57 protein-coding genes (2 of these 57 running past the window's edge) are annotated in these 56175 nt (G+C 72.7%); 18 read left to right on the top strand and 39 right to left on the bottom strand.

Going from position 1 to position 56175, the window contains the following annotated elements; genetic code table 11:
• Window positions 1-1336 carry the 5' portion of an NAD(P)H-quinone dehydrogenase gene (locus tag ACYVDA_RS13820; protein ID WP_460818967.1) on the bottom strand. It extends 92 nt beyond the left edge of the window, so 1336 of the gene's 1428 nt are visible here — the first part of the coding sequence; its start codon is at window positions 1334-1336; its stop codon lies beyond the left edge, outside the window.
• 55 nt (window positions 1337-1391) lie between these two features.
• Between ACYVDA_RS13820 and ACYVDA_RS13815 the strand changes: the two genes are divergently transcribed.
• From ACYVDA_RS13815 to ACYVDA_RS13775, 9 genes are all read left to right on the top strand, one after another.
• Window positions 1392-1847, top strand: coding sequence for a gamma-glutamylcyclotransferase (locus ACYVDA_RS13815; protein ID WP_460818966.1), 456 nt, complete (start codon window positions 1392-1394; stop codon window positions 1845-1847).
• A gap of 34 nt (window positions 1848-1881) precedes the next feature.
• A complete protein-coding gene (locus tag ACYVDA_RS13810) occupies window positions 1882-2691 on the top strand; it encodes a purine-nucleoside phosphorylase (protein WP_460819085.1) in 810 nt (269 codons plus the stop codon).
• A 108-nt stretch (window positions 2692-2799) separates the two neighbouring features.
• Entirely contained in the window at window positions 2800-3252 is a 453-nt protein-coding gene (locus ACYVDA_RS13805) for a hypothetical protein (protein WP_460818965.1), read from the top strand.
• Window positions 3253-3331: 79 nt separating this feature from the next.
• The gene (locus ACYVDA_RS13800; RefSeq protein WP_460818964.1) at window positions 3332-3706 is read left to right on the top strand and encodes a MerR family transcriptional regulator; all 375 of its coding nucleotides are present in this window, start codon (window positions 3332-3334) and stop codon (window positions 3704-3706) included.
• A 67-nt stretch (window positions 3707-3773) separates the two neighbouring features.
• On the top strand, window positions 3774-4769 hold the full coding sequence (locus ACYVDA_RS13795; RefSeq protein ID WP_460818963.1) for an aldo/keto reductase: 996 nt from the start codon (window positions 3774-3776) through the stop codon (window positions 4767-4769).
• A gap of 179 nt (window positions 4770-4948) precedes the next feature.
• On the top strand, window positions 4949-5758 hold the full coding sequence (locus ACYVDA_RS13790) for a crotonase/enoyl-CoA hydratase family protein (RefSeq protein WP_460818962.1): 810 nt from the start codon (window positions 4949-4951) through the stop codon (window positions 5756-5758).
• Window positions 5759-5802: 44 nt separating this feature from the next.
• Window positions 5803-6294, top strand: coding sequence for a thiol peroxidase (gene tpx, locus ACYVDA_RS13785; protein ID WP_460818961.1), 492 nt, complete (start codon window positions 5803-5805; stop codon window positions 6292-6294).
• A gap of 101 nt (window positions 6295-6395) precedes the next feature.
• Window positions 6396-7268, top strand: coding sequence for an LLM class F420-dependent oxidoreductase (locus tag ACYVDA_RS13780; protein ID WP_460818960.1), 873 nt, complete (start codon window positions 6396-6398; stop codon window positions 7266-7268).
• Window positions 7269-7291: 23 nt separating this feature from the next.
• The gene (locus ACYVDA_RS13775; RefSeq protein WP_460818959.1) at window positions 7292-8971 is read left to right on the top strand and encodes a phospho-sugar mutase; all 1680 of its coding nucleotides are present in this window, start codon (window positions 7292-7294) and stop codon (window positions 8969-8971) included.
• Window positions 8972-8981: 10 nt separating this feature from the next.
• Here the strand turns inward: ACYVDA_RS13775 and ACYVDA_RS13770 are convergent, their stop codons facing one another.
• On the bottom strand, window positions 8982-9509 hold the full coding sequence (locus ACYVDA_RS13770; RefSeq protein WP_460818958.1) for a PH domain-containing protein: 528 nt from the start codon (window positions 9507-9509) through the stop codon (window positions 8982-8984).
• Window positions 9510-9521: 12 nt separating this feature from the next.
• Entirely contained in the window at window positions 9522-9701 is a 180-nt protein-coding gene (locus tag ACYVDA_RS13765) for a hypothetical protein (RefSeq protein WP_460818957.1), read from the bottom strand.
• Window positions 9702-9843: 142 nt separating this feature from the next.
• On the opposite strand from ACYVDA_RS13765, the gene ACYVDA_RS13760 reads away from it, so the two are divergent.
• Window positions 9844-10764, top strand: coding sequence for an alpha/beta hydrolase (locus tag ACYVDA_RS13760; RefSeq protein WP_460818955.1), 921 nt, complete (start codon window positions 9844-9846; stop codon window positions 10762-10764).
• 13 nt (window positions 10765-10777) lie between these two features.
• Here ACYVDA_RS13760 and meaB read toward each other — a convergent pair whose 3' ends face one another.
• Window positions 10778-11770 carry a methylmalonyl Co-A mutase-associated GTPase MeaB gene (meaB, locus tag ACYVDA_RS13755; RefSeq protein WP_460818954.1) on the bottom strand — a complete coding sequence of 331 codons (993 nt, stop codon included), beginning with the start codon at window positions 11768-11770 and terminating at the stop codon, window positions 10778-10780.
• 8 nt (window positions 11771-11778) lie between these two features.
• Window positions 11779-12981, bottom strand: a complete 1203-nt coding sequence (locus tag ACYVDA_RS13750; RefSeq protein WP_460818953.1) for an acetyl-CoA C-acetyltransferase — start codon at window positions 12979-12981, stop codon at window positions 11779-11781.
• Between the two features lie 154 nt (window positions 12982-13135).
• Here ACYVDA_RS13750 and mce point away from each other — a divergent pair, with 154 nt between their 5' ends.
• The 6 genes from mce to ACYVDA_RS13720 all read left to right on the top strand — a co-directional run bounded on the left by mce (window position 13136) and on the right by ACYVDA_RS13720 (window position 19747).
• Complete coding sequence (mce, locus tag ACYVDA_RS13745) at window positions 13136-13591, top strand: methylmalonyl-CoA epimerase (RefSeq protein WP_460818951.1); 456 nt, start codon at window positions 13136-13138, stop codon at window positions 13589-13591.
• 81 nt (window positions 13592-13672) lie between these two features.
• Entirely contained in the window at window positions 13673-14746 is a 1074-nt protein-coding gene (locus ACYVDA_RS13740; RefSeq protein WP_460818949.1) for an AAA family ATPase, read from the top strand.
• A gap of 28 nt (window positions 14747-14774) precedes the next feature.
• Window positions 14775-15752: a DUF58 domain-containing protein gene (locus ACYVDA_RS13735; RefSeq protein WP_460818948.1), complete on the top strand. Its 978-nt coding sequence runs from the start codon at window positions 14775-14777 to the stop codon at window positions 15750-15752.
• Entirely contained in the window at window positions 15749-16693 is a 945-nt protein-coding gene (locus ACYVDA_RS13730; protein WP_460818947.1) for a VWA domain-containing protein, read from the top strand. The genes ACYVDA_RS13735 and ACYVDA_RS13730 overlap by 4 nt, the downstream gene beginning before the upstream one ends.
• 121 nt (window positions 16694-16814) lie before the next feature.
• On the top strand, window positions 16815-18152 hold the full coding sequence (gene ccrA, locus ACYVDA_RS13725; RefSeq protein ID WP_460818946.1) for a crotonyl-CoA carboxylase/reductase: 1338 nt from the start codon (window positions 16815-16817) through the stop codon (window positions 18150-18152).
• A 191-nt stretch (window positions 18153-18343) separates the two neighbouring features.
• Window positions 18344-19747: a hypothetical protein gene (locus ACYVDA_RS13720; RefSeq protein ID WP_460818945.1), complete on the top strand. Its 1404-nt coding sequence runs from the start codon at window positions 18344-18346 to the stop codon at window positions 19745-19747.
• 65 nt (window positions 19748-19812) lie between these two features.
• Here ACYVDA_RS13720 and ACYVDA_RS13715 read toward each other — a convergent pair whose 3' ends face one another.
• From ACYVDA_RS13715 to ACYVDA_RS13695, 5 genes are all read right to left on the bottom strand, one after another.
• Entirely contained in the window at window positions 19813-20631 is an 819-nt protein-coding gene (locus ACYVDA_RS13715; RefSeq protein WP_460818944.1) for an alpha/beta fold hydrolase, read from the bottom strand.
• Window positions 20632-20693: 62 nt separating this feature from the next.
• Entirely contained in the window at window positions 20694-20894 is a 201-nt protein-coding gene (locus tag ACYVDA_RS13710) for a hypothetical protein (protein ID WP_460818943.1), read from the bottom strand.
• 127 nt (window positions 20895-21021) lie between these two features.
• Complete coding sequence (locus ACYVDA_RS13705; RefSeq protein WP_460818942.1) at window positions 21022-21804, bottom strand: hypothetical protein; 783 nt, start codon at window positions 21802-21804, stop codon at window positions 21022-21024.
• Between the two features lie 38 nt (window positions 21805-21842).
• Complete coding sequence (locus ACYVDA_RS13700; protein WP_460818941.1) at window positions 21843-23624, bottom strand: 3-hydroxyacyl-CoA dehydrogenase family protein; 1782 nt, start codon at window positions 23622-23624, stop codon at window positions 21843-21845.
• Window positions 23625-23690: 66 nt separating this feature from the next.
• Window positions 23691-24635 carry an FAD-dependent oxidoreductase gene (locus tag ACYVDA_RS13695; RefSeq protein ID WP_460818940.1) on the bottom strand — a complete coding sequence of 315 codons (945 nt, stop codon included), beginning with the start codon at window positions 24633-24635 and terminating at the stop codon, window positions 23691-23693.
• A gap of 32 nt (window positions 24636-24667) precedes the next feature.
• Between ACYVDA_RS13695 and nucS the strand changes: the two genes are divergently transcribed.
• Window positions 24668-25351: an endonuclease NucS gene (gene nucS, locus ACYVDA_RS13690; RefSeq protein ID WP_460818939.1), complete on the top strand. Its 684-nt coding sequence runs from the start codon at window positions 24668-24670 to the stop codon at window positions 25349-25351.
• Between the two features lie 4 nt (window positions 25352-25355).
• Here the strand turns inward: nucS and ACYVDA_RS13685 are convergent, their stop codons facing one another.
• From ACYVDA_RS13685 to murA, 4 genes are all read right to left on the bottom strand, one after another.
• A complete protein-coding gene (locus ACYVDA_RS13685) occupies window positions 25356-26807 on the bottom strand; it encodes a PAS domain S-box protein (protein ID WP_460818938.1) in 1452 nt (483 codons plus the stop codon).
• Between the two features lie 148 nt (window positions 26808-26955).
• Window positions 26956-28986: a protein meaA gene (locus tag ACYVDA_RS13680; protein ID WP_460818937.1), complete on the bottom strand. Its 2031-nt coding sequence runs from the start codon at window positions 28984-28986 to the stop codon at window positions 26956-26958.
• A 70-nt stretch (window positions 28987-29056) separates the two neighbouring features.
• Complete coding sequence (locus tag ACYVDA_RS13675; protein WP_460818935.1) at window positions 29057-29383, bottom strand: STAS domain-containing protein; 327 nt, start codon at window positions 29381-29383, stop codon at window positions 29057-29059.
• A gap of 133 nt (window positions 29384-29516) precedes the next feature.
• A complete protein-coding gene (murA, locus tag ACYVDA_RS13670; protein WP_460818934.1) occupies window positions 29517-30833 on the bottom strand; it encodes a UDP-N-acetylglucosamine 1-carboxyvinyltransferase in 1317 nt (438 codons plus the stop codon).
• Between the two features lie 54 nt (window positions 30834-30887).
• On the opposite strand from murA, the gene ACYVDA_RS13665 reads away from it, so the two are divergent.
• The gene (locus ACYVDA_RS13665) at window positions 30888-31517 is read left to right on the top strand and encodes a cob(I)yrinic acid a,c-diamide adenosyltransferase (protein ID WP_460818933.1); all 630 of its coding nucleotides are present in this window, start codon (window positions 30888-30890) and stop codon (window positions 31515-31517) included.
• Window positions 31518-31528: 11 nt separating this feature from the next.
• On the opposite strand, the gene ACYVDA_RS13660 is transcribed toward ACYVDA_RS13665, so the two are convergent.
• From ACYVDA_RS13660 to argS, 25 genes are all read right to left on the bottom strand, one after another.
• Window positions 31529-31978, bottom strand: a complete 450-nt coding sequence (locus tag ACYVDA_RS13660) for a DUF2550 domain-containing protein (RefSeq protein ID WP_460818932.1) — start codon at window positions 31976-31978, stop codon at window positions 31529-31531.
• A gap of 134 nt (window positions 31979-32112) precedes the next feature.
• On the bottom strand, window positions 32113-32508 hold the full coding sequence (locus ACYVDA_RS13655; RefSeq protein ID WP_460818931.1) for a F0F1 ATP synthase subunit epsilon: 396 nt from the start codon (window positions 32506-32508) through the stop codon (window positions 32113-32115).
• 2 nt (window positions 32509-32510) lie between these two features.
• Entirely contained in the window at window positions 32511-33974 is a 1464-nt protein-coding gene (gene atpD, locus ACYVDA_RS13650; protein ID WP_460818930.1) for a F0F1 ATP synthase subunit beta, read from the bottom strand.
• Between the two features lie 5 nt (window positions 33975-33979).
• A complete protein-coding gene (locus ACYVDA_RS13645; protein WP_460818929.1) occupies window positions 33980-34921 on the bottom strand; it encodes a F0F1 ATP synthase subunit gamma in 942 nt (313 codons plus the stop codon).
• Between the two features lie 6 nt (window positions 34922-34927).
• Window positions 34928-36565, bottom strand: coding sequence for a F0F1 ATP synthase subunit alpha (gene atpA / locus ACYVDA_RS13640; protein ID WP_460818928.1), 1638 nt, complete (start codon window positions 36563-36565; stop codon window positions 34928-34930).
• Window positions 36566-36621: 56 nt separating this feature from the next.
• A complete protein-coding gene (locus ACYVDA_RS13635; protein ID WP_460818927.1) occupies window positions 36622-37434 on the bottom strand; it encodes a F0F1 ATP synthase subunit delta in 813 nt (270 codons plus the stop codon).
• Entirely contained in the window at window positions 37434-37991 is a 558-nt protein-coding gene (locus tag ACYVDA_RS13630; RefSeq protein ID WP_460819084.1) for a F0F1 ATP synthase subunit B, read from the bottom strand. The genes ACYVDA_RS13635 and ACYVDA_RS13630 overlap by 1 nt, the downstream gene beginning before the upstream one ends.
• Window positions 37992-38020: 29 nt before the next feature.
• Window positions 38021-38242, bottom strand: a complete 222-nt coding sequence (atpE, locus tag ACYVDA_RS13625) for an ATP synthase F0 subunit C (RefSeq protein WP_460818926.1) — start codon at window positions 38240-38242, stop codon at window positions 38021-38023.
• An 82-nt stretch (window positions 38243-38324) separates the two neighbouring features.
• Entirely contained in the window at window positions 38325-39152 is an 828-nt protein-coding gene (atpB, locus tag ACYVDA_RS13620; protein ID WP_460818925.1) for a F0F1 ATP synthase subunit A, read from the bottom strand.
• Window positions 39149-39439 (bottom strand): hypothetical protein, encoded by a 291-nt coding sequence (locus ACYVDA_RS13615; RefSeq protein WP_460818924.1) that lies wholly within the window; start codon window positions 39437-39439, stop codon window positions 39149-39151. The genes atpB and ACYVDA_RS13615 overlap by 4 nt, the downstream gene beginning before the upstream one ends.
• Window positions 39440-39468: 29 nt before the next feature.
• Window positions 39469-39993: a hypothetical protein gene (locus ACYVDA_RS13610; RefSeq protein WP_460818923.1), complete on the bottom strand. Its 525-nt coding sequence runs from the start codon at window positions 39991-39993 to the stop codon at window positions 39469-39471.
• 172 nt (window positions 39994-40165) lie between these two features.
• The gene (locus ACYVDA_RS13605) at window positions 40166-41302 is read right to left on the bottom strand and encodes a glycosyltransferase family 4 protein (protein ID WP_460818922.1); all 1137 of its coding nucleotides are present in this window, start codon (window positions 41300-41302) and stop codon (window positions 40166-40168) included.
• Window positions 41295-42140: an L-threonylcarbamoyladenylate synthase gene (locus ACYVDA_RS13600; protein ID WP_460818921.1), complete on the bottom strand. Its 846-nt coding sequence runs from the start codon at window positions 42138-42140 to the stop codon at window positions 41295-41297. The genes ACYVDA_RS13605 and ACYVDA_RS13600 overlap by 8 nt, the downstream gene beginning before the upstream one ends.
• A gap of 36 nt (window positions 42141-42176) precedes the next feature.
• The gene (gene prmC / locus ACYVDA_RS13595) at window positions 42177-43040 is read right to left on the bottom strand and encodes a peptide chain release factor N(5)-glutamine methyltransferase (protein WP_460818920.1); all 864 of its coding nucleotides are present in this window, start codon (window positions 43038-43040) and stop codon (window positions 42177-42179) included.
• Entirely contained in the window at window positions 43037-44110 is a 1074-nt protein-coding gene (gene prfA, locus ACYVDA_RS13590; RefSeq protein ID WP_460818919.1) for a peptide chain release factor 1, read from the bottom strand. Before prfA ends, prmC begins: the two co-directional genes overlap by 4 nt.
• A 93-nt stretch (window positions 44111-44203) precedes the next feature.
• Window positions 44204-44425 (bottom strand): 50S ribosomal protein L31, encoded by a 222-nt coding sequence (gene rpmE / locus ACYVDA_RS13585; protein ID WP_460818918.1) that lies wholly within the window; start codon window positions 44423-44425, stop codon window positions 44204-44206.
• A gap of 179 nt (window positions 44426-44604) precedes the next feature.
• On the bottom strand, window positions 44605-46113 hold the full coding sequence (locus ACYVDA_RS13580; protein WP_460818917.1) for a glycosyltransferase family 2 protein: 1509 nt from the start codon (window positions 46111-46113) through the stop codon (window positions 44605-44607).
• Window positions 46110-47171: a HEAT repeat domain-containing protein gene (locus ACYVDA_RS13575; protein ID WP_460818916.1), complete on the bottom strand. Its 1062-nt coding sequence runs from the start codon at window positions 47169-47171 to the stop codon at window positions 46110-46112. The genes ACYVDA_RS13580 and ACYVDA_RS13575 overlap by 4 nt, the downstream gene beginning before the upstream one ends.
• A gap of 45 nt (window positions 47172-47216) precedes the next feature.
• Window positions 47217-47588, bottom strand: coding sequence for a response regulator transcription factor (locus tag ACYVDA_RS13570; RefSeq protein WP_460818915.1), 372 nt, complete (start codon window positions 47586-47588; stop codon window positions 47217-47219).
• A gap of 104 nt (window positions 47589-47692) precedes the next feature.
• The gene (rho, locus tag ACYVDA_RS13565; RefSeq protein ID WP_460818914.1) at window positions 47693-50323 is read right to left on the bottom strand and encodes a transcription termination factor Rho; all 2631 of its coding nucleotides are present in this window, start codon (window positions 50321-50323) and stop codon (window positions 47693-47695) included.
• Window positions 50324-50552: 229 nt separating this feature from the next.
• Window positions 50553-51500: a homoserine kinase gene (thrB, locus tag ACYVDA_RS13560; RefSeq protein ID WP_460818913.1), complete on the bottom strand. Its 948-nt coding sequence runs from the start codon at window positions 51498-51500 to the stop codon at window positions 50553-50555.
• Window positions 51501-51541: 41 nt separating this feature from the next.
• Window positions 51542-52588, bottom strand: a complete 1047-nt coding sequence (gene thrC / locus ACYVDA_RS13555; RefSeq protein WP_460819082.1) for a threonine synthase — start codon at window positions 52586-52588, stop codon at window positions 51542-51544.
• 11 nt (window positions 52589-52599) lie between these two features.
• Entirely contained in the window at window positions 52600-53913 is a 1314-nt protein-coding gene (locus ACYVDA_RS13550) for a homoserine dehydrogenase (RefSeq protein ID WP_460818912.1), read from the bottom strand.
• 121 nt (window positions 53914-54034) lie between these two features.
• Window positions 54035-55429 carry a diaminopimelate decarboxylase gene (lysA, locus tag ACYVDA_RS13545; protein ID WP_460818911.1) on the bottom strand — a complete coding sequence of 465 codons (1395 nt, stop codon included), beginning with the start codon at window positions 55427-55429 and terminating at the stop codon, window positions 54035-54037.
• Between the two features lie 2 nt (window positions 55430-55431).
• Window positions 55432-56175: the end of an arginine--tRNA ligase gene (gene argS / locus ACYVDA_RS13540; protein WP_460818910.1), read on the bottom strand. The gene runs 939 nt beyond the window's last position; 744 of the gene's 1683 nt are visible here — the last part of the coding sequence; its start codon lies off the right edge, out of view; the stop codon is at window positions 55432-55434.

The following is a 56175-nucleotide window of genomic DNA, read 5'->3' as shown; positions in this document are numbered from 1 at the left end:
GGTCGGCGGTCAACGAGGCCGCCACCGCGATCGAGATCGGGTGTACCAGCTCGCTGGCCCGCGGCCCGACGACCACGCCGCCGACCACGATCCCCGTGCCGGGTCGGCAGAACAGCTTCACGAAGCCGTCGTGGACGCCCTGCATCTTGGCGCGCGCGTTGCCCGCCAGGTCCAGGCGCACGGTCTCGGCGTCGATCTCACCGGCGTCGACGGCGCGCTGGGAGACCCCGACGGTGGCGATCTCGGGGGCGGTGAAGACGTTGGAGGCGACCTGGCGCAGGTCGAGCGGGGTCACGGCGTCGCCGAGGAAGTGCCACATCGCGATCCGGCCCTGCATGGCGGCCACGCTGGCCAGCATCAGGACGCCGGTGCAGTCGCCCGCGGCGTACACCCCTCGGGCGGTGGTGCGCGAGACCTTGTCGACGCGCACGAAGCCGCCGTCGTCCACCTTCACGCCGGCCTCCTCCAGACCGAGGTCGGCGGTCTTGGGGATCGACCCGAGGGCCAGCAGGCAGTGGGAGCCGGTGACCGTGCGGCCGTCGGTCAGGGTCACGGTCACCTGGTCGCCGTCGCGGGTCACCGACTGCATCCGCGACTTCGACAGCACCTCCATGCCGCGCCGGGTGAGCACGTCCTCCAGGACGGTCGCGGCGTCGGCGTCCTCGCCGGGCAGCACCCGGTCGCGCGAGGAGACCAGGACGACGTCGATGCCCAGGGCCATGTAGGCGCTGGCGAACTCGGCTCCCGTGACGCCGGAGCCGACCACGATCATCCGCGACGGCGCCTCGGTGAGGTCGTAGACCTGCTCCCAGGTCAGGATCCGCTCCCCGTCGGGCTCGGCGGTGGCCAGCGTGCGCGGCGCGGCCCCGGTGGCCAGCAGCACGGCGTCGGCCGGCAGGGCCTCGCTGCCGCCGTCGGCGAGGTCGACGTGCACCTCGCCGGGGCCGTTGAGCCGGCCCCGACCGAGCACGACCCGCACGCCCTCGCGCTCCAGGCGACGGCCGATGTCGGCGGACTGGTCGGCGGCGAGCCGCTTGACCCGGCGGTTGACGCGGTCGAGGTCGACGACCACGTGGTGGGCGGCGTCGCCCTCGACGTCCTCGAAGCTGATCCCGAGCTCGGGGGCGCCGGAGAACTCGGTCATCAGCTCGGCCGTGGCGATCAGGGTCTTCGAGGGCACGCAGTCGGTGACCACCGCCGACCCGCCCAGGCCGTCGCAGTCCACGACCGTGACGTCGGCACCGAGCTGGGCGGCCACCAGGGCCGACTCGTAGCCGCCGGGGCCGCCCCCGATGATCACGACGCGGTCGGAGGGACGCAGGTCTGCAGTGCTCACGCCGGCCATTGTGTCGCATGTCGAGCCGCGGCCCGACGCCCCTTAGTCTGCGGTGGTGACTCTGTACGCCGCCTACGGGACCAACCTCGATCCCGCCCGGATGGGCGAGCGCTGCCCCCACTCCCCCCTGCGCGGCACCGGCTGGCTGCAGGGCTGGCGCCTCACCTTCGGCGGTGAGGAGCACGGCTGGGACGGCGCGCTCGCCACGATCGTCCAGGACCCCTTCGAGCAGGTCTTCGTGGCCGTCTACGACGTCACCTCCGAGGACGTCGCGGCCCTCGACGGCTGGGAGTCCGCCGACACCGGCCTGTTCCGCAAGACCAAGGTGCGGGTCTCGATGCTGGAGGAGGAGGTCGTCGCCTGGGTCTACGTCCTCGACGCCTTCGAGGGCGGCCTCCCCTCGGCCAGCTACCTCGGCGTCCTCGCCGACTCCGCCGAGTCCGCCGACGCCCCCGACGACTACGTCACCGCCCTCCGCGGCCGCCCCTGCCGGTCCAACTTCGGGGGCTGAGCGCCGACAACCTCCCGGCCCGCCGCGCCGTAGGATCCCCCGCGTGACCCCGACGACGTACGCCGAGCAGGCGAGCCAGGCAGCCGGCGTGCTGGCCGAGAAGACCGGCGTGGAGCGTCACGACGTCGCCCTGGTCCTCGGATCGGGCTGGCTGCCGGCCGTGGACGCGCTCGGCGAGACCACCGCCGAGATCAGCTCCACCGACCTGCCCGGGTTCGCCCCGCCGGCCGTCGCCGGGCACGCGGGCAAGATCCGCTCGGTCCGCGCCGGCGACACCCGGCTGCTGGTGTTCCTGGGGCGCACCCACCTCTACGAGGGACTCGGCGTGCGGCCGGTCGTGCACGGCGTACGCACCGCTGCGGCCGCCGGGTGCCGCACCGTCGTGCTGACCAACGGCTGCGGCGGTCTCGACGAGTCCTGGACCCCCGGCACCCCGGTGCTGATCTCGGACCACCTCAACCTCACCGCGACCTCGCCGCTCGAGGGCGCGAGCTTCGTCGACCTCACCGACCTCTACTCCCGCCGGCTGCGGGCGCTGTGCCGCGAGCTCGAGCCGGACCTGGCCGAGGGCGTCTACGCCCAGCTCCCCGGGCCCCACTACGAGACGCCGGCCGAGATCGCGATGATCCGCGCGATCGGCGGCACCCTGGTCGGCATGAGCACGACGCTCGAGGCGATCGCCGCCCGCGAGGCCGGGATGGAGGTCCTGGGCCTCAGCCTGGTCACCAACCTCGCCGCCGGCATCACCGGTCAGCCCCTGAACCACGAGGAGGTCCTCGAGGCCGGCCGCGCCGCCGCGACCCGGATGGGCGAGCTGCTCGGTCGCGTCGTACCCCGCCTCTGACCGCCGGACGGCGCGACCCGACGCGATTCCTGGGATCGCGTTGACACGCGTGTCCGCGCGCCGCTTGGCTGGTCGCGGCGACGGACACGTACCCGGGAGGACACCTGCATGAGCGAGCCTGACGAGGCCACCGAGAAGGACCACGACGAGGCCGGCAGCAGCGGCGACGGCGAGCGCGAGGGCTCGATCCTCGACGACGGTGGCATCGACACCGACGAGCGCGCCGGTCGCAGCCAGGGCATCGACGTCGACTCCGAGCCCGACGACGACGTCAAGCAGGAGATGGAGGAGGAGCGCGAGAAGCGCCTCGACCCCGACAACCGGCCCGAGAACGCGGAGATCGACAACACCGACCGCGACTTCGACGTCAAGCGCGGCATGTTCACCGACAACGAGGCCTATGACGAGGGCGAGCCCGAGGCCTACCCCGGCGAGGACGACCCCGAGGGCGGCGCCGACGACGGCGGGGACGACTCCGAGGACGAGCCCGACGACGGCTCCGAGCCGGACGACGCCCCCGAGGACGTCCAGGACAGCGAGCAGGAGGAGCAGCGCTCCTGACGCTGCTCCGAGGCGGGGCCGGAGCAGCTGCTCCGGCCCCGCTTGACTTCGAGCCCGCTCCAAGGACGACACTGCTGCGGTGAGCCCCCTCAGCATCGCCGAGGCCGCCGAGGCGACCGGCCTGACCACCCACACGCTGCGCTACTACGAGCGCGACGGGCTGCTGCTCGGCGCCGTCGACCGGTCCCCCTCGGGCCACCGGCGCTACACCGAGCACGACCTGACCTGGATCGCGATGATCACCCGGCTGCGGTCCACGGGCATGCCGGTGCGCGACGTACGCCGCTACGCCGACCTCGTCCGCGCCGGCGACGGCAACGAGGACGAGCGCCTGGAGCTGCTCAAGGACCACCGCACCCGTGTGGAGGAGCAGCTGCGGGAGGTCACCGGTCACCTGCGCGCGATCGACCACAAGATCGGGATCTACGAGGGGCGCCTCGAGCAGGCCTCCTGACTCCCACCTGTCAGCCTCGGCGCCCCGTCTTGACCTGGAGCGCACTCGAAGGTCTTGAGTGGGAGCCATGAGCATCGACCACCGCACCCTGGGGCGCGACAAGCCCCTCACCGTCTCCACCCTCGGCCTCGGCTGCATGGGGATGTCGGAGTTCTACGGCACGCCCGACGAGCAGGGCGGCACCGACACCATCCACCGCGCCCTCGACCTCGGCGTCACCTTCCTCGACACCGCCGACATGTACGGCCCGTTCGTCAACGAGCAGCTCGTCGGCAAGGCCATCGCCGGCCGCCGCGACGAGGTCCAGCTGGCCACCAAGTTCGGCAACGTCCGCGGCGAGAACGGCGAGCGCCTGGGCATCGACGGCTCCCCGGAGTACGTCCGCAAGGCGTGCGACGCCTCGCTGCGCCGGCTCGGCGTCGACCACATCGACCTCTACTACCAGCACCGCGTCGACCAGTCGGTCCCGATCGAGGAGACCGTCGGGGCGATGAAGGAGCTCGTCGAGGCCGGCAAGGTGACCCACCTCGGCCTGTCCGAGGCGAGCGCGGCCAACATCCGCAAGGCCCACGCCGTCCACCCGATCACCGCCCTGCAGACCGAGTACTCCCTGTTCACGCGCGACCTCGAGGACGAGATCCTCCCGACGATCCGCGAGCTCGGCATCGGCCTGGTGCCCTACTCCCCGCTCGGCCGCGGGCTGCTCACCGGCGCGATCACCAAGGACGGCGGGCTCGGCGAGGGCGACAGCCGCACCTCGCCGTACTTCCCCCGCTTCCAGGGCGAGGCCCTCGACACCAACCTCGCGCTGGTGGCCAAGATCCGCGAGATCGCCGAGTCCAAGGGCGCCACGCCGGGCCAGCTCGCGCTCGCCTGGGTCCTGGCCCAGGGCGACGACGTCGCCCCGATCCCGGGCACCAAGCGCGTGACGTACCTCGAGGAGAACGTCGGCGCCGCCGACGTCACCCTCACCGAGGACGACCTGCGCGCGCTCGACGCGGCCGTCCCCCGCGACGCCGTCGCCGGCGACCGCTACGGCGACATGTCCCACATCGACGCCTGAGGCGACGCAGGGGACCCACCCTCCCCACCACCCGCCCACCGGGGGATCCCGGCACGCCCCACGACGCCGACCGGGGGATCCGCGCACGGCCACCGTGCTCGGATCCCCCGCTCGCCACCCCAGGGCGTACGCCGATCCCCCGGTCGGCGCTGGACCCTACTTGCGGGTAACATCGCCGCATGAGCACCCGCACCCCCCTGGTCACCCACACCGTGGTCGACGGCGTCGCCGAGGTGCGGCTGGCCCGGCCGGACAAGCTCAACGCGCTCACCCTGGACACCCTGCGCGACCTGGTCGCGACCGCCCGCGTCCTGCGTCGGGACCGCACCCTGCGCGCGGTCGTGCTGACCGGGGACGGGCCGTCGTTCTGCGCCGGCCTGGACTTCAAGGCCGTGCTGGGCAACCCGCCGGGGATCGTGGCCGGGTTCGTGCCGGTGCCCTGGCGCGGCACCAACCTGTTCCAGGAGGCGTGCTGGGCCTGGCGGCGGCTGCCGGTGCCGGTGATCGCCGCGGTCGAGGGCCACTGCTACGGCGGCGGGCTCCAGATCGCCCTGGCCGCCGACTTCCGCATCGCCACCCCCGACTCGCAGTGGTCGGTCCTCGAGGGGCGCTGGGGGATCATCCCCGACATGAGCGGCATCCGCTCGCTGGCGCAGCTGGTCGGGATGGACACCGCCAAGCTGCTGACCATGACCGCCCGCACGGTCTCCGGCAAGGAGGCCGGCGACCTCGGCCTGGTCACCGAGCTGGCCGGCGACCCCGTCGCCGCGGCCCACGACCTCGCCCGCGAGCTCGCCCAGCGCTCCCCCGACGCGCTCGGGGCCACCAAGCGCCTCTTCGAGGACACCTGGACCGCCTCGGCCCGGCACACCTTCGCCCGCGAGCGCGCCGAGCAGCTGCTCCTGCTCTTCTCCGCCAACGCCAAGGCGGCGCGCGAGGCGGCCTTCGCCAAGACCTCCGCGCAGTTCGGTCCCCGCCGACGGCGTTGAGCCTCGTCGGGCGCGGCGCCGCCGCGGGCAGTAGGTTGGGCGCCATGGCCACGACCGCACTCGGGGACGCCCCCGCCCAGACCATCGGAGACCTGCCCGCCGTCGGCGACCAGGCTCCCGCCTTCACCCTCGTCGCCGACGACCTCTCCGAGCTCTCGCTCGCCGACCTGCCGGGCCGGAAGATCATCAGCATCTTCCCCAGCATCGGCACCGGCGTCTGCCAGGCCAGCGTCCGTCACTTCAACGAGCTGGCCTCGGACCTGGAGGACACCACCGTCCTCAACGTCTCGGTGGACCTGCCGTTCGCGCTCTCCGGCTTCTGCGCCGCCGAGGGCCTGGAGAACGTCAAGGTCGCCTCGGCGTTCCGCTCGACCTTCGGCCAGGACTACGGCGTCACGCTGACCGACACCAAGTTCGAGGGCCTGCTGGCCCGCGCCGTGGTCGTCGTGGACGCCGACGGCACCGTCCTGCACAGCGAGCTGGTCCCGCAGATCGGCCAGGAGCCCGACTACGACGCGGCCCTCGCGGCGCTCTGACCCCTCCTCTCCACGGGCCCCGGCCCGGACCTCGCGGCGTACGCCGTCCCGGTCCGGCCGGGGCCCGGCTACGTTGGGGCACCCCCGTCCCGAGGAGCACCATGAAGCTGGCCGTCCACTGCGCGAACCTCACCTGGCCCGGCGGTCCCGCCGCCCTGGCCGGGCACCTCTCCGGCGTCGCCCGCGCCGCCGACGAGGGCGGGATCAGCACCCTGACGATGATGGACCACTACTTCCAGATGGAGCAGATGGGCGGCCCGCCCGAGCCGATGCTCGAGGGCTACACCTCCCTCGGATTCCTGGCCGCGCAGACCTCGCGGGTCGAGCTCGGCCTGCTGGTCACCGGCGTGACCTACCGCCACCCGGGCCTGCTGGCCAAGATCGTGGCCACCCTCGACGTGCTCAGCGGAGGTCGGGCGCTGCTCGGCATCGGCGCCGCCTGGTACGACCGCGAGCACCACGGCCTCGGTGTCCCCTTCCCGCCCACCGCCGAGCGCTTCGAGCGGCTCGAGGAGGCGCTGCGGATCTGCCGCCAGATGTGGAGCGAGGAGGACGGCGCCTTCGAGGGCGCCCACTACCGGCTCGCCGAGACCGTCTGCGTGCCCGCGCCGCTGCGCGAGGGCGGTCCCCGGGTGCTGGTCGGTGGCAGCGGCGAGCGCAAGACGCTCCGCTTCGTGGCGCAGTACGCCGACGCGTGCAACCTGTTCGCCTTCCCCCTCGAGGAGATCCGCCACAAGCTCGAGGTCCTCGACCGCCACTGCGAGGACGCCGGCCGCGACCCGGGCGAGGTGCAGCGCACCGTCATCTCCGGCCAGGACCCGCTCGACGACGTCGAGGACTTCCTCCGCCTCGCCGAGTCGTACGCCGAGCTGGGCATCGACCAGGTCTGGGTCGGCCCCCGCGCCGACGACCCCGCCGGCAGCGTCGAGCGGCTCTGCACCGAGGTCCTCCCCCGCCTCGAGCAGATCGGCTGACCCGGTCCCCTAGCCTGCTACCCATGGCTGACCTCGAGCACGTCGACGACCTGGTCCAGCGAGCCACGGCCTGGTCACAGGCCGACCCCGACCCGGTCACGCGGGCCGAGCTGGAGGAGCTGCTGGCCCGGGTCGCCGGGGGTGACCGGGCCGCGGGCGACGACCTCGCCGACCGCTTCGACGGGACCCTGGAGTTCGGCACGGCCGGGCTGCGCGGAGCCCTGGGCGCCGGCCCCAACCGGATGAACCGGGTCGTGGTGCTCCGCGCGGCGGCCGGGCTCACGGCGTACCTCCGCGACTCCGGGGTGGCCCCGGGCGCCACGGTCGTGATCGGCCACGACGCCCGTCACCTCTCCGACACCCTGGCCCGCGACACCGCCGAGGTGGTGGCGGGAGCGGGCTTCCGGGCCCTCGTGCTGCCCCGGGCGCTGCCGACCCCGGTGCTGGCCTTCGCGATCACCGACCTCGAGTGCGCCGCCGGGGTGATGGTCACCGCGAGCCACAACCCGCCGCAGGACAACGGCTACAAGGTCTACCTCGGCGACGGCAGCCAGATCGTGCCGCCGGCCGACACCGAGATCGCCGAGCGGATCGCCGCCGTCGGTCGGCTCGCCACCGTCCCGCGGGGCCCGGAGGAGCGCATCGAGGTGCTCGGCGACGACGTCGTCGACCGCTACCTCGACGCGGTCGCCGCACTGGTCCAGGACGGCCCGCGCGACCTGCGGGTCGTCTACACCCCCCTGCACGGCGTCGGCGGCGCGCTGGCCGCGAGCGTGCTGGAACGGGCCGGGTTCGAGCCCCCGCACGTCGTGGTGGCCCAGGCCGAGCCCGACCCGGACTTCCCCACCGTCGCGTTCCCCAACCCCGAGGAGCCGGGCGCGATGGACCTCGCCACGGCGCTGGCCGCCGAGGTCGGCGCTGACCTCGTGGTGGCCAACGACCCCGACGCGGACCGCTGCGCCGTGGCCCTGCTCGGGCCGCACGGCTGGACGACCCTGCGCGGCGACGAGGTGGGGGCCCTGCTGGCACACCACCTGATGCAGCAGGGGCGGCACGGCACCTGGGCGACCTCGATCGTCTCCTCCTCGCTGCTGGCCCGGATGGCCGACGCGCACGGCGACCCCTTCGTCGAGACCCTGACCGGCTTCAAGTGGATCGGGCGGGTGCCGGGCCTGGTGATGGGCTACGAGGAGGCGCTGGGCTACTGCGTCGACCCCGGCCACGTGCACGACAAGGACGGGCTCTCGGCGCTGCTGCTGGTCTGCGACCTCGCCGCCCGCGAGAAGGCGGCCGGACGCACCCTGCGCGACGTCCTCGACGACCTGGCCCGCACGCACGGCCTGCACGCCACCGACCAGCTCTCGGTGCGGATGCAGGACCTGGCGGCCATCCCGGCGGTCGTGGACCGCCTGCGCGAGCACCCGCCCACCGAGCTCGGCGGCCTGGCCGTCGAGCGGGTCGACGACCTGGCCCTGGGCTCGGCGGACCTGCCGCCGACCAACGGGCTGCGCCTGGTGCTGGCCGAGGGGTCCCGGGTCGTCGTGCGCCCCTCGGGGACCGAGCCCAAGGTCAAGTGCTACCTCGAGGTCGTCGTGCCCGTGGAGCCGGGCGCGGGCACCGACCCCGTCGACGCGGCCCGGATCTCCGCCGCCGCGCGCCTGGACGCGGTCCGGGGCGACCTGCGGGCGGCCGCCGGACTGTGACGCAGGACCGCTAGGTCCCGACCTTGCGGCCACGCAGGCCGACGTCGGTGATCGTCTCCTGGATCCGCTTGTTGCGGTCGTCGATCCGGTGGACGTACCGGATCTCGCGCAGCCCCTGGTCCTGGGCCGCCGACTCGAAGGTGAAGTGGCCGAAGTTCAGGATCCGCCCGTGCAGCGGCTTGTCGACCGAGATGTCGAGGATCCGCGTCAGCGGCATCGTGGCCTCCTTGCGGTTGAGGAGCCCGTGCACGCGGAACACCCGCTGGTTGGTGATCACGAAGCGGTCGATGTTGCGCTTCAGCCCGCGTACGACGCCCCACACCACCAGCACGAACCCGACCAGGATCGGCACCCAGCCCCACTCCGGGTGGGCGAAGGGGACGACGCTCCAGCAGACCAGCCCGCCCAGCACCAGCAGCACCGGCACGATGTAGCAGACCGCGTGGAGGCCGACCTCGTCGACGGTGACCTCGTCGCGGTCGCGCAGCAGCCGGTCACCGATCCGCGGATCGGTGAGGAAGCGGACCAGCCACCGCACGGTGGGAGGGCCCTACTTGCTGACCGAGTGCGCGAAGCTGATCACGGCCTCGAACAGCTTGACCAGCATCGTCCACAGGGCGCTGCCGGCGCCCTTGAGGCTGCCGGCGAAGCCGTTGGGGTCCTGCACCAGCCAGAAGCCGAGGAACAGGACCACGATGATGACCACGCCCTTCTTCAGCACGCCGTCCATAGCTGCTCCTCGGTTCGGGGGAAGTCGGTGAGGTGGGCGCGCGCACAGGCGCACCGAGCCCTCCAGTTCTACCAAGCCGGGGGCCTCGCGTGCCCGAGGCGCGCCTGGGGCGCTGCCCGGGGGCTTGGGGCATGATCGGCCCATGACCGCCTCGCACCCCGCCTCCGGCGCGCACCCGCCCGCCCACTCCGTCCCCGTCGAGGGCGGCGACCTGCACCTGGTGCGCCTGGGCCACCCGGACGCGACCCCGGACCGGACCGTGCTCGCGGTCCACGGCATCACGGCCTCGGGGGCCGCGTGGCCGGCCGTGGCCGCCGCGCTCCCCGACGGCTGGTGCCTGGTGGCCCCCGACCTCCGCGGGCGCGGCCAGTCGCGCGACGTGGAGGGGCCGGCGGGGCTGCTGCGGCACGCCGCCGACGTCTGCCTGGTGGCGGAGTCGCTGGACCCCGAGCGCACGGGCGGGCTGGTCCTCGCGGGCCACTCGATGGGCGCCTACGTGGCCGCGCTGGCCGCCCGGGCGCGGCCCGACCTGTTCTCCCGCGTCGTGCTGGTCGACGGCGGCGTCCCCCTGCCGGTGCCCGAGGGTGCCGACCCGGACGCGATCCTGGAGGCCACGCTCGGTCCGGCGCTGGAGCGGCTGGCGCAGACCTACGACTCGGTCGAGGACTACGTCGCGTTCTTCCGCCAGCACCCCGCGCTGGGCCCCTTCTGGGACGACACCATCGAGTCCTACGTGCGCTACGACGCCCTGGAGACGCGCGACGGGATCCGGTCGCGGGCGGTCGAGGAGGCCGTGCGGGCCGACGGTCGCGACCTGCTCACCATCGCGCGCGAGCTCGACGACGCCCTGCGCGGGTCCACGCTGCCGACCCACCTGCTGGTCGCCCCGCTCGGCATGTTCGGCCAGGCCCCCGGACTGCTGCCGGCCGAGGCCGTGACGGCGTACGACGAGGAGCTGGCGCACCTGACCGCCGAGACCGTGCCCGACGTGAACCACTACACGATCCTCTTCGACCGCACCGCGGCCGCGCGGATCGCGGAGGTGCTGGTCGGCGGCTCCTGAGACCCGCTGTGGCTCAGCCCACCGGGTCCGAGGCCGGGGCGCCGGCCTCGAGGGAGGCCAGCAGGCGGTCGGCCGCGGCGTAGGGGTCGCTGTCGCCGGCCACCACGGCCGCGGCCAGCACGTCGAGCTCGGTGTTCTCGTGCACCCCGCGCCACTGCTCGCGCAGGGCCGTGACCGCGATCGCCTCGATCTCGTCGCGGGCCCGCTTGAGCCGGCGCTGCTCGAGCTCGCCGGAGGCGACCAGGTGGGCGCGGTGCTGCTCGATCGCGGCGACCAGCTCCTCGACGCCCTCGCCCCGGCTGGCGACGGTCTTCACGATCTCCGGTCGCCAGGCACCCGGGTCGCGCGTGGTGAGACCGATCATCGAGCGCAGCTCGCGCCGCACCTGGTCGGCGCCGTCACGGTCGGCCTTGTTGATCACGAACACGTCGCCGATCTCCAGGATGCCGGCCTTGGCGGCCTGGATCCCGTCCCCCATGCCGGGCGCGACGAGGACCAGCGTGGTGTCGGCCATGGCGGCGATCTCGACCTCGCTCTGACCCACGCCGACGGTCTCGACCAGGATCACGTCGCAGCCCGCGGCGTCGAGCACCCGCAGGGCCTGCGGCGCCGCCCAGGACAGTCCACCGAGGTGGCCGCGCGAGGCCATCGAGCGGATGTAGACGGACCTGTCGAGCGCGTGGTCCTGCATCCGCACCCGGTCCCCGAGCAGCGCGCCGCCGGAGAAGGGCGAGGACGGGTCGACCGCGAGCACGCCCACCCGCTGGCCGGTCGCGCGCAGGGCGGTCACCAGCGCCGAGGTCGAGGTCGACTTGCCCACACCGGGCGAGCCGGTGAGGCCCACGACGTGCGCCGTGCCGGCGTGCTCCGCGAGCCCGGCCATCACCTCGCGCAGCAGCGGCGAGGCGTCCTCGACCAACGAGATCAGGCGGGCGACCGAGCGGGCGTCACCCTCTCGCGCCCGGGCCACCAGGGCCGGGACGTCCCCGGTCGACCGTCTGCTCACGCCGGGGATCAGGCCTTCGGGACCTTCACGACCAGGGCGTCGCCCTGGCCGCCGCCACCGCACAGGGCGGCCACGCCGGTGCCACCGCCACGCCGCTTCAGCTCCAGCGCCAGGTGCAGCACGATCCGGGCGCCGGACATCCCGACGGGGTGGCCCAGGGCGATGGCGCCGCCGTTGACGTTGACCTTCTCCTCGGGCAGGCCGAGCTCGCGGGCCGACTCGATGCCGACGGCGGCGAACGCCTCGTTGAACTCCACCAGGTCGACGTCGTCGACGGAGATACCCTCCTTGGCGAGCGCCTTGGCGGTCGCGTTGGCCGGCTGCAGCTGAAGGGTGGAGTCGGGGCCCGCGACCATGGCGTGGGCGCCGATCTCGCACAGCCAGTCGAGGCCGAGCTCCTCGGCCTTGGCCTTGCTCATCACCACGACGGCGCAGGCGCCGTCGGAGATCTGCGAGGCCGAGCCCGCGGTGATCGTGCCGTTCTTGTCGAAGGCCGGGCGCAGGCGGCCCAGGGACTCGGCGGTGGTGTCACCACGCACGCCCTCGTCGGTGGAGACGACGACCGGGTCGCCCTTGCGCTGCGGGATCTCGACGGGCACCACCTCCTCGTCGAAGACGCCGTTCTTCCACGCCGCGGCGGCCTTCTGGTGCGACCGGGCGGAGAACTCGTCCTGCTCCTCGCGGGTGAGCTGGGTGCCGGCGGCGTTGCACTGCTCGGTCAGGCCGCCCATCGCCTGCTGGGTCGCCTGGTCGAAGAGGGCGTCGTAGGCCATCGAGTCGACCAGCGCCACGTCGCCGTACTTGAAGCCCTCGCGCGACTTCGGCAGCAGGTGCGGCGCGTTGGTCATCGACTCCATGCCACCGGCCACGACGACCTCGTGCTCGCCCGCGCGGATCAGCTGGTCGGCCAGGGCGATCGCGTTGATGCCCGACAGGCACACCTTGTTGATGGTGGTCGAGGGCAGCGACATCGGCAGGCCGGCCGCGATGCCGGCGGTGCGGGCGGGGTTCTGGCCGGCACCGGCCTGGATGACCTGGCCCATGATCAGGTAGTCGACCTGGTCGCCGGAGACGCCGGCCTTCTCCAGGGCGCCCTTGATGGCCACGCCGCCGAGCTCGGCGGCGGACAGGCTCTTGAGCCCTCCGAGCAGCCGACCGATCGGGGTGCGAACGCCTGCGACGATGACGGATCCGCCGGTGCTTGACGACATGGGTGCCTCCTGGTGAACAGACTCGGGTCCGGGCCGACACTACCCACGCGCGGGACGGAGCAGCAGAGGGCGTCCGTCCCGGTCCGTGTCGGGCACGTCACACCTCCCCGGACAGGGGTTGAGGGCCCGGTGGGCCTGCGTGAGGATGACCCGCATGACTGCGAGCGCCCCCCTGGACCTCCCCGCCCACCTGTTCACCCACGTCGACCACGTCGGGATCGCGGTCCCCGACCTCGACGCCGCCAAGGCGCTCTACGAGCAGACTTTCGGCATGACGGTGGTGCACGAGGAGACCAACGAGGAGCAGGGCGTGCGCGAGGCGATGGTCGCCGTGGGTGACTCCGGCTCCTGCATCCAGCTGCTCGCCCCGCTCGACGAGACCTCGACGATCGCCAAGTTCATCGACCGCTCCGGCCCGGGTCTGCAGCAGCTGGCCTACCGCGTGGTCGACGTGGACCAGGTGTGCGCGATCCTGCGCGAGCGCGGCGTGCGCCTGCTGTACGACGCCCCCCGTCGCGGCACCGCCGGCTCCCGCATCAACTTCATCCACCCCAAGGACGCCGGCGGCGTGCTGGTGGAGCTGGTCGAGCCGGGCGCCGAGACGCACTGACCCACCACGGGAAGGCCGCCGCCCTTCCCTGCGTTTCACCTCGTTTGGTCCACTGGTGTCAGCCGACCACGAGGACCCGCCATGACCGACACGATCGACCCGACCGGACCGGGCACACCCCACGACGGCCCGGGCCCCTCCACCTCCGAGGCGGCGGCGACGCTGGAGCGGGCCCTGTTCGAGGTCAAGCGCGTCCTGGTCGGGCAGGACCGGATGATCGAGCGGATGCTGGTGTCCCTGCTGGCGCGGGGCCACCTGCTCCTCGAGGGCGTCCCCGGCGTGGCCAAGACCCTGGCCGTGCGCACGCTCGCCGAGGTCGTCGGCGGCACCTTCCACCGGCTCCAGTTCACCCCCGACCTGATGCCCGGCGACATCGTGGGCACCCGGGTGTGGCGGCCCTCCACCGAGTCCTTCGACACCGAGCTCGGGCCGGTCTTCGCGCACCTCGTGCTGGCCGACGAGATCAACCGGGCCCCGGCCAAGGTGCAGTCGGCCCTGCTGGAGGCGATGGCCGAGCGCCAGGTCAGCGTGGGCGGTCGCACCTACCCGCTGCCCGAGCCCTTCCTGGTGCTGGCCACGCAGAACCCGATCGAGTCCGAGGGCGTCTACTCCCTGCCCGAGGCCCAGCGCGACCGCTTCCTGATGAAGGTCGACGTCACCTACCCCAGTGCCGCGGAGGAGATGGCGATCTTGCAGCGGATGTCGGTGTCCCCGCCGCGCTCGCGCGAGCTGCTCTCCACCGACGACGTGCTGGCGCTCCAGCGGGTGGCCGACCAGGTGTTCGTCCACACCGCCGTCGCCCAGTACGCCGTGTCGCTGGTGATGGCCACCCGTGAGCCCGCCCGCTACGGCGTCGCGCCGATCGCCCAGCACGTGGAGTTCGGGGTCTCCCCGCGCGCCACCCTGGGCCTGGTGGCCGCCGCCCGGGCGCTGGCCCTGATGCGGGGCCGCGACTACGTGCTCCCCCACGACGTGGCCGAGCTGGCCCCCGACGTCCTGTCCCACCGCCTGGTGCTCACCTTCGACGCGGTGGCCGAGGGCGTCGACCCCCGCGAGGTCGTCGCCTACGTGCTCTCCTGCGTGCCGGCCCCCCGCGTCGCGGCCCACGGCGACCCCCAGGGCCGCGACCACCGCCCGGTCGGCAGCGGCGTGTGATGAGGCCCGTCGGACGAGGCCGGCTGCCGTGAGCACGGGTCCCTCGAGGAGCCTGACCCAGGCCCGCCAGGCCTTCGCGGCGCTGGAGCTGACGGTGAGCCGCCGGCTGCCCGGCGTCCTCCACGGCGGGCACGAGGGCACCCGCCTGGGGCCTGGCAGCGAGCCCGACGAGGTGGTCGCCTACCGCCCCGGCGAGGACGACGTGCGCCGCATCGACTGGAACGTGACCGCCCGGAGCGCCCAGCCGCACGTCTGGCGCACCCGCGCCGAGCACGAGCTCGAGACCTGGGTCCTGGTCGACGAGACCGCCAGCATGGACTTCGGCACCGTCGAGGTGGAGAAGGCCGAGCTGGCCGCCTCGGTCACCGGCGCCGTCGCCCTGCTCACCGACGGGCCGGGCAACCGGCTCGGCGTGGCCCACCTGGGCGGCGACGGCCTCACCTGGTCCCCGGCCGTGCCCACCCGTCGTGCCGCCTTCCGCGCGGTCGCCGGCCGGCCCACCGCCCCCGCCACGGCCCGGACCGGCTCGGCGCCGCTCGGGCTGGCCGAGGCCCTGGTCGCGCTGGACCGCCGTCACCGCCGCCCGGGCCTGCGCGTGGTGGTCAGCGACCTCATCGACCCCGACGGCGCCACCGAGCGACCCTTCGCCTGGGAGGTGCCCCTGCGGCGCCTCGCGGCCCGCCACGACGTGGTGGTGGTCGAGGTCCTCGACCCGCGCGAGCTGGCCCTGCCCGACGTGGGCACGGTGGTGCTCCTCGACCCCGAGACCGGCCGCCGCACCGAGGTGTGGACCGGCGACGCCCGGTTGCGCCGCGACTACGCCCGGCTCGCCGCGGACCACCGTCGCGCCGTCGCCGAGGCCGTCCGCGCCTCCGGGGCCCGCCACGTCACCCTCGCCACCGACCGCGACTGGGTCGCCGACCTGGCCCGCTTCCTGCGCCGCCCCAGCGCCCGCGGCTCGCGGAGCGTGCTGCCGGGCCGCGGTCGGACCGGGGCCGCGCGATGAGGTTCCTCTCCCCGTGGTGGCTGCTGCTCCTGCTGCCCGTCCTGGCCGTGGCCGTCACCTACGTCGTCCAGCACCAGCGCCGCAGCCGCTACGCCGTGCGGTTCGCCTCGATGCCGATGCTGGCCCGGCTGGCCCCCGAACGCCCCGGCTGGCGTCGGCACGTCCCGGCGGGCCTGCTCCTGCTCGCCCTGCTGCTGCTCGCCCTGGCCACGGGCCGCCCCGAGGCCGACGTGCGCGTCCCGCGCGAGCGCGCCGTGGTCGTGGTGGCCGTCGACGTGTCGCTGTCGATGAAGGCCACCGACGTCGAGCCCAGCCGGATCAAGGCCGCCGCCGACGCCGCGACCCGCTTCGTGCGCGGCCTGCCCGACGGGTTCGACGTCGCCGTGGTCTCGTTCGCGGGCACCACGAGCGTGCTCGCGCCGCCCACCACCGACCGCCAGGTCGACGTCGAGGCGCTCCAGAGCCTCGCGCTGGCGACCCGCACCGCGATCGGCGAGGGGGTCTTCACCTCGCTGGACGAGGTCAAGACCGCCCGGAGCCGCGGCGCGGCCAAGGTCCCGGCCCACGTCGTGCTGCTCTCCGACGGCACCAACACCACGGGCCGCACTCCCGCCGAGGCCGCTGCCGCGGCCCGCAAGGCCGGCGTGCCGGTCTCGACCATCGCCTACGGTACGCCCAACGGGACCGTGGAGACCCAGGGCCAGCTGGTCCCCGTGCCGGTGGACACCGCGACCCTCGCCTCGCTCGCCGCCTCCAGCGGCGGCCGCTCCTACGTCGCGCAGAGCAAGGACGAGCTCCAGCAGGTCTACGACGACATCCAGACCTCCATCGGCTTCCGCACCGAGCAGCGCGAGCTCACCCAGTACGCCGCCGCGGCCGCCCTGCTCCTGGCCCTCCTCGCCGCCGGGCTCTCCCTGCGCTGGACGGCCCGCCTGCCCTGACCGGACGGTGAGGTCGAGGGGCTCGCAGCGGACCGGGGAGCCAGATAGGTCACACCCCGCTGACACTGTGGCTACTCGCCGGTAGATTCCGGCGCACCCGCCCCCGACCAAGGAGCAACCCGTGCAGCAGATCCTCGACGCCATCCTGGCCGGAGACACCTCCGGCGAGGACTTCGCCGCCCTCCAGCTCCCGGACCACTACCGGGCCGCCACCGTCCACAAGGACGAGGTGGAGATGTTCGAGGGCCTCACCACCCGTGAGAAGGACCCGCGCAAGTCGATCCACGTGGAGGACGTCGCGCTCCCCGAGCTCGGTCCGGGCGAGGCCTTCGTGGCCGTGATGGCCAGCGCCATCAACTACAACACCGTGTGGACCTCGATCTTCGAGCCGGTCTCGACGTTCGGCTTCCTCGAGCGCTACGGCAAGGTCTCCCCGCTGTCGGCGCGCCACGACCTGCCCTACCACGTGGTCGGCTCCGACCTCGCGGGCGTCGTGCTCAAGACCGGCCTGGGCGTGCACAGCTGGAAGCCCGGCGACGAGGTCGTCGCGCACTGCCTCTCGGTCGAGCTCGAGGGCCCCGAGGGCCACAACGACACGATGATGGACCCCGAGCAGCGGATCTGGGGCTTCGAGACCAACTTCGGCGGCCTCGCCCACATCGCGCTGGTCAAGTCCAACCAGCTGATGCCCAAGCCCGACCACCTCACCTGGGAGGAGGCCGCCTCCCCCGGCCTGGTCAACTCCACGGCCTACCGCCAGCTGGTCAGCCGCAACGGCGCCGGGATGAAGCAGGGCGACAACGTCCTGATCTGGGGCGCGAGCGGCGGCCTCGGCGGCTACGCCACGCAGTACGCCCTCAACGGCGGCGCCACCCCGGTCTGCGTGGTCTCCAACGACGCCAAGGCCGAGATCTGCCGCAAGATGGGCGCGGAGCTGATCATCAACCGCTCCGAGGAGAACTGGCAGTTCTGGAAGGACGAGCACACCCAGGACCAGCGCGAGTGGCGCCGGCTGGGGGCCAAGATCCGCGAGCTCACCGGCGGCGAGGACGTCGACATCGTCTTCGAGCACCCGGGCCGCGAGACCTTCGGCGCCAGCGTGTACGCCGCGCGCAAGGGCGGCACGATCGTCACCTGTGCCTCCACCACGGGCTACATGCACCAGTACGACAACCGCTACCTGTGGATGAACCTCAAGCGCATCATCGGCTCGCACTTCGCCAACTACCGCGAGTCGTGGGAGGCCAACCGGCTGATCGCCAAGGGGATGATCCACCCGACCCTGTCGAAGAGCTACACCCTCGACGAGGTCGGCCAGGCAGCGCTGGACGTCCACGAGAACTCCCACCAGGGCAAGGTCGGCGTGCTCTGCCTGGCCCCCGAGGAGGGCCTCGGCGTGCGTGACCACGAGCTGCGCGCCAAGCACCTCGACAAGATCAACGCCTTCCGCGGCGTCTGACCACACCGGCCCCACCGGTCCCACGGGACGCGCAGCACCCCACCGCACCCGGTGGCACCAGCGCGGTGCCGCCGGGTGCGGCGCTTTTCGCAGACCTCCCGGCGCGTCGCGCAGACGGCGGTGGGAATCGGCCGAGGCGTGGGCGAGACTGGCGGCGTACGTCGGCCGCCAACCCGGATTGAGGAACACCAATGAGCAACGCGGGCCTGTCCATCTTCGACCACGACGACCACGAGGACGCCCGGGAGAGCCAGGACGGTCCCGAGAGCCGCGACACCGGTGACCAGGGCGACTCGCGCGACGCCGCGACCCAGGTCGTGCCCGTCGTGGAGAAGGACACCCAGCAGTCCTCGCGCCGCACCTCCCAGCAGGTGGCGGAGAAGCCCCGCCCCGCGCAGCAGCGCGGCCCCCAGCAGTCCTCCCCGCAGCCCGGGCGTCCGGCCCCCGCCCAGCGCCGCGACCAGGCCGCTCCCCGCGGCTCGGCGCCGGCCGCGCGTCCGGCTCCCGACGCCCGCCCCGCCGCGGCCCAGGCCCCCCAGGCCGGCCGCACCGTGAGCGCTCCGGCCGCCTCCTCGACGCCGGCCCCGTCGTCGGCCCCGGCCCTGCCGCAGCTGCCGACCGTGCGCCGCGGCGGCTACGACACCCACGCCGTCGACTCCTTCCTGCGCAGCTCCGCGACCGAGCGCGCCGGCCTGGCCGCCGCCCTCGCGGAGGCCCAGGACCGCCTGAGCAGCCTCGGCAGCGAGGTGGAGTCCCTGCGCACCCGCGTGGAGGAGAACCAGAACCCCACCTACGCCGGTCTCGGCGCCCGGGCCAACGAGATGCTGCGCCTGGCCGAGGAGCAGTCCGCCGACGTGCTCAACGAGGCCCGCGCCGAGGCCCAGCGACTGCGCCAGCAGGCCCAGCGCGACGCTGCGGCCACCAAGTCCGAGGCCGAGCGCGACGCCGAGGACATGCGCGTGGTCCAGCTGCGCGAGCTCGACGAGAGTCGCACCCGCACGATGGCCGACATCGAGGCGCACCGCACCCGCTCCTTCGCCGACGCCGACGACCGCCTCGCCGCCGCCCGCCGGGAGGCCGAGCAGCACCGGCTCGCGGCCGAGCAGGAGACCAACGCCCTGCGCACCGGCGCCTCCCGCGAGGTGGAGGCCGCCCGGGCCACCGCCGAGCGCGAGCTGCAGGAGGCCCGTCGGGCCCTGGCCGTGGAGCAGGAGCGCCTGACCCGCGAGGCGGCCGCCAACCACGACGCCGCCACGGCGGAGACCCAGCGACTGGTCGCCGACGCCCAGCAGCGGGCCGACGCCGCCGAGACCCGCGCCCGCGAGGCCATGGACGCCGCGGCCGCCGCGCGCGAGCAGGCCGAGCACGAGTCGGAGCAGATGGTCAGCCACGCGCGCCGCGAGGCCGAGCAGATCGTGAGCGCCGCGAAGAAGCAGGCCGACGCGCTGCGCAACAGCGGCCACGCCGACTCCGAGCGCGAGCTGCAGGCCCTCCAGGACGAGGTCCAGCGCCTCTCGCGTCGCCGCGACTCGATCACCTCGCAGCTGGCGCAGCTGCGCGACGTCGTCGCCGGCTTCGGCAACGACGACAACTAGTCACACCACGCAGCAGGGCCCGGGCACCACGTGGTGTCCGGGCCCTGCTGCGTCTGCTCGCGACCTCACGCGCTCGCGAAGCGGCGCAGGACCTCCACGAAGACGTCCGGCTTCTGCGAGTGCACCCAGTGCCCCGCGCCCTTGATCGTCACCTTGCGGTGGCGCGGGAACAGCTCCTGCATGGCGGCGGCGTGCTCGGGACGGACGTAGCGCGACTCGCCCCCCGCCACCCAGAGCACGGGGCCGTCGTACGTCAGCCCCTCCAGGTCGTCGGCCGGCCACCCGCTGATCGTCGGGAGTCCGGTCCCGAGGCCCTCGAGGTCCACCTGCCAGCGCCAGCCGTCGCCGTCGCGGCGCAGGTTCTGGAGCAGGAAGTCACGCACCGCGCGGTCTGGGACCGCCGCGGTGAGCGCCTCGTCGGCGTCGCTGCGGCGGTGGAGGCCGTCGAGGTCCACGCCCCGCATCGCCTCGACGTACGCCGTGAACTCGGTGCTCCCGCCGTAGTCCACCGGCGCGATGTCGACCACGCACAGCCGCGCCACCAGCTCGGGGTGCCGCAGGGCGAGCACCATGGCGACCTTGCCGCCCATCGAGTGGCCCACCAGGGTGACGGGGTCGGCGGCGTCGAGCACGGTCGCCACCTGGTCGGCCAGCGCCGGGTAGTCGACCCCCGCGGGCCACGACGAGCGGCCGTGGTGGGGCAGGTCGACCAGCAGCGAGCGGTGGCCGCCCTCGGCAGATCCGTCGGGGCCGTGGGCCAGGGCCTTGGCGATCCCGGTCCAGTTGCGGCCCTGGCCGAAGAGGCCGTGGCAGAAGACGAGAGGGGAGCCCTGCTCCCCCACCTCGGTGGTGTGCAGCACGAGCTCGGACGCGGGTGGCGGCATGCCCTCATCATCGCCGAGGGCATGCCGCCCGGAAGCAGGTGCCCCGCGTCAGGCATCAGGGGTCAGGCGCACCAGCGCACGGACTCCTCGACCACGTCGGCGAAGGCGTGCACGCCGCGCAGGTCCTCGCGGGTGGAGAGCAGGACGCTGACGCCCTGGAGGTGCCGGCTGGCCAGGTCGCGGGTGGCGCCCTCGCGGCTGCGGATCAGCGGGACGGTGACGACGGCGGGGGTGGCGGCGGACAGCGCGATCGGGGTCTCCATGCGGACTCCTCAGGGAAGGTCGGCCCCAGGGTGTGGGCCGGGCATGGCTCCACAGTGCCCCGGCGAGGTCACCGCGAGGTTGACGCCGGGTTACCGCCAGATCACCGATCCGCGCCGATTGGAACGATCAGAAGTCGAAACCGTCGAACATGTCGCCGATCCCGTCGAACATCCCGCCGATCCCGTCACCGATGGAGCCGATGCCCTCGCCCAGCCCCTCGCCGAGCGCCCCGATCCCCTCGCCCAGGCCGTCGAAACCACCGCCGAAGAGCATCCCCATGAACATCCAGTCCATCGGGCCGAAGCCGCCGAAGTAGCCCGCGGCGTACGGCTGGTAGGCGCGGCCGCCCTGGTAGTACGGCACCCGCCGGTTGCCGACCGTCACCTTGCGGATGTCGGGCTCGGCACCGGCCCGCACGCGCTCGGCGTCCAGGGCGCAGGCCGGGACCTCACGGGCGACCCCGCCGGGCGGTGCGTAGGTGACGTCCTCGGTGGACAGGCCGTGGCGCGGGTCGAAGAAGCACGGCGGTCGGCGCGCCGGCAGCGGCTGGCCGTTGACCCGTGCCCGCACGCACGCCATCGCGTAGCGGGCGTCCTCGAGGATCTCGGTGACGTGCTTGACCTGGTCGGGTGCCGCGATCGAGTCGGCCGCCTTCTTGGCCGCCTCGTAGGCGTCCAGGGCGCGCTGGTAGTCGGCGTTCGCCCCGGCGTCGAGGGCGTGACCTGCGACCTCGGAGTCGAACTCCTGCAGCTCAACCCCGAGCGCGGTGACGTCCTCGAAGGCCAGCTGCCGCACGGGCGCGAGCTCGGCCTCCTTGCGCTCCAGGGCCTTGCGCTGGTTGGCCTTGACCACCGCCACCACCGCGGCACCGGCCACCAGCAGCAGCAGGATCAGCACGAGTCCACCCATGCCCCCAGACTACGGGGCGGGTGGCACGCCCCCCGGACTCAGCGGTTGCTGTAGTCGCGGAACCCGCGCTTGGTCTTGCGGCCGAGGTAGCCGGCCGTCACCAGGTGCTCGAGCAGCGGCGCGGGCGCGAACCCGGGCTCGCGGAACTCCAGGTAGAGCTCGCGCTGGATGGCCAGCGACACGTCGTTGCCGACCACGTCGAGGAGCTCGAAGGGGCCCATCGGGAGCGCACAGCCCTGCTTCATCGCGGTGTCGATGTCGTCGGCGGTGGCGTAGTGCGCCTCGAGCATCTTGATCGCGTCGTTGAGGTAGGGGAACAGCAGCGCGTTGACGATGAAGCCCGCGCGGTCGCCGCAGGAGACCGGCACCTTGCCCAGCTTCGCGCACAGCGCCTGGGCGGTCTCGGTGACGTCCTCGGCCGTGGCGACCGTCGAGACCACCTCGACCAGCTTCATGATCGTGGCCGGGTTGAAGAAGTGCAGGCCGACGACGTCCTGGGGACGGTCGGTGGCGCGGGCGCACTCGATGATGGGCAGCGAGGAGGTCGTGGTGGCCAGGATCGCGCCGGGCTTGCAGATCTCGTCGAGGTTCTCGAACAGGGTGGTCTTGACCTTGAGGTCCTCCGCGATCGCCTCGACGACCAGGTCGACCTGCCCCAGGTCGTCCAGCGAGGTCGAGCCGGTCAGGCGGCCGAGCACCTCGGCCTTGGCCGACTCCTCGAGCTTGCCGCGCTGGATCGCCTTGTCCAGCGAGCGCTCGATGGTGGCGAGCACCCCGTCGACCTTGGACTGCGAGCGCCCGACGAAGACGACGTCGAACCCGCTCTTGGCGAAGACCTCGACGATGCCGCTGGCCATCGTGCCGGTTCCGACCACGCCGACCAGCGAGATGTCGTGCTTGAGCTGGGGGGCGTCGTCGGCCGAGGGGGTCTTGTCGTCGGCCACCACGACGGGGCTGTCGGGACCCTCGTAGCTGTAGAAGCCGCGCCCGGTCTTGCGACCCAGCAGACCGGCGGTGACCATCTGCTTGAGGATGGGGGCCGGGGCGTGCAGGCGGTCGCGACCCTGGCGGTACATCGTCTCCAGGATCTCGTACGCCGTGTCCAGGCCGATCAGGTCGAGCAGGGCCAGGGGGCCCATCGGGTAGCCGCAGCCGTAGCGCATCGAGGCGTCGATGTCCTCGCGGGAGGCGTACTTGCCCTCGTACATCGACACCGCGTGGTTGAGGTAGCCGAAGAGCAGGGTGTTGGCGATGAAGCCGGCCTTGTCGCCGCACACGACCGGGTTCTTGCCCAGGGTCTGCACCAGCGCGGAGACGTCCTCGACGACGCCCGGCTCGGTGACGACGGTGCGCACGATCTCGACGAAGCCCTGCACGGGGGCGGGGTTGAAGAAGTGGACGCCGACGACCCGACCGGGGTGGGCGTTGGCGGTGGAGATCTCGGTGACCGAGAGGGAGGAGGTGTTGGTGGCCAGCACGGCGTCCTCGCGGACGACCGACTCGAGCTCGCGGAAGATGTCCTTCTTCACCGACACCGACTCCACGACCGCCTCGACCACGAGGTCGGCGTCCTTGAGCTCCTGCATCGAGGTCGCGAAGCGCACGCGGCCCAGCAGCTCGGCCTGCTCGGCCTCGCTGAGCTTGCCGCGCTTGACCGCGCGGGCGGTGGAGTTCTCCAGGTGCTGACGACCGCGGGCGGTGCCGTCCTCGTCGACCTCCACGCCGACGACGTCGTAGCCGTGACGGGCGAACACCTCCGCGATGCCCGCACCCATGGTGCCCAGTCCGACGACGCCGATCGTTGTGAATTCACGTGCCATGGGGCGGATCATGCCACGGCACCAGGCCGCCCCGACCTGTGTGTCATCTCACGCGGGACCGCCTGCTCAGTCGGTGAGCGAGGCGACCAGGTCGACCACCTCGGCGGCGCAGCCCCAGCCCAGGGTGACGCCGGCGCCACCGTGGCCGTAGCAGTGCACGACCCGACCGACGGCCTCCAGCCGGATGGCCGGGCGCACGGGGCGCAGGCCCACCTTGTGGCGCACCACGCGGGCCTGCGCGAGCTCGGGCACCAGCGCCGTCGCGCGCCGCAGGAGGTCGGTGGCGGCCTCGGGCGACGGCGTGCGGCTCCACTCCCCGTCCTCCTCGGTGCCCCCGACGACGACCTGGTCCAGCCGCGGCACGACGTACGTCGGCCCGGACTCGTCGAGCACCCAGCGGTCCAGCTCGACGCCCTCGACCAGCACGACCTGCCCGCGCACGGGTCGCACGGTGTGGTCCGCGGCGAGCAGGCGCGCCCCCAGCCCGGCGCAGTCCACGACGACGTCGTCGATCGCCGGCAGCCCGCCCAGGCTCATCCGGGTGATCGTGCCCCCGAGCGACTCCAGACGCGCGCGCAGCCAGGTCAGGTGGACCGGCATGTCGATGACCGGGGCGGTGAAGGACCACGCGTCGGCGTACCCCGGCGGGACGGCGGTGCGACGCAGGTCCGGCACCGCCGAGGACCACCACGGGTCGGGCGTGGGCCGCGGCAGGACCTCGGTGCCCGGCAGCATCCGCACGCCGTGCTCGCGGGGCGTGCCGGTCGCGGCCAGCGCCGCGAACCTGGCGTACGCCGCCGCACCCCACCCGACCACCCGGTCCCGGGGCTCGGCGAGGTAGGGGTACCACAGCGCCGCCGCGACGGCCGAGGTCGACTCCAGGGGCAGGTCGCGGGCCAGCACGTCGACCCGGTGGCCGGCCTCGGACAGCGCGACGGCGCAGGTCAGCCCGACGACGCCGGCACCGACGACCACGACCCGGTCCGCAGCGGGACCCACCTGAGCGCTCACGACGGCCAGCATGGCAGGTAGCGTCCTCCAGCGTGAGACTCGTCGTTGCGCGCTGCCAGGTCGACTACGCCGGCCGGCTGACCGCCCACCTGCCGATGGCCACCCGGGTGCTGATGCTGAAGTCCGACGGCTCCGTGCTGATCCACTCCGACGGCGGCTCCTACAAGCCCCTGAACTGGATGAGCCCGCCCTGCACCGTCCGCGAGGGCCACTCCGAGGACGGCCAGGTCGAGTGGCTGGTGGAGGCCAAGTCGGGCGACAGCCTGCGGATCCTGGTCGAGGAGGTCCTGCACGACTCCTCCCACGACCTCGGGGTCGACCCGGGCCTGCGCAAGGACGGCGTCGAGAAGCACCTCCAGGAGCTGCTCGCCGACCACCCCTCCACCCTGTCCGAGGGCCTCACCCTGGTGCGGCGGGAGTTCCCGACCGCGATCGGCCCGGTCGACCTGATGTGCCGCGACGCCGAGGGCCGCTCGGTGGCGGTCGAGATCAAGCGTCGCGGCGAGATCGACGGCGTGGAGCAGCTGACCCGCTACCTCGAGCTGCTCAACCGCGACCCCGCCCTGACCCGCAAGGGCCCCGTGCGCGGCATCTTCGCCGCCCAGGAGATCAAGCCGCAGGCGCGCGTCCTGGCCGGCGACCGCGGCATCGCCTGCGCGAGCGTCGACTACGACGCCCTGCGTGGCATGGACGACCCGAGCGAGCGGCTCTTCTAGGGCCTCAGGCCGGGGGCCGCAGCGGGAACGTCATCCGGAAGGTGGTGCCGTCCTCACCGGTGGCCACGACCTCGATCGTGCCGGCGTGCGCTTCGACGATGGCCAGGGCGATCGTGAGCCCCAGGCCCGCGCCGGGGGTCTGCTGGGCCACGGCACTGGGCGAGCGGAACAACCGCTCGAAGAGCTGGTCGGGGTCCTCGTCGCCGATCCCCACACCGGTGTCGACGACGTCGATCTCGGCGTCGTTGCCCGACACCCGGAGGACCACGCGCACGGAGCCGTCGCGCGGGGTGAACTTGAAGGCGTTGGAGAGCAGGTTGTCCAGGGCCTGACCGAGGCGGTCGCGGTCGCCGTACATCCCCACGGCGGCGCCCGGGGTCTCGCAGGAGAGCACCAGGCCGTTCTCCTCCGCGCGCGGTCGCCCGGCCTCGACGGCCTCGCGCACGACGCTCTCGAGGTCGATCTCGGCCGAGCGGATCGACAGGCCGGTCTCCTCCATGGCGACCAGGGTGAGCAGGTCGTCGACCAGCCGCAGCTCGCGCTCGGCGCTGCGCATGATGACCGTCAGGAACCGCTGGCCCTGCGGGCTGAGCTCCTCGAGGTCCTGCATCAGCTCGCCGTAGCCGATCATCGAGGTCAGCGGCGTGCGCAGCTCGTGCGAGACGGTCGCGAAGAACTCGTCCTTGACCCGGTCGGTCTCCTCCTGCATCCGGCGCCGCTCGGAGATGTCGCGCACGGCGGCCGAGACCAGCAGGCCCTCGTCGGTCTCCAGGGGCGAGAGGGTGACCTCGACGGGGAACTCCGAGCCGTCCTTGCGTCTTGCGTGCAGGTCGCCGGCCAGCCCCATCGGGCGCGTGCGGGGCTCGTTGACGAAGCCGCTGCGGAAGGCCATGTGCATGCCGGAGAAGCGGTCCGGGACGAGGATCTCGACCTGCTCGCCGACCAGCTCGGCGCGGGCGTAGCCGAACATCTGCTCCACCTGCGCGTTGACCAGCGTGATGATCCCGTCGCGGTTGACGATCACCATGCCGTCCGGAGCGGCCTCGAGCAGCCCGCGGAAGAGCTTGGTCTGGCGGAGCTTCTCGTTGGGCTCGCGCAGGCCGATGCCGACCAGCACCCCCCGGTCCGTGTGGTACGGCGTGAGCGTGAGGTCCACGGCCAGCTGACGGCCCTGGGCGTTGGCGATCCGGGCGTCGCGGACGGTGATCTCCACGCCGTTGTCGATCACGGCCTGGTGGGCCACGCTCTGGAACGCGTGCATCTGCTCGCGCCCGAAGTCGTGCACGCTCAGCCCGAGCAGGTGGTCCACGTCGTACCCGAGCAGCTCGCCGACCGCGTCGTTGGCGTAGACCACCGCGCCGTCGGCGTCGGAGAGCACCAGGGCCTCGTCGACGGACTGGGCGGTGCGCACCAGCGCGTCGAAGCTCTGGTCGCCGTCGTCCTGCAGCAGCTGCATCGTGTCTGTCGTCCGCCCTGGTGCCGTGGTCCCGAGAAGGGCGACCGTCCCCCGACCGGCCGCAGGTCATTGCCTGGGAACCCTACGACCTCCAGACGCCCGGCGCGGACCGAAACGACACGCGTCATCCCAAAAACAGCGCCAGCGACTAGACCAGGTGCTGGGCGTCGCGGATGGCCCGCACGATGCCGGCCATCGACTGCGTCAGGCTGAAGTCCTTCGGCGTGAAGACGGCGGCCACCCCGAGCTCCTTGAGCGCCGTCGCGTCGCGGTCGGGGATGATGCCGCCGACGATCACGGGGGTGTCCCCGAGCCCGGCCTCACGCATCTGGTCGAGCACGTCGGGCACCAGCTCCATGTGGGACCCCGACAGGATCGACAGCCCCACGCAGTGCACGTCCTCGGCGACGGCCGCGGCGACGATCTGGGCCGGCGTGAGCCGGATGCCCTGGTAGACGACCTCGAAGCCGGCGTCGCGGGCGCGCACCGCGACCTGCTCGGCGCCGTTGGAGTGGCCGTCGAGGCCCGGCTTGCCCACGAGCAGCCGCAACCGCCCGCCGAGCTCCTCGCTGGTGGCCCGGACCTGCTCGCGGACCGCGGCCAGCTCCTCGCCGGCCGCCCCGACCGCCTGGGTGACACCCACGGCGCCGGAGACCCCGGTGGGGGCCCGGAACTCCCCGAAGACCCCGCGCAGGGTGCCGGCCCACTCCCCCGTGGTGGCCCCGGCCCGGGCCGCCACCAGGGTGGGCCCGACCAGGTTCTCCTGCGTCTTGGCCGCGGCCGCCAGCGCCTCCAGGGCCCGGTCGACGGCCTCCTGGTCGCGCTCGGCGCGCCACTGCTCGAGGCTCGCCAGCGCCGACCGCTCGGCCTCGGGGTCGGCGGTCTGGATGGCGCCGTCGAGGTCGGAGGTCAGGGGCGAGGGCTCGGTGGTCTCGAAGCGGTTCACCCCGACGACGACGTCCTCGCCGCTCTCGATGCGACCGCGACGGGCGGCGTGCGAGCTGACCAGCGCCTGCTTCATGTAGCCGGTCTCGACGGCGGCGATCGCGCCCCCCATCGCCTGGACGCGATCCATCTCGTCCCGGGCCTCGGTCACCAACCGGTCGACCTCGGCCTCGATGACGTGCGAGCCGTCGAAGATGTCGTCGTACTCCAGCAGGTCGGACTCGAAGGCCAGCACCTGCTGGAGCCGCAGCGACCACTGCTGGTCCCAGGTGCGGGGCAGGCCGAGGGCCTCGTTCCACGCGGGGAGCTGGACGGCGCGGGCGCGGGCGCTCTTGGACAGGGTCACGCCCAGCATCTCCAGGACGATGCGCTGCACGTTGTTCTCCGGCTGGGCCTCGGTCAGCCCCAGGGAGTTGACCTGCACGCCGTAGCGGAAGCGGCGCATCTTCTCGTCGGTCACGCCGTAGCGGTCGCGGGTGATCTCCTCCCACAGCCGCACGAACGCGCGCATCTTGCAGGTCTCCTCGATGAAGCGCACCCCGGCGTTGACGAAGAACGACATCCGCCCCACCACGGTGCCGAAGTCCTCCTCGGCCACCTGGCCGGAGTCGCGCACCGCGTCGAGCACCGCGATCGCCGTGCACAGGGCGTAGGCGAGCTCCTGCGTCGGCGTCGCCCCGGCCTCCTGCAGGTGGTAGCTGCAGATGTTGATCGGGTTCCACTTGGGGATCTCGTTGACCGTGTAGGCGATCACGTCGGTGATCAGCCGCAGGGAGTGCTCGGGCGGGAACACGTAGGTGCCGCGGGAGAGGTACTCCTTGATGATGTCGTTCTGGGTCGTCCCGGCGAGCTGGGCGGCGACCTCGCGCGGCTCGACGCCGGGGTTCTGCTCCTCGGCGACGACCTGGTAGAGCGCCAGCAGCCACATCGCGGTGGCGTTGATGGTCATCGAGGTGTTCATCCCGGTCAGCGGGATGTCGGCGAACAGCTTGCGCATCTCGCCCAGGTGCGGGACCGGCACGCCCACCTTGCCGACCTCGCCGCGCGAGAGCGGCGAGTCGGGGTCGTAGCCGGTCTGCGTGGGCAGGTCGAAGGCGACCGACAGCCCGGTCTGGCCCTTGGCCAGGTTGGTCCGGTAGAGCTTGTTGGACTCGAGGGCCGAGGAGTGACCCGCGTAGGTGCGCATCACCCAGGGACGGTCCTTCTCGCGCCGGGCGCCGGGGGTGTCGTTCATGTCGCCGAGGGTAGGCCCGAGGGCTACCGGTCGGTAAGTCCTGGGACCGCCCCGGCTCGTGCCAGAAAAGTCACACGGCGTCGGCGCGCTCGGCCGGCTCCACCGGGATCATCGAGCGCAGGTGCGAGAGGTGCAGCAGTCGCCGTACGCCGGTCGAGCAGCCACGCAGCACCACCCGGTGACCGCCCCGCTCGGCGACGCGGTTCGCCACCGCCAGCATCTTGAGCGTGGTCATGTCGACCGAGTCCACCCGCGAGATGTCGACCACGACGTCTCCCGGGGTGCGTTCGATCAACCCGTACAGCACCACCCGCAGCTCCGCGGTGCAGCGCACGTCGAGCGATCCCGTGAGCTCGAGCGTGTCCCCGTCGGTCGAGTGCTCCATCACGAGCCTCACCCCCCTTGCCTACCCCTACCCATGATCGACGCGTGGTACGCCTCACAGGTTCCAGGACGCGCCGGAGAGGGCCACGGAATTACGAGACGACACGTCTCATCCTGACCCGGGAGGGGCGTGGGACGCCAGGGACTTATGCCCCGGGAGGGTCGGGCAGCCGCTCGACGTCGGCTCCGACGGCCCGCAGGGCCTCCGCGAAGGAGGGGTAGCCGCGGTCGACGTGGTGCGACTCGGCCACCTCGGTGGTCCCCTGCGCCGCCAGGCCGGCGAGCACCAGGGCGGCCCCGGCCCGGATGTCGTGGGCCACGACCGGCGCCCCCGAGAGGCGCGGGACGCCCCGGACCACCGCGTGGTGGCCGTCGGTGCGCAGGTCGGCCCCCAGGCGGGCGAGCTCCTGGGCGAACATGAAGCGGGCCTCGAACACGTTCTCGGTGATCATCGCGGTGCCGTCGGAGACCGCCGCCAGCGCCATCGCGAACGGCTGGAGGTCGGTGGGGAAGCCCGGGAACGGCAGCGTCGCCACGTCGAAGGAGCGCAGCCGGCGGTGGGCGTGCACCGAGAAGCCGTGCTCGAGCGTGCGCACCTCGGCGCCGGCCCCGACCAGCTTGTCCAGGACGATGTCGAGGTGCTCCGGCACGCCGCCCGAGACGACCACGTCGCCCCCGGCGATGGCGGCCGCGAACACCCAGGTGCCGGTGACGATCCGGTCGGTGACGGTCGTGTGCTCGACCGGGTCCAGCCGGTCGACACCCTCCACGGTGAGGGTGGAGGTGGAGGTGCCGTCGATCCGGGCGCCCATCGCGGTCAGCATCCGGCACAGGTCGACGATCTCGGGCTCGCGCGCCACGTTGTCGATGACGGTGGTCCCCCGGGCGAGCACGGAGGCCATCAGCAGGTTCTCGGTGGCCCCGACCGAGGGGAAGTCGAGCTTGAGGGGGGCACCGACGAGCTCGTGGGCCACCTCGGCCACCACCTGCCCGTGCTCGATGCGCACCGTGGCGCCCAGCTCCTCCAGCCCCGTGATGTGCATGTCGAGGCCGCGCGAGCCGATGGCGTCCCCGCCGGGGAGGGCCACGCTGGCGCGGTGGCAGCGGGCCACCAGGGGGCCGAGCACGGCGATCGAGGCGCGCAGCCGGCGCACGAGCTCGTACGGCGCCTCGGGGGTCAGCTCCTCGGGGACCACGACGACCGCCCGGCCGCTGGTCGAGCCGCTGACGGGGTCGACCACGTCGGGGTAGGTGATCTCGACCTCGCAGCCCAGCCGGCGCAGCAGGTCACCCATCACCGCGACGTCGAGGATGTCGGGGACGTTGTGCACCACCGAGCGGCCCGGGGCCAGCAGCGTCGCCGCCAGCAGCTTGAGCGCGGAGTTCTTGGCCCCACCGACGTGGACGGTGCCCGAGAGGGGCCGCGACAGGGGCCCGTGCGACGCCACTCGGAAGCTGCCCATGCGCCGTACTCTAGTGAGCGCGAGACGTGGGGACCGACCACCTAGGGTGTCGGCATGGTCAACCTCACCCGCATCTACACCCGCACCGGCGACGGCGGCACCACCCGTCTCGGCGACATGAGCGAGACCACCAAGACCGACCTGCGGCTCGAGGCCTACGCCGACGTCGACGAGACCAACGCCCACCTCGGCGTGGTGCTCGCGACCGGCGACCCCGACGGGCTCGACGACGACGTGCGCGAGCTGCTCGTCCACGTGCAGAACGACCTCTTCGACGTGGGCGCCGATCTCTGCACGCCGGTCGTCCCCGACCCGGAGTACCCCCCGCTGCGGATCGAGCCGGACTACGTCGAGCGCCTCGAGCAGTGGTGCGACCACTACAACGAGCAGCTGCCCGCCCTGCGCTCGTTCATCCTCAACGGGGGCACCCCCGCGGCGGCCCACCTCCACGTCGCGCGCACGATCTGCCGACGCGCCGAGCGGGCCGGCTGGGCGGCGTACGCCGAGCACGAGGCGTCGATGAACGTCCTCACCCTGACCTACCTCAACCGGCTCTCGGACCTGCTCTTCATCCTCGCCCGGCACGCCAACCGCGCCGCCGGCGACGTCCTCTGGGTGCCTGGCGGGGAGCGCACGAAGCCGGCCCGGGCCTCCCGGTCGTCGCGCACCCGCGACGACGGCTGAGCGGGACCCCGCTACCGCGAGGGGCGCGAGGGACGTGATCCGGGCGGCCCGGCCTCGAGCCAGGACTGCAAGCCGGTCAGCGAGCTGGGGCTGAGCGCGAGCTCGGTCTCGCCGCGGGGGGTCCGGCACAGCACGACCAGGTGGCCGGCGTACAGGGAGAACTCCTCGGTCCCGACCGGGTCGCGCTGCTGCACCAGGACCAGGTCGTTGCGACGCCAGGCCCGCTTGGGACGCGGCACCGGCGAGAAGATCCGGTACCACTCCAGCGAGTCGTCACGGTAGCGGCCCATGCCCAGCACCCAGCCCTTGCCGCCGGGCTGCGCGGCGTCACGGACGCTGAGCTCGAAGGTGCCGCCGTTGCGGGCCAGGAGCCGTCGGCGGACGACGAGCAGGAGACCGAAGAGCAGCAGCAGGGACAGCACGACGCCGGACGAGTCCAGAACCCACTGCCAGACCGGCATCGATCCCTCGTTCCGCCGTCGAAGGGGTGTGAGTGGCCCACCCTAGGAGATCGCGGAAACGCCAGCAGGGCCGCCCCGTCGATGGGGGCGGCCCTGCTGCGCGTCGTACGTTCCGACCGGTCGTGTACGCCGGGTCAGCCGGCCTGCTCGGCCGCGCGGACCCGAGCCTCGTGCCGCCGGACGGCGGCCTGGGCGTCGTCGTCGTTCTCGCCGCTCTCCTTGGCCCGCTCGAGGTCGTGCCGGGCCTGCTCGAGGTCGATCTCGTGCGACATCTGGGCGTGCTCGGACAGGATCGAGACCCGGTTGTGGGCCACGGAGAGGAACCCCGCGTCCACGGCCGCGATCCAGGTCTCGCCGTCGGTGGTCTGCACGTCGACGACGCCGTCCACCATCAGCGAGAGCAGGGGGGCGTGGTTCGGCAGGATGCCGACGTCACCCTCGGTCGTGCGGGCGACGACCATCTTCGCCTCGCCCGACCACACCAGACGGTCGGCGGCGACCAGCTCGACCCGCAGGCTGTCGTCGCTCACGACTACTCCCCGGTCTGCTTCTGGATCTCGGCCCACTTCTTCTCGACGTCGTCGAGACCACCGCACATGAAGAAGGCCTGCTCGGCCACGTGGTCGTACTCACCGTCGGCGATCTTGTTGAACGCCTCGATGGTGTCGGCCACGGGGACCGTCGAGCCCTCGATGCCGGTGAACTGCTTGGCCACGTAGGTGTTCTGCGACAGGAACCGCTGGATGCGACGGGCCCGCGAGACGATGACCTTGTCCTCCTCGGACAGCTCGTCGACACCGAGGATCGCGATGATGTCCTGGAGCTCCTTGTTGCGCTGCAGGATCTGCTTGATCCGGATGGCGCAGTCGTAGTGCTCCTGGCCGATGTACTGCGCGTCGAGGATCCGCGAGGTCGAGGTCAGCGGGTCCACGGCCGGGTAGATGCCCAGCGAGGCGATCTCGCGGGACAGCTCGGTCGTGGCGTCCAGGTGGGCGAACGTCGTGGCCGGCGCCGGGTCGGTGTAGTCGTCGGCGGGGACGTAGATCGCCTGCATCGAGGTGATCGAGTGACCGCGCGTCGAGGTGATCCGCTCCTGGAGCTGACCCATCTCGTCGGCCAGGTTGGGCTGGTAGCCCACGGCCGAGGGCATCCGACCCAGCAGGGTGGACACCTCCGAGCCGGCCTGGGTGAACCGGAAGATGTTGTCGATGAAGAGCAGCACGTCCTGGTTCTGCACGTCGCGGAAGTACTCCGCCATCGTCAGTGCGGACAGCGCGACCCGCAGGCGGGTGCCCGGCGGCTCGTCCATCTGGCCGAAGACGAGGGCGGTCTGGCCGATGACGCCGGCCTCCTCCATCTCGACGATGAGGTCGTTGCCCTCACGGGTGCGCTCGCCGACACCGGCGAACACCGAGACGCCACCGTGGTCCTTGGCGACGCGGGCGATCATCTCCTGGATCAGCACGGTCTTGCCGACGCCGGCACCACCGAACAGGCCGATCTTGCCGCCCTGGACGTAGGGGGTGAGCAGGTCGATGACCTTGATGCCGGTCTCGAACATCTGGGTCTTCGACTCGAGCTGGTCGAACGAGGGCGCCTGGCGGTGGATGCCCCAGCGCTCCGTGACGTCCAGCTCCTCGCCCTCCTCGAGGTTGAGGCACTCGCCGAGCGCGTTGAAGACGTGGCCCTTGGTCACGTCGCCCACGGGCACGGAGATCGGGTTGCCGGTGTCGCGCACCTGGGCACCGCGGACGAGGCCGTCGGTGGGCTGCAGCGAGATCGCGCGGACCATGCCGTCACCGATGTGGAGGGCGACCTCCATCGAGAGGATCCGCTTCTCCCCGCTCAGCTCGAGCTCGACCTCGAGCTTGTTGTACATCTCGGGCATGGCGTCGGCAGCGAACTCGACGTCCACGACCGGGCCGGTGACGCGGGCGATGCGGCCCACCCCGCCCTGGTCCTTCTGGGTCTTGTGCTCATCAACAGTGGCAGTCATGTCTCTCACTCACTCCCGGCGTTCGCGTCGGCCAGCGCGTTGACGCCACCGACGATCTCGCTGATTTCCTGGGTAATGCCGGCCTGGCGTGCCTGGTTGGCGATTCGGGTGTACTTCTTGATCAGCTCGTCGGCGTTGTCCGTCGCCGACTTCATCGCCTTCTGACGGGCGGCCAGCTCGGAGGCGGCCGCCTGCAGCAGGGCGAAGAAGATCCGGCTCTGGACGTAGCGCGGCAGCAGCCCGTCGAGGACCTCCGACGGCGACGGCTCGAACTCGTAGAGCGGCAGGACCTCGGAGTCCGAGGGCTTCTCCTCGCCCTCGACGACCTCGAGCGGCAGCAGCCGCACGGTGGTCGGCTCCTGCACGAGCATCGACTTGAAGCGCGTGTAGACCACGTGCACCTCGTCGACACCCTCCGACCCCTCGAGCGCACGGCTCTCGTCCGGGTGCTCCGGGTCGTGCAGGAAGGCGCCGATCAGCGCCTCCCCGATCTCGCGCGCCACCTCGTAGCTGGGCTGGTCGGAGTGACCGGTCCAGGTCTTCACCACGGGACGGTTGCGGAACCGCAGGTAGCCCTCGCCCTTGCGTCCGGAGACGTAGAGCTCGACCTCCTTGCCCTCGTCCTTCAGCTTCTGGGTGAGGCGCTCGGACTCCTTGAGCACGCTCGAGGAGTAGGCACCGGCCAGCCCGCGGTCGCTGGTCACGATCAGCACGGCGACCCGCTTGGGGTCCTCGGGCTCCGTGGTCAAGGGGTGCTCGACGTTGGAGAAGGTCGCGACGGCCGAGACCGCACGCGTCAGCTCACGGGCGTACGGCGCTGCCGCCTGTGCCCGCTGCTGCGCCTTGATGATCCGGGACGCAGCGATGAGCTCCATGGCGCGCGTGATCTTCTTCATCGACTCGGTCGACTTGATCCGCGCGCGGTACTCACGCAGCGATAGAGCCATGGGTGGTCAGCTCCGCTTCTGCTTGACGATCTGCTCCTGCTCGACGTCGTCGTCGTCCAGAGCCTCGGCCTCGGCTTCCTTGCCGGGCTTGATCGAGTTGCCCTCGGAGGTCTCGAACTGGTCCAGGAACGAGTCGTAGGCGTCCTTGACGCCGGCCTCGTCCTCGAACTTGCCGCTCTCGCGGATGCCCGAGAGCAGCCCGTCGTGCGAGCGGTGCAGGTAGTCCAGGAACTCCTGCTCGAAGCGCAGGACGTCGTCGGTGGGGACGCGGTCCAGGCCACCCGAGGTGCCGAGCCAGAGCGAGACGACCATGTTCTCCAGCGGGTACGGCGAGTACGCCGGCTGCTTGAGCAGGGCCATCAGGCGCTGACCGCGGTCCAGCTGCTGGCGCGACGCGGCGTCGAGGTCGGAGGCGAACATCGCGAACGCCTCCATGGCGCGGAACTGCGCCAGCTCGACCTTGAGCGAGCCGGTGACCGACTTCATCGCCTTGGTCATGGCCGCACCGCCCACGCGGGAGACCGACACACCGACGTCGATGGCCGGGCGCTGGTTGGAGGCGAAGAGGTCCGACTGGAGGAAGATCTGGCCGTCGGTGATCGAGATGACGTTGGTCGGGATGAAGGCCGACACGTCGTTGGCCTTGGTCTCCACGATCGGGAGGCCGGTCATCGAGCCGTGTCCCAGGTCGTCGGACAGCTTCGCGCAACGCTCGAGCAGGCGGCTGTGCAGGTAGAACACGTCGCCGGGGAACGCCTCGCGGCCCGGCGGGCGGCGCAGCAGCAGAGACACGGCGCGGTAGGCGTCGGCCTGCTTGCTCAGGTCGTCGAACACGATGAGGACGTGCTTGCCGTCGTACATCCAGTGCTGACCGATGGCCGAGCCGGTGTACGGCGCGAGGTACTTGAAGCCCGCGGAGTCGGAGGCGGGAGCGGCCACGATGGTCGTGTACTCCAGCGCGCCGGCCTCCTCGAGGGCGCCACGCACCGAGGCGATGGTCGAGCCCTTCTGGCCGATGGCGACGTAGATGCAGCGCACCTGCTTGTCCGGGTCACCGGACTCCCAGTTCTGGCGCTGGTTGATGATCGTGTCGATCGCGATCGTGGTCTTGCCGGTCGAGCGGTCGCCGATGATGAGCTGGCGCTGGCCGCGGCCGATCGGGGTCAGGGCGTCGATCGCCTTGATGCCGGTGGCCAGGGGCTCGTGCACCGACTTGCGCGCCATCACGCCGGGAGCCTGGAGCTCCAGGGCGCGACGCTCGTCGGACTCGATGTCGCCGAGGCCGTCGATGGGGGTGCCGAGCGGGTCCACGACGCGGCCCAGGAAGTTGTCGCCGACGGGGACGGACAGGATCTCGCCGGTGCGGCGGACCTTCTGGCCCTCCTCGATGCCGTCGAACTCACCGAGGATGACGACACCGATCTCACGGGTGTCCAGGTTCAGGGCGAGGCCCAGGGTGCCGTTCTCGAACTCCAGGAGCTCGTTGGCCATGGCCGAGGGGAGGCCGGACACGCGGGCGATGCCGTCACCGGCCTCGGCGACGACGCCGACCTCTTCCTTGCTGGACGCGTCCGGCTGGTAGTCCGACACGAACTTCTGCAGCGCGTCCCGGATCTCTTCCGGACGGATCGAAAGCTCCGTCATTGTTCGTCCCTACTCTCTGGTGCTGATGGTCGTCGGTGAAGTGCTGGGTGGGCCGGTCAGCCGGCCAGTCTGCGTCGTGCGTCGTCGAGCCGGCTGGAGACCGTGCCGTCGATGACGTCGTCACCGATCTCCACGCGCACCCCGCCGAGGACGTCGGGGTCGACGACGACGTTGAGGTGGACCTTGCGGCCGTACTGGCTGCTCAGCGCCTCGCGGAGACGCGAGGTCTCCTGCTCGGTGAGCTCGTGGGCCACCACGACCTCGGCCACGCTCTGCCCGTGGGCGTCGGCGGCCAGCTTCTGGTACTCCTCGATCCCCACCACCACGCTGCGGTGGCTCCCGGCGAGGGCCTGCTGGGCCAGCCGGAGGGTGGCCTGGAGGGTACGGCCGCCGAGGATGTCGGCGAGCAGGCGGCTCTTGTCCTGCGTCGACCGTGCGGGGTCCGAGAGCGCGGTGCGCAGGTCGCCCTGCTCCCCCAGCATCCGGGCGACCGCGAACAGCTCGTCGGAGAGCCGGTCGGAGTCGTCGCCCGCGGAGCTGACCACGGCGACCACACCGAGGTGCTCCAGGGCGTCCGCGAGGTCGCGCGGACGCGTCCACCGTCGCTCGACGCCGTCGGCGACGAGCTCGAGGGCGGCGTCCCCGACCTTGCCGGAGAGGATCCCCCGGACGAGGTCGGACTTGGCCGAGGCGTCGGTGGACGGGTCGGTCACGACCCGGCGCAGCCCCGGCTCGGAGCGCAGCAGGGTGGCCACGCCGAACAGGTCCTCGCCCAGCCGGGACGCGTCCTCACCGCTGACGCCCTGGACCCGCTGGGTCAGGGCGTCGAGCGCCTCGCGAGAGGCGCCACGCAGGTCGGAGACGGACATCAGCTGGCCCCGGGGGTGGTGGAGCCGGCGTCAGCCGCGCGCTCGTGCATCTCGAGGTCGGCCAGGAACCGGTCGACCACGCGGGAAGCGCGGTCCTCGTCCTCCAGGCTCTCGCCGACGATGCGTCCGGCCAGCGAGGTGGCCAGGGAGCCCACCTCGGCCCGCAGCGAGGTGACCGCCTGCTGGCGCTCGGCCTCGATCTGGGACTTGCCGTTCTCGACGATGCGGGCCGACTCCTGCTGAGCCTGCTCGCGCATCTCGGCGACGATCTGCGCCCCCTGCTCACGGGCCTCCTCACGGATGCGCGAGGCCTCGTGCTTGGCCTCGGAGAGGCGCTGCTCGAGCTCGGCGAGCTTGGCGTCGGCCTCGGCCTGCTTGGTCTCGGCCGCCTTCAGACCGCCCTCGATGGCGGACGTGCGCTCGGCGAACGTCTGCTCGAAGTTGGGGACGACGTACTTCTTCGCGAGGAAGTAGAGCAGGCCGAACACCACGATCGAGAGAACGATCTCGATCGGGTGCGGGACCAGCGGGTTGAGCTTCTCCGCCAGGGGGTTCAGGTACATGTGAGTCCTTCAGGAGGGCAGGGTCACGAGATGACGAAGGCGAGGGCGATACCGATGATCGCCAGGGCCTCGGCGAGCGCGAAGCCCAGGAACGCGATGGTCTGCAGGCGACCCTGAGCCTCGGGCTGACGCGCGACGCCCTGGATGTAGGCGGCGAAGATCAGGCCGATGCCGATGCCGGGGCCGATGGCGGCGAGGCCGTAGCCGACCATGTTGACGGAGCCGTTGAGAGCCAGCGAGAGCATGGCTGTTTCCTTTCGATTGATGCACAGGTGGTTGTTCAGTTGTGGTCGTGCACCCGGCCGGGGCCGGGACGTTCGGGTGGGCTCAGTGCTCGTCGGCGATGGCGCCGGCGATGTAGAGCGCGTTGAGCAGCGTGAAGACGTAGGCCTGGAGGAACTGCACCAGCACCTCGAGGAAGGCGATGGCGATGAACATCAGCCACGCCAGGATGCCGACCGGCTTGATCAGGCCCGCGCCGTGGACCAGGAGGTACTCCCCGCCCAGCGAGAACAGGATCAGCAGCAGGTGACCGGCGAGCATGTTGGCGAAGAGTCGCAGGGCCAGCGTGAGCGGGCGGACCAGGATGTTGGAGAGGAACTCCAGCGGGACGAGCAGGAAGAGCATCGGGCCGTGCACGCCCGGGGGCACGCACTGGTGCTTGAGGTAGGCGAGCACACCGTGCTTGGCCTTGATGCCGGCGCCGAGGTAGACCAGCCAGCTGATCAGGGCCAGGCCGTAGACCAGGCCCGAGCGGGAGAAGGTCGGGAACTGGAGGAACGGGATGGTGGCCATCACGTTGTTGAACAGCACGAAGAAGAACAGCGCGAACAGGAACGGGACGTAGCGCATGAAGTCCTTGGACCCGATGATGTCGCGGCCCAGGGAGTTGCGGACGAACCCGTAGCCGAGCTCACCGACGTACTGCAGCTTGCCCGGGACCATCGAGCGCTTGGCCGAGGCGATCCGGAAGAACACGAAGACGAGGACGGCCGCGAGCACCAGCTGCACCATCGGCTTGGTCACCGCGAGGTACATCGGCTGACCCAGGAACTTGAACTCGCTGCCCGGCCCGATGGGAGGCAGGTTGAAGTCCGCGGGGCCGGGGGGAGTGAACTTCTCCGCGTGGACGAGGAGCGTGGGGATCAGGCTCACTGCTTCTCCTGTGTCGGGGGAACGGTCGGTGACGTCGGTGCTGCCGGTGCGGTCCTCGAGGCTGGTGCGACGGGTTCAGGCGCGAGCCTGAACCTGGACCAGGTCAGGAAGACCCCCAGCACGGCGCCCACCACGACCCCGAGCGCGACGAGGAACGTCGTCCCGAGCCACCGATCTGCCAGCCAGCCCAGGAGTCCGTAGAAGAAGACCCCGGAGACCAGGTAGCCGAAAGCGTGCCAGGGGTCGCCACTCGCAAACGTGTCGCGCGCCGGGTCCTGCTGAGCCATTGCGTCGGGAGCGTAGCAGTCGGTCGAGGTCACGGAACACGCACCTTCGGGGCCCCGGAGGCGGGCGCGGGGTCGGCGGTGGCGGTCCCACCGGACGGGTCCGTGGCGCCAGCCGGACCGGAGTCGAAGGCGAGCACGCGTGAACGCGCGTGACCCACCAGGTGCGCCAGGGACCACGCGACCCCGGTGACGGCCACGCCGCCCGCGACCCAGCGGGTGGCGACGACGCGTCCCACGAACCCGGTCGCCTCGAGCGCGTAGAACCCGGCGGCAGCCACGACCACGACCATCAGGAAGGTCGTCATGGCCACCACCAGCGAGGTCTGGGGACTCACGGCGGTCGCGGAGGCGACCAGGAGGGCACCGGCGAAGAGGAGGACGAGCGACAGTCCACCGCCCACGACCGCGCCCCAGGCCGCCGACGACCCGACCAGCAGGGCGCCCAGGATCGCGAGGAGTGCGACGGGGACGGCCGTGGCCGCGCCAGCACCCAGGAGGACTCGGTGAGTCGTCCCTCGGGTCTGCCCCTGGGCGGGGCGGGCGGTCGTCGTCATTGGCGGCCTCGTCGTCGTCGTCTCGAGGACTCTTTCACGTGCGTGACGTGAATGTCATCAGGCGGTTCACAGCGCTTGTGAAAGTTAGCACAAAGTCTGCGGACCTCAGAATCCGTCCCCACCACCTCCAGGTGCGTGGGGAGGCGCAGCGGACCGTGCCGGCGGGCCGTGGTCAGGTCGGCAGGTGGTCCTCGGCCCAGAGGTCACCGGGGCGCTGGACGCGGGGCACGACGAAGGTGAGCACCACGGTGAGGACGAAGCCGACGGCGAGGGCGGCCCAGGTCAGCGGGCCGGAGTAGAGACCGACCAGGACGCCGCCGAAGGCGATCAGGCCGGCCCACATCCACATGATCAGCACGGCCCGACGCTGGCTGTGGCCGATCTCGAGGAGCCGGTGGTGCAGGTGCTCCTTGTCGGGCTGGTAGAACGCCTGGCCGCGGCGCGTGCGGCGCACGACGGCCAGCACCAGGTCCGCGAGCGGCACCACCATGATCGAGATCGGGAGCAGGATCGGCAGCAGCATCAGCAGGAACCCGTTGCCCGAGCTCTCCACCGAGACGCTGGCGAACTGGCCGGTCAGGGTGAGCGCGGAGCCGGAGAGCACCAGGCCGAGCAGCATCGAGCCCGAGTCGCCCATGAAGATCCGGGCCGGGAAGAAGTTGTGGGGCAGGAACCCCAGGCAGGCGCCGCCCATCGCGGCGCACAGCAGCGCGGCGGTGATGGCCAGGGTCTCGCCGTTGGTGTCGGCCAGTCGGTAGGAGAAGAAGAAGAAGGCCAGCGCCCCGATCAGCACCACGCCCCCGGCCAGCCCGTCGAGGCCGTCGACGAAGTTCACGGCGTTCATGGTCCCCACGACCAGCAGCACGGTGAGCAGGCCGGCCTGGGTCGGGTCCAGCGAGAGCTGGCCGTAGACGGGGAGCTTGATCGAGAACAGCTTGACGTCGTTGAGGACCAGGAAGCCGGCCGCGACGATCTGGCCGCCCAGCTTGGTCAGGGCGTCGAGCTCGATCAGGTCGTCCAGGACCCCGACGGCGCAGATCATGGCGCCGGCGATGAGGACGTAGCCCGCGTCGTGGAAGACGAACGGCTGGGAGGTGCTCAGGAACGGCAGGTGGCGGGCGAGGAGGAAGCCCGCCCCGAGCCCGCCCAGCATCGCCACGCCGCCGAAGTACGGGATCGGGGCGGCGTGCACGTCGCGGTCGCGCACCCGGGCGACCGCGCCGGAGCGGATCGCGGCCTCGCGGGCGAAGACGCACAGCAGGTAGCTGACGACCGCGGCCACCAGGAAGACCAGGAGGTACTCACGCACCGCGGTCCTCGGGCGACCCCTCGTCCCCGGAGGCTGCGCCGTCCCGGGGGTCGGGGTGCTCGGACGACGCGTCCTCCGCGGCGGGGGCGTCGTCGTCCGCGGGCTGCTCGGCGGGGTCCTCAGCAGCGGGGTCCTCGGCAGCGGGCTCGTCGTCGTCCTCGTCGTGCTCGTCGTGCTCGTCGTGCTCGTCGACCAGGGTGGTGCCGAGCTCCTCCAGGGCCGCGGCGAGCACGGCACGGTCGATCGCGCCCTCGCGGAGGACCAGGGGGCGCTCCCCGGTGCAGTCGACGATGGTGGACGCGACCGCGCCCGCGCTGGGTCCGCCGTCGAGCAGGACCTCCACGGAGCCGCCGAGCATCTCCTCGGCGGCGTCGGCGTCGGTCGCGGCGGGACGGCCCGTCAGGTTGGCCGAGGACACGGCCATCGGGCCGGTGCGGCCCAGCAGCTCCAGGGCCCCCTCGTCGTCGGGCATCCGCACGGCGACCGTGCCGCGGGCCTCCCCCAGGTCCCACCGCAGGGAGGGCTGCTGACGGCAGACCAGGGTCAGCGGACCGGGCCAGAAGCGCTCGACCAGCCCCTGGGCCCAGTCGGGCAGCTCGGTGGCGAGCGCCTCGAGGGTGGTCGCGGCGGAGACCAGGACCGGGGGCGGCATGTCGCGACCGCGCCCCTTGGCGTCGAGCAGCCGCTGGACGCCGTCGGCGTCGAAGGCGTCGACCCCGAGGCCGTAGACGGTGTCGGTCGGCAGCACGACCAGCTGCCCCCGGCGCACGGCGGCGACGGCGGCGGCGAGGCCTGCCTCGCGCTGCGCGGGGTCGGTGAGGTCGAAGCGCTCGCTCACCGACGGCTCCTGCGGACGGCCGGGGTGCTCATGGGGTCATCGTGCCAGCCGCGCCGTCACGAACCGCGCACGACCTGCCAGGTCCTCGTGGTCGCGCACGTGGGACCAGCGACCGGCGTCGAGGAACACCTGCGCCGCCGACTCCCCCTGCACGTCGGCGTGCTCGGCCCCGACCCAGCCCCCGGGGCGCAGCAGCCGGGCCGCCTCGCGCTCCAGCACACGCATTGCGTCCAGGCCGTCCTCCCCCGACCACAACGCCAGCGACGGGTCGTGGTCGCGGGCCTCGGGGGCCACGCTCGCGAACGCCTCCAACGGGATGTACGGCGGGTTGCAGGCCACCACGTCGACGGTGCCGTCCAGCTCGGGGAAGGCCCCGGCCATGTCGCCCAGGCGCAGGTCGACCCCCGTGGCGGCGAGGTTGCGCTCGGCCCAGGCGTGGGCGTCGGGGTCGAGCTCGACCGCGTGGACCTGGGCGGGCGCGACCTCGTGGGCCAGGCTGGCGGCGATGGCCCCCGAGCCGGTGCACAGGTCGACCAGGACCGGGGTCCGCCCCGCGGCGAGGACCTCGACGGCCCGGTCCACCGCCCAGCCGGCCAGCAGCTCGGTCTCGGGCCGCGGCACGAACACCCCGGGGCCCACGGCCAGCTCGACGTGGCGGAACGCGGCCGTCCCGGTGAGGTGCTGCAGCGGCTCGCGGGCGGCGCGGCGCCCCACCAGCAGGTCGTACGCCGTCACCCGGTCGGCTGCGACCTCCTCGACCAGCGGCAGCCGGCCCCGGGTGGTGCCGAGCACGTGCGCGAGCAGCTCGGCGGCGTCGTGCTCGGGGCTGGCCACGCCCCCGGCCGCGAGCCGGGCCGCGGCGTCGCGCAGCAGTGGTCGGACCCTCGCCGGGGTGCTCACTCGCCGAGCGCCTCGAGCCGCGCGGTCAGGTCGGCCTGGACGCAGGAGTCGACGACGGCCTCCAGGTCGCCGTCCAGCACCCGGTCGAGGTCGTAGGACTTGTAGCCGGTGCGGTGGTCGGAGATCCGGTTCTCGGGGTAGTTGTAGGTGCGGATCCGTTCGGAGCGGTCGACCGTGCGCACCTGGGAGCGCCGGGCGTCGCTGGCCTCGGCGTCGGCCGCCTCCTGGGCGGCGGTGAGAAGCCGCGCGCGGAGGATCCGCATCGCGGACTCCTTGTTCTGCAGCTGCGACTTCTCGTTCTGGCAGCTGGCCACGATGCCGGTCGGCAGGTGGGTGATCCGCACGGCCGAGTCGGTGGTGTTGACGCTCTGCCCGCCGGGGCCGCTGGAGCGGTAGACGTCGATGCGCAGGTCGTTGTCGTTGACCTGCACGTCGACCTGCTCGGCCTCGGGCATCACCAGGACGCCGGCCGCGCTGGTGTGCACGCGGCCCTGGCTCTCGGTGACCGGCACGCGCTGGACGCGGTGCACGCCGCCCTCGAACTTCAGCAGGGCGTACGGCGCCTCGCCGGGCGCCGGGGTGCCCTTGGCCTTCACCGCGAGGGTCACCGACTTGTAGCCCCCCAGGTCGGACTCGGTGGAGTCCAGCACCTCGGTCGACCAGCCCCGCCGCTCGGCGTAGCGGGTGTACATCCGCAGCAGGTCGCCGGCGAACAGCGCGGACTCCTCGCCGCCCTCGCCGGACTTGATCTCGAACAGCACGTCCTTGCCGTCGGCGGCGTCGCGGGGCACCAGCAGGTGGCGCAGCCGCTCCTCGGCGACCAGACGGGCCCGCTCGAGCTGCTCGGCCTCCTCGGCGAAGGCCTCGTCCTCGCCGGACAGCTCGCGGGCGGCCTGGAGGTCGTCGAGGACCTGGAGCCACTCGCCGTGGGCGCGCACGATGGCGCTGAGCTCGGCGTACCGCTGGTTCAGGCGCCGGGCCAGGCCCTGGTCGGCGTGCACCGAGGGATCGGCCAGCTTGGTCTCGATCTCGGCGTGCTCGGCAGCGAGGGATTCGACGGCTTCGAACACGGGGCGGCTCCTGGGGGTGCGAGGTGGTCCCGGACGGGGACGTGGAAACGGTGGGGCCACGGGCGGACCCGTGACCCCACCGACCCGGTGGAGCTACTTCTTGGCAGGAGCCTTCTTGGCGTAGCGGGCCTCGAAGCGGGCGACGCGGCCGCCGGTGTCGAGGATCTTCTGCTTGCCGGTGTAGAAGGGGTGGCAGTTGGAGCAGACCTCGGAGCGGATCTCGCCGCTCTTGCGGGTGCTGCGGGTGGTGAACGTGTTGCCGCAGGTGCAGCTCACCTGGGTGGTCACGTAGTCGGGGTGGATGTCGTTCTGCATGAAGCGTCCTCTCGGGTCAGGGCCTCACCGGGTCGTCCCCCAGCGGGGGACGTGAACCGGTAGCCAGCGTCCAAGTGTGCCACCGACGTCGCCACGCGTGCGAATCGGCTGCACACGAGGAGCACAACCGGGGAGACCCCCCGTCTGTTCCCGCTCGGCGTACGCCGTGCGACGGGGGCTCAGGACCCCGGGTCGGAGAAGCCCCGACGCTTCATCTCGCCCCAGACGTGGGTCGAGCCGCGCAGGGCGTCGACCGTGCCGCGCACCCGCCACAGGGCGGTCAGCTGGCGGTAGCCGATGTTCTCCTCGATCGCGGCCCGGACCGCGACCAGCAGGCCCGGCACCCCGCGGTAGCGCCGGTAGGACAGCTCCTCGGCCATCAGCGCGACCAGGCTCATCATGATCGAGAACGCCACCGAGGTGGAGAGCAGGATGACCACGACGGGCAGCGAGACCCAGTCGGCGGGAACCAGTCCGGTCCGGCCCAGGACCAGGAGCACCATCACCACCACGAAGTAGGCCAGCCCGAAGACCTCGACGAACGGCGCCAGCAGCTCGAAGAGCAGGAACCACGGCATCGTGATCATCCCGATGAAGCCGTAGCGCGGCCGCAGCAGCATGCCGCGGTGCCGGGAGAAGATCTCGGTCAGCCCGCGGTGCCAGCGCGAGCGCTGCTTGCGCAGCACCTCGAGGGTCTCCGGGGCCTCGGTCCACGCCACCGGCTCGGAGACGAACACGATGCGCCCGTCGACGTCGTTGTCGCCCATCCAGCGGTAGAGCCGGACCACCAGCTCGGCGTCCTCGCCGATGCAGTCGGTGGCGACGCCGCCGACCTCGAAGAGGATGTCGCGGCGGAACATGCCGAAGGCCCCGGAGATGATCAGCAGCCCCCCGGCCGCCGACCAGCCGGCGCGCCCGATCAGGAAGGCGCGGAGGTACTCCACGACCTGCACCCGGGCCAGCCAGCGTCGCGGCATCGCGATCTCGGTGACACGACCCTGGGAGATGGTCGAGCCGTTGGCCACCCGCACCACCCCGCCCGAGGCGATCACCCGCTCCGGGTCGTCGGCGAAGGGTCGCGAGACGTGGAGCAGCGCGTCGGGGTCGAGCAGCGAGTCGGCGTCGACCATGCAGACCAGCTCCTTGCGGGCGACGTTGATGCCCACGTTGAGCGCGTCGGCCTTGCCGCCGTTGGCCTTGCACACGAGCAGGAGGTTCATCGCCCCGCGGGTGCTGACCCAGGTGCTCAGGACCTCGCCCTTGACCGGGACCATCGGGGCCAGCGCCAGCGGGATCTCGACCATCTCGAAGGCCTCGACCATCGTGCGCACGGTGGCGTCCTTGGAGCCGTCGTCGATCACCACGACCTCGAAGTCGGGGTAGCGCAGGGACGTCATCGCCTGGACCGAGGCGACGATGGTCATCTCCTCGTTGTAGGCGGGCATCAGGACCGAGACGCCCCGGGCGAGGGGCTCGGCGAAGCTCTCGTCGTACGCCGCGAAGGCCACCTTGCGCCGGTAGGCGGTGAAGTCGGCCATCGCCAGGAAGGTGAGCACGACGAAGCTGGTGTTGATCGCGACCGAGTAGCTGATGAAGAACCAGCCCATGATCGTCAGCACGGTGCCGACCCACGACCCGGAGAGCCCCAGCAGCAGCGGGGCCAGGTCCGACCCGAGCACCCCGGTCATCGTCGCGCCCCGCGGATCGCGTCGAGCGCCAGCGCCTCACGGGCGTACGCCGACCCGCTGGCCTCAAGCAGCGCCCGCCCGGCCGTCAGCCGCAGCAGGGCCTCGGCCGCCTGGCGCGACACCTGGGGCTCCTCCTCCTCGACCACGTCGGCCAGGCTGTCGGCGGCCACCGAGGAGCCGATCGAGCCCAGCGCGTGAGCGGCCGCGGCCCGCACGTTGGGCCGCAGGTCCAGCAGGGCCGCGACCAGCGGCGGGATGCTCTCGGGGGCCCCGATCCGCCCCAGGGCCTCGGCGCAGGACTGGGCCAGGGAGGGGTTCTCCGACTCCAGGCCGGCTGCGAGCACGTCGATGGCCTCCCGGTCGCCGATCAGGCCCAGGACCACGGCGGCGGGGTCGAGGTGGAGGTGGTCCCCCGCCGCCAGCCGCTCCGACAGCACGGCCCGCAGCTCGCGGGTGGCGGCCGCGCCCAGGCGGTCCAGGGCGTAGACGAGGTCGCGGGTGAGCCGGTTGTCGTGCTCCCCCAGCAGCAGCAGCGGACGCACGGCCCGGGGGTCGCCCATGTTGCCCAGGGACCTCACCGCCACCCGGCGCACGAGGAACGCGGGGTCGCCCAGGAGGCGCACGACGAGGGGGAGGTGCTCGGTCAGGCCCAGCACGCCCAGCTGGAAGGCGCCCCGGCAGCGACGCACCGCCGAGCGCGAGCGGGTCAGCGAGACGGCCCGGGCCTCGGCCCCCTGGGCGAGCATCAGCGCGACCAGGGTCTCGCGGGAGTCGCCGCGCAGCTTGGGCAGCATCGTCAGGATCTGGTCCTGCACCCGGCGCCGGCGGCGGCCGGAGGTGGCCGCCAGGGCCCGGCGGGCCCCGACCGACTCGGCCTCGTCGCCCATGACGAGGTCGAAGATGCCGTGCCGGACCACCTCGCGCCGCTGCTCGCTGCGCACGGCCCAGACGTCACGCGCGGCGCGGGTCAGCACCAGCAGGACGAAGCACACGACCGCCAGGACCGTGAACACGATCAGCAGGATCCAGCTGATCCCGAGGAACCCCGTGGTCGCCATCCCGGCGACCGGACCCGCCGGGATCACGGGTGGACCTCCACCAGGTCAGCGACTCCGGGCCAGGACCGCCGACACGCGCGAGGCGAGCTCGCGGGGGCTGAAGGGCTTGACGATGTAGTCGTCCGCGCCGGCCTCGAAGCCCTGCTCGATGTCGGACTCCTGGGCCCGGGCGGTCAGCATGATGATCGGCAGGCCGTCCATCGCGGAGTCCTGACGCAGCGCCCGGGCGGCGTCGAGGCCGCTCATGCCGGGCATCATCACGTCCAGGATCACCAGGTCGGGCTTCTCGGCGGTGCAGGCCTCGACCGCGGCAGCACCGTCGCCGACAGGGACCACGTCGTGGCCACCGTGGCGCAGCTTGAACACGACGAGCTCGCGAATGTCTGCGTCGTCGTCCGCGATCACGATGCGCGCCATGTGTGTCCCCTCGTCAGTCGTACGTCGAACCGGATGAGCATATCCATACCAGGAGGTCTCCACGGGCATATCGGGCACCCCTGGAAAGCCTGTCGTGCGCAGGATCAGCGAGCCTGCGGTGCCGGGGCCACCGGATCCTTCTGGACCTGGGTCAGGAACTCCATGTTGGTCTGCGTGCCGCGCAACCGGGCGAGCAGCGTCTCGAGGGCCTCCTGGCCCCCCACCTTCGACAGCGACCGACGCAGCTTCCACACGATCGCCAGCTCCTCCTGGCCCATCAGGAGCTCCTCGCGCCGGGTCCCGGAGCGGACCGGGTCGACGGCCGGGAAGACCCGCTGGTCGGCGTACTCCCGGCGCAGGTGGAGCTCCATGGTGGCCGTGCTGGTGAACTCCTCGAGGATCACCTCGTCGGTGCGCGACCCGCTGCCGACCAGGGCCGTGGCCAGGATCGTCAGGGAGCCGCCGTCCTCGATGTTGCGAGCGGCGCCGAAGAACCGCTTGGGCGGGTGCAGCGCGGACGAGTCGACCCCGCCGGGCAGCGTCCGGCCGCCCGACCCGGTGAGGTTGTAGGCCCGGGCGAGCCGGGTGAGGCCGTCGAGCAGCACCACGACGTCGTGACCCAGCTCGACCAGGCGCTTGGCCCGCTCGATCGCCAGCTCGGCCACGATCGTGTGGTCCGTGGGCGAGCGGTCGAAGGTCGAGCTGACCACCTCGCCCTTGACCACGCGCTGGAACTCCGTCACGTCCTCGGGACGCTCGTCGACCAGCACCACCATCAGGTGGCACTCGGGGTTGTTGGCGGTCACCGAGGTGGCGATGGACTGGAGGACCTTGGTCTTGCCCGCCTGCGACGGGGACAGGACCAGGCCGCGCTGCCCCTTGCCGATCGGCGCGGTCACGTCGATCACGCGACCGATCAGGTTGGCCGGCGTGGTCTCCATCCGCAGGCGCTCGGAGGGGTAGAGCGGGGTGAGCGCGGCGAACTCGACGCGGGAGCGTGCCGAGTCGGGCTCGGCGCCGTTCACGCTGTCGATGCGCACCAGCGGGTTGAACTTCTCCTTGCGCTCCCCCTCGCGGGGCTGGCGCACCTGGCCCACGACGGCGTCGCCGCGCCGCAGGCCGAACTTGCGGACCAACGACATCGAGACGTAGACGTCGTCGGCGCCGGGCAGGTAGCCGCTGGTGCGGACGAAGGCGTAGTTGTCCATCAGGTCCAGGATCCCCGCGCACGGGGCCAGGACGTCGTCCTCGAGGATCTGCAGGTCGGGCTCGTGACGGCCGCCGCGACCGCCGGACCCCTGGCCCGCACGGTCCTGCGCCTGGGACCCCCGACCGCCCTGGTTGCCCTGGTTGCCCTGACCGGCCTGGTTGCCCTGGTTGCCGCCGCCGTCGTTGCCCTGGTTGCCCGCGCCGCCGGAGAGCGACTGCCGGTCGCGGTCCCGGCCGCGGCGCCGACGGTTGCGGCGCGAGCCGCCGTCCTCGTCGTCGTCCTGACGGTCGTTGCCGCCGCCGTTCCGGTCGTTGCCGTTCCGGTCGTTGCCGCTGCGGTCGTCCCCGCCGCCGTTGCGGTCCTGGGTGCGGCCGTCGTCGGCGCCGGTCCGGTCGCCGCCGCCCTGGCGTTCGTTGCCGCGGGCCCCGTTGCGGGAGCTCTCGGCGCCGTCCTGGCGGTCGCTGCCGCCCTGCCGGTCGTTGCCACCCTGGCGGTCCTTCCCACCCTGGCGGCCCGAGCGGTCCTGGTCGTCCTGGGCGTCGCCGCCGGCCCGCCGCTCGGTCCCGTTCTGCCGGTCGCCCCGGCCCTGACGGTCGTCGCCGCTCTGCTGACCGTTCCCGTCCTGCCGGTCGCCCCGGCCCTGACGGTCGTCAGCGCCCTGCTGACGATTGCCGTCCTGCCGGTCGCCCCGGCGGTCCGAGCCGCCCGCACGGTCGTCGGACGCGGTGCGGTCGCCGGCGTCGCGCTGGCGACCGTCCGACGCGCCACCCTGCGACCCGCGGTTCTCGTCGGACCCGGACTGGTCCTGCGCGTCCTGGCGGTCCTGCCGGGCGCGTCGGGCGCGCTTGGAGGGGGACTCGCCGCCCTCGGACCGGTCCTGACCGGCACCCTGCTCACCGGTCTGCTCGCCGACCTGCCCGCCGGCCTGCTCGCCGGCCTGCTCACGGCCCTGCTCACGGACGGGTCGGTCGGAGGCGCCCTCACGGCGGCCGTCGTCGCTCCGACCAGCCGCGGGGCTCCCCTCTGCGACTCCTGCCGGGGCCTGCGCGCCGGACGCGGCCGCGCCGGTCTCCTGGTGCCGCCGGTCGGGCACCGAGGCGCGACGGGAGCGACGGTTCGCCGTCGGCTGGTCGCCGCCCTGCTCCGCGGACGCAGCGGAGGGACCCGCGGACCCGGACGGACCGGCCGCGCGACCCCCGGTCGCCTCCGCGGCGCCGCGACCGTCGTCGGCCGGGCCGGTCGGGCCGGTCGGGCCGGTCGGGCCGGTCGGGCCGGTCGGGGCGGCGGGGCCATCGGTGACCTGCGGTGCCGCGGCGGTGCGGGCGGGGCCCGTCGTACGGGTCTGGTGGTCCTTGATGGCCTCGACCAGGGCGCCCTTGCGGAGCCCGGTGGTCCGGATGCCCAGGCCGCCGGCGATCCGCTTCAGCTCGGGCAGGAGCATGGCGTCGAGCCCGCTCTTGCGACCTGCGCGCGCAGCGGCGGGACCGTCCCCGGCGTCGGGTCCGGTCTCGGTGGTGTCGGTCATGCGGGGTCCTTCCCCTGGGACGGAGTACGACGACGTCGCAGCATCCGGGTCGGTGCGGTGACCGCCGATCCTCCGGCACGGCCTGCCCGCGGGGGACGCGGCGCCGCGCCGGTGGCGCGGGTCCGCGTCTCGCGGGCGGAGGATCGGGAGGAGGTGGTCGACGAGCGTCCGACACTCCTCGGCCCCGTGTCCGCGTCTGCTCGCGGGAGGCCGGGTCGTGACGCGTCGGTCACGCTAGCACGCGGGCTCCGGCGCCACCGACGCTCTGCGGGAGCACGGTCCACCCCGCGGGCGCGAGCTCCTCCACGAGGCGGCGCAGGGGCTCGCGGGCCTCGTCGTCGGTCGCGAGCGCCAGCACCGTGGGCCCGGCGCCGCTCACCGTCGCCGGCACGCCGCGCTCGCGCAGCGCGCGGACCAGCGCCAGCGTGGCGGGCATCGCCGGCTCGCGCTGCTGCTGGTGCAGGAAGTCCTCGGTGGCCCGCAGCAGCCGCTCCGGGGCCGCGGACATCGCGGCGACGAGCAGCGCCGCCCGACCGGTGTTGGCGGCGGCCTCCGCGTGCGGGACGGTCGCCGGCAGCAGTCCGCGGGCCACCTCGGTGGCCACGCCCTCGGCGGGCACGGCGACGACGGCGGAGATGCCGGCGGCGACGGGCACGTGCTGGGCCCAGACCTCGCCGTCCGCCTGGCCCGCGACCACGAAGCCGCCCAGCAGGGCCGGCGCGACGTTGTCGGGGTGACCCTCGATCGCGTTGGCCAGCTCCAGCGCCGCGGCGTCGGGCAGCAGCGTGGCGCCGTCCTGGACCAGGGCACGGGCCAGCACGATGCCACCCACGATCGCCGCCGAGGAGGAGCCCATCCCCCGGCTGTGCGGGATCCGGTTGGTGCAGCGCAGACGCAGGCTCTCGGGCTGGCCCCCGAGCCGCTCGAAGGCGGCCCGCATCGAGCGCACCACCAGGTGCCGCTCGTCGCGCGGGAGGTCGTCCGCGCCCTCGCCCTCGAGCACCACCTCGAGACCCGGGCTCCCGGTGGCTCCGCTCGGGAGCGGACCGCCGACCTCCCCGGTGAGCGTGTCGCTCAGCTCCAGGGCCAGGCCCAGGCAGTCGAAGCCGGGGCCCAGGTTCGCGGTGGTGGCCGGCACCTCCACGGTGACCGGTCCGGTGACGAACGACGGCGGCACGACCCCGGGGGTCGCGGACGACGACGCTCCTGCCGCGGCCACTACAGGCCCGCGGCCGCCGCCGCCGACTCGACGTCGGCGTCGCAGACCGTGTCGACGAGGTCGGTGAAGGTGGAGAGCGCGGTGTCGATGTCCTTGAGCCCGTGGCCGGTCACGGTGACGACGATCCGCTCGCCGTCGTACCGCACGCCCTCCTGGGCCTCCAGCAGCAGCCCGGCCACGCCGGCCGCCGAGGCGGGCTCGACGAACACGCCGTCGCGGCAGGCCAGCTCGCGCTGGGCCTCGAGGATCTCGGTGTCGGAGACGCAGCGGAAGCGGCCGCCCGAGGACGAGGCGGCGTCCATGGCCAGGTCCCACGACGCCGGGTTGCCGATCCGGATGGCCGAGGCCACGGTCTCGGGGTCGGTCACCGGGGCGCCGTGGACGAGCGGCGCGGCCCCGGCCGCCTGCCAGCCCCGCATGACCGGCAGGTGGGTGGTCTCGCCGGCCTGGTGGGCCTCGCGGTAGCCCATCCAGTACGCCGAGATGTTGCCCGCGTTGCCGGTCGGCAGCACGTGCACGTCGGGGGCGTCGCCCAGGAAGTCGACGATCTCGAAGGAGCCGGTCTTCTGGCCCTGGAGCCGCATCGGGTTGACGGAGTTCACCAGCGCGACCGGGTAGTGCTCGGCCAGGCCGCGCGAGATCCGCAGGCAGTCGTCGAAGTTGCCGCGCACCATGATCACCTGGGCACCGTGCACGATCGCCTGGGCGAGCTTGCCGGCCGAGATCTTGCCCTGCGGCACCAGCACGAGCGGCTTGACGCCGGCCCGCGCGGCGTACGCCGCCATCGAGGCCGAGGTGTTGCCGGTGGAGGCGCAGACCACGGCCTCGGCACCCTGGCCGACCGCGACCGAGAGCGCGACGGTCATGCCGCGGTCCTTGAAGGACCCGGTCGGGTTGTCGCCCTCGACCTTGAGCCACACCTCGGCGCCGGTGAGGTGGCTGAGCCACGAGGAGGACACCATCGGCGTCCCGCCCTCGCGCAGGGTGATGGTCGGGGTGCTCTCGGGGATGTCGAGGCGGTCGCGGTACTCCTCGATGACTCCCATCCAGGCGCGGCTCACTCGGTCTCCCCCTCCACGCGCATCACCGAGGACACGTCGCGCACGTGCGGCATCCGCCGCAGGTTCTCCACCGTGGCGGCCAGGTCGGCGTCGCTGGCGCGGTGGGAGACGACGACCAGCTGGGCGTCGTCGCCGCGGCCCTCCTGGCGCACGGTCTGGATCGAGACCCCGTGCTCGGCGAACGCCAGCGCGACGGCGGCGAGCACGCCGGCCTTGTCGTCGACGTCGATCTGCACGTGGTAGCGGGTCTGGGTGCTGCCCATCGGCAGCACCGGGAGGTCGGCGTACGCCGACTCGCCGGCGCCGCGGACCTCGGAGAGGCGGTTGCGCGCGACGGTCACCAGGTCACCCATCACCGCGCTCGCGGTCGGGGCGCCGCCGGCGCCGGGGCCGTAGAACATCAGCTGACCCGCCGCCTCGCTCTCGACGAACACGGCGTTGTAGGCGCCGCGGACGCTGGCCAGCGGGTGACTGGTCGGGATCATCGCGGGGTGGACGCGGGCCGACACGCTCGGGCCGTCGGGGCCCTGCTCGACGGCGCAGATGGCGAGCAGCTTGACCACGCAGCCCATCTCGGTGGCCGAGGCGACGTCGCTGGCGGTGACCTCGGCGATGCCCTCGCGGTGCACGTCGGCCGCGGTGACGCGGGTGTGGAAGGCCAGGCTGGAGAGGATCGCGGCCTTGGCGGCGGCGTCGAAGCCCTCGACGTCGGCGGTCGGGTCGGCCTCGGCGTACCCCAGGTCCTGGGCCTCCTGGAGCGCCTCGTCGAAGCCGGCCCCGGTGGTGTGCATCTTGTCCAGGATGTAGTTCGTGGTGCCGTTGACGATCCCGAGGACGCGGGTGACCTGGTCTCCGGCCAGCGACTCGCGCAGCGGGCGCAGGATCGGGATCGCGCCGGCGACGGCCGCCTCGTAGTAGAGGTCCCGCCCGGCGCGCTCGGCCGCGGCGAAGAGCGTCGCGCCGTCTTCGGCCAGCAGCGCCTTGTTGGCCGAGACCACGCTGGCGCCGTGCTCGAGCGCCCGCAGGATCAGGGTGCGGGCGGGCTCGATGCCGCCGATGACCTCGACCACCACGTCCACGTCGTCGCGGGCCACGAGGGCCTCCGCGTCGGTGGTGAACAGCGACTCGGGCAGGTCGACGTCACGGGTCAGCCCGAGACGGCGCACGGCGATCCCGACGAGCTCGACGGGAGCGCCCACGCGCGCGGCGAGGTCGCCGGCCTGCTCGTGGAGCAGCCGGGCCACCTGGGACCCGACGACTCCGCACCCGAGCAGGGCGACGCGGACTGGTTTCGGGGAGTGCTCGTCCATCGCCGCACAGTCTCGCACCTCGGACGCCCCGGCCCGACACCCATCCGCGGACTGGCAGCGGGCCGGCCGGGGCCGGAGGGCGTCGGCCGGGGCCAGGTGCGCTCAGCCGGGTGGGTCGGACTCAGCCGACGTCGGTGGCCAGCAGGTCGGCCAGCGTCTCCCGGCGCACGACGGCCCGCGAGGCACCGTCGCGCACGGCCACCACGGGCGGGCGCAGCGCGTGGTTGTAGTTGCTGGCCATCGAGCGGCAGTAGGCGCCCGTGCCCGGCACGGCCACGAGGTCCCCGGGCCGCACGTCGCCGGGCAGGAACTCGTCCTTGACCACGATGTCGCCGGACTCGCAGTGCATCCCCACGACCCGCGCCAGCAGCGGCACCTCTGCGGAGGTCCGGTTGGCCAGGGTGCAGGAGTAGTCGGCGTCGTAGAGCGCGGTGCGGATGTTGTCGCTCATGCCGCCGTCGACCGAGACGTAGGTGCGGACGGCGCCGCCGTCGAGCTCGACGGCCTTGACCGTGCCGACCTCGTAGACGGTGCACATCGAGGGTCCGGCGATCGCGCGGCCCGGCTCGATGGACAGGTGCGGCACGGCGACGCCGCGGGCGCGGCACTCCTCGACCACGATCCGGGTCATCTCCTGGGCCAGCTGCGCGGGCTCGGCCGGGGTGTCCTGGGTGGTGTAGGCGATCCCGAAGCCGCCGCCGAGGTCGAGCTCGGGCAGCTCCTGACCGGTCTCCTCGGCGATGGTGGCGTGCAGGGCCAGCACCCGCCGGGCGGCGACCTCGAAGCCCGAGGTGTCGAAGATCTGCGACCCGATGTGGGAGTGCAGCCCCCGCAGCTCGAGCCCGTCGGTGGCCAGGACCTGACGGGCGGCGTCCAGGGCGTCGCCGCTCGTGATCGAGAACCCGAACTTCTGGTCCTCCCGCGCGGTGGCGATGTACTCGTGGGTGTGCGCCTCGACGCCGGCCGTCACCCGCACGAGGACCTGCGCCGGGGTGCCCGCGCGCTCCACGACGCCGGCCAGGCGCTCGATCTCGGTGAAGGAGTCGACCACGATCCGGCCGACCCCGAGCCCGACGGCCCGCTCGAGCTCGGCGACCGACTTGTTGTTGCCGTGGAACTCCACGCGCTCCATCGGGAAGCCCGCCCGCTCGGCCACCGCGAGCTCGCCACCGGAGCAGACGTCGAGGCTGAGCCCCTCCTCCGCGATCCAGCGCGCGACGGCCGTGCAGAGGAAGGCCTTGCCCGCGTAGTAGACGCCCCACCCCTCGAACGCCTCGCCGAAGGCCCGGGCGCGCGCCCGGAAGTCCCCCTCGTCCAGGACGTACGCCGGGGAGCCGTGCTCGGCGACCAGGTCGGTCAGGGCGACCCCGCCGACCTGGAGCACGCCGTCGACCTTGCGCGCGGAGCCCGACCACAGCTGGGGCACCAGGACGTTGGGGTCGGCCGGCTCGCGCAGCCACTGCGGTCCGCGCACGGACTCGACCGCGTGGGCCCAGCCCGCCTCGTGGGCGCGCACGACTACATCCGCTCCGGGGCCGAGACCCCGAGCAGGCCCAGCCCGTTGGCGATCACCGTGCGCGTCGCCGAGACCAGCACCAGGCGGGCCTCGTTGGCCGCGGTGACCGGCTCGTCGCCCTGGGGCAGCATCCGGCACTCCTTGGTGTCGTACCACCGGTTGAAGATCGAGGCCGTGGACTCCAGGTAGCGCGCCACCCGGTGCGGCTCGCGCAGCTCGGCCGCGCTCGCCACCACGCGCGGGAACTCCGCCAGCGCCCGCAGCAGGTCGCCGTCGCGCTCGTGTTTGAGCAGGGCCGGGTCGAAGGGCCGCTCGGAGGCGTCGGTGGGCAGCACCATGCCCAGGTCGGCGGCGTTGGCCATCATCCGGCAGGTCCGGGCGTGGGCGTACTGCACGTAGAACACGGGGTTGTCGTTGCTGGCCTTGGTGATCTCGCCGACGTCGAGCACCAGCGGCGAGTCGGCCGGGTAGCGGGCGAGCGAGTACCGCATCGCGTCCACGCCGACGACGTCCGCGAGCTCGTCGAGGGTGACGATCGTGCCGGCGCGCTTGGACAGCTTCATCTCCTCGCCGTCGCGCAGGATCTTGACCAGCTGCCCGATCAGCACGTCCAGCGTCACGTCGGGGTCATCGCCGACGCAGGCCGCCATCGCGCGCAGCCGGTTGACGTAGCCGTGGTGGTCCGCGCCGAGCAGGTAGAGGCAGTTGTCGAAGCCCCGGGCCCGCTTATCGAGGTAGTAGGCGGT

The organism is Nocardioides korecus (assembly GCF_054778395.1).
This window is presented reverse-complemented; position numbering and strand designations above follow the sequence as displayed.

What these genes read in the sequence shown, in the direction of transcription:
- ACYVDA_RS13660 (WP_460818932.1), bottom strand. Translation starts at nt 31,978, where the DNA reads ATGCCGGTCTGGCAGTGGGTTCTGGACTCGTCCGGCGTCGTGCTGTCC.
- ACYVDA_RS13740 (WP_460818949.1), top strand. Translation starts at nt 13,673, where the DNA reads ATGACCGACACGATCGACCCGACCGGACCGGGCACACCCCACGACGGC.
- ACYVDA_RS13775 (WP_460818959.1), top strand. Translation starts at nt 7,292, where the DNA reads ATGGCTGACCTCGAGCACGTCGACGACCTGGTCCAGCGAGCCACGGCC.
- ACYVDA_RS13765 (WP_460818957.1), bottom strand. Translation starts at nt 9,701, where the DNA reads ATGGACGGCGTGCTGAAGAAGGGCGTGGTCATCATCGTGGTCCTGTTC.
- ACYVDA_RS13720 (WP_460818945.1), top strand. Translation starts at nt 18,344, where the DNA reads ATGAGCAACGCGGGCCTGTCCATCTTCGACCACGACGACCACGAGGAC.
- ACYVDA_RS13680 (WP_460818937.1), bottom strand. Translation starts at nt 28,986, where the DNA reads ATGAACGACACCCCCGGCGCCCGGCGCGAGAAGGACCGTCCCTGGGTG.
- ACYVDA_RS13730 (WP_460818947.1), top strand. Translation starts at nt 15,749, where the DNA reads ATGAGGTTCCTCTCCCCGTGGTGGCTGCTGCTCCTGCTGCCCGTCCTG.
- ACYVDA_RS13645 (WP_460818929.1), bottom strand. Translation starts at nt 34,921, where the DNA reads ATGGCTCTATCGCTGCGTGAGTACCGCGCGCGGATCAAGTCGACCGAG.
- murA (WP_460818934.1), bottom strand. Translation starts at nt 30,833, where the DNA reads ATGGGCAGCTTCCGAGTGGCGTCGCACGGGCCCCTGTCGCGGCCCCTC.
- ACYVDA_RS13550 (WP_460818912.1), bottom strand. Translation starts at nt 53,913, where the DNA reads ATGGACGAGCACTCCCCGAAACCAGTCCGCGTCGCCCTGCTCGGGTGC.
- mce (WP_460818951.1), top strand. Translation starts at nt 13,136, where the DNA reads ATGACTGCGAGCGCCCCCCTGGACCTCCCCGCCCACCTGTTCACCCAC.
- ACYVDA_RS13665 (WP_460818933.1), top strand. Translation starts at nt 30,888, where the DNA reads ATGGTCAACCTCACCCGCATCTACACCCGCACCGGCGACGGCGGCACC.
- ACYVDA_RS13795 (WP_460818963.1), top strand. Translation starts at nt 3,774, where the DNA reads ATGAGCATCGACCACCGCACCCTGGGGCGCGACAAGCCCCTCACCGTC.
- ACYVDA_RS13610 (WP_460818923.1), bottom strand. Translation starts at nt 39,993, where the DNA reads ATGACGACGACCGCCCGCCCCGCCCAGGGGCAGACCCGAGGGACGACT.
- ACYVDA_RS13790 (WP_460818962.1), top strand. Translation starts at nt 4,949, where the DNA reads ATGAGCACCCGCACCCCCCTGGTCACCCACACCGTGGTCGACGGCGTC.
- atpE (WP_460818926.1), bottom strand. Translation starts at nt 38,242, where the DNA reads ATGCTCTCGCTGGCTCTCAACGGCTCCGTCAACATGGTCGGCTACGGC.
- ACYVDA_RS13705 (WP_460818942.1), bottom strand. Translation starts at nt 21,804, where the DNA reads ATGGGTGGACTCGTGCTGATCCTGCTGCTGCTGGTGGCCGGTGCCGCG.
- ACYVDA_RS13575 (WP_460818916.1), bottom strand. Translation starts at nt 47,171, where the DNA reads ATGGCGACCACGGGGTTCCTCGGGATCAGCTGGATCCTGCTGATCGTG.
- tpx (WP_460818961.1), top strand. Translation starts at nt 5,803, where the DNA reads ATGGCCACGACCGCACTCGGGGACGCCCCCGCCCAGACCATCGGAGAC.
- ACYVDA_RS13635 (WP_460818927.1), bottom strand. Translation starts at nt 37,434, where the DNA reads ATGTCCGTCTCCGACCTGCGTGGCGCCTCTCGCGAGGCGCTCGACGCC.
- ACYVDA_RS13570 (WP_460818915.1), bottom strand. Translation starts at nt 47,588, where the DNA reads ATGGCGCGCATCGTGATCGCGGACGACGACGCAGACATTCGCGAGCTC.
- ACYVDA_RS13615 (WP_460818924.1), bottom strand. Translation starts at nt 39,439, where the DNA reads ATGGCTCAGCAGGACCCGGCGCGCGACACGTTTGCGAGTGGCGACCCC.
- ACYVDA_RS13700 (WP_460818941.1), bottom strand. Translation starts at nt 23,624, where the DNA reads ATGGCACGTGAATTCACAACGATCGGCGTCGTCGGACTGGGCACCATG.
- ACYVDA_RS13715 (WP_460818944.1), bottom strand. Translation starts at nt 20,631, where the DNA reads ATGCCGCCACCCGCGTCCGAGCTCGTGCTGCACACCACCGAGGTGGGG.
- ACYVDA_RS13580 (WP_460818917.1), bottom strand. Translation starts at nt 46,113, where the DNA reads ATGACCGGGGTGCTCGGGTCGGACCTGGCCCCGCTGCTGCTGGGGCTC.
- ACYVDA_RS13710 (WP_460818943.1), bottom strand. Translation starts at nt 20,894, where the DNA reads ATGGAGACCCCGATCGCGCTGTCCGCCGCCACCCCCGCCGTCGTCACC.
- rpmE (WP_460818918.1), bottom strand. Translation starts at nt 44,425, where the DNA reads ATGCAGAACGACATCCACCCCGACTACGTGACCACCCAGGTGAGCTGC.
- ACYVDA_RS13750 (WP_460818953.1), bottom strand. Translation starts at nt 12,981, where the DNA reads ATGTCGTCAAGCACCGGCGGATCCGTCATCGTCGCAGGCGTTCGCACC.
- atpA (WP_460818928.1), bottom strand. Translation starts at nt 36,565, where the DNA reads ATGACGGAGCTTTCGATCCGTCCGGAAGAGATCCGGGACGCGCTGCAG.
- thrC (WP_460819082.1), bottom strand. Translation starts at nt 52,588, where the DNA reads ATGGGAGTCATCGAGGAGTACCGCGACCGCCTCGACATCCCCGAGAGC.
- ACYVDA_RS13805 (WP_460818965.1), top strand. Translation starts at nt 2,800, where the DNA reads ATGAGCGAGCCTGACGAGGCCACCGAGAAGGACCACGACGAGGCCGGC.
- ACYVDA_RS13685 (WP_460818938.1), bottom strand. Translation starts at nt 26,807, where the DNA reads ATGCAGCTGCTGCAGGACGACGGCGACCAGAGCTTCGACGCGCTGGTG.
- ACYVDA_RS13780 (WP_460818960.1), top strand. Translation starts at nt 6,396, where the DNA reads ATGAAGCTGGCCGTCCACTGCGCGAACCTCACCTGGCCCGGCGGTCCC.
- ACYVDA_RS13760 (WP_460818955.1), top strand. Translation starts at nt 9,844, where the DNA reads ATGACCGCCTCGCACCCCGCCTCCGGCGCGCACCCGCCCGCCCACTCC.
- rho (WP_460818914.1), bottom strand. Translation starts at nt 50,323, where the DNA reads ATGACCGACACCACCGAGACCGGACCCGACGCCGGGGACGGTCCCGCC.
- atpD (WP_460818930.1), bottom strand. Translation starts at nt 33,974, where the DNA reads ATGACTGCCACTGTTGATGAGCACAAGACCCAGAAGGACCAGGGCGGG.